Source organism: Photobacterium sp. J15 (assembly GCF_963870815.1).
In the GTDB taxonomy this organism is placed as follows: Bacteria; Pseudomonadota; Gammaproteobacteria; order Enterobacterales; family Vibrionaceae; genus Photobacterium; species Photobacterium marinum.
Window position 1 is genome coordinate 634,386 of the sequence record NZ_CAWMUI010000002.1, and the last position, 57,671, is coordinate 692,056.

Annotated in this window: 48 protein-coding genes and 2 pseudogenes (1 of these 50 only partly in view); 20 read left to right on the forward strand and 30 right to left on the reverse strand. The window is 42.1% G+C overall.

All coding sequences use genetic code 11. The annotated features are described in order from the left end of the window. Positions 1–365: 365 nt before the first annotated feature. Entirely contained in the window at positions 366–533 is a 168-nt protein-coding gene (locus AACQ93_RS19735; RefSeq protein WP_157097612.1) for a hypothetical protein, read from the forward strand. A 151-nt stretch (positions 534–684) separates the two neighbouring features. On the opposite strand, the gene AACQ93_RS19740 is transcribed toward AACQ93_RS19735, so the two are convergent. The 5 genes from AACQ93_RS19740 to AACQ93_RS19760 all read right to left on the reverse strand — a co-directional run bounded on the left by AACQ93_RS19740 (position 685) and on the right by AACQ93_RS19760 (position 3,869). Continuing rightward, positions 685–996, reverse strand: a complete 312-nt coding sequence (locus AACQ93_RS19740) for an AzlD domain-containing protein (protein ID WP_064608027.1) — start codon at positions 994–996, stop codon at positions 685–687. After that, on the reverse strand, positions 993–1,748 hold the full coding sequence (locus tag AACQ93_RS19745; protein ID WP_064608029.1) for an AzlC family ABC transporter permease: 756 nt from the start codon (positions 1,746–1,748) through the stop codon (positions 993–995). The genes AACQ93_RS19740 and AACQ93_RS19745 overlap by 4 nt, the downstream gene beginning before the upstream one ends. Positions 1,749–1,867: 119 nt before the next feature. Next, entirely contained in the window at positions 1,868–2,743 is an 876-nt protein-coding gene (locus tag AACQ93_RS19750; RefSeq protein WP_064608031.1) for an AraC family transcriptional regulator, read from the reverse strand. 186 nt (positions 2,744–2,929) lie between these two features. Further along, positions 2,930–3,235, reverse strand: a complete 306-nt coding sequence (locus tag AACQ93_RS19755) for a hypothetical protein (protein ID WP_064608033.1) — start codon at positions 3,233–3,235, stop codon at positions 2,930–2,932. 118 nt (positions 3,236–3,353) lie between these two features. Next, the gene (locus tag AACQ93_RS19760) at positions 3,354–3,869 is read right to left on the reverse strand and encodes a prepilin-type N-terminal cleavage/methylation domain-containing protein (RefSeq protein ID WP_064608035.1); all 516 of its coding nucleotides are present in this window, start codon (positions 3,867–3,869) and stop codon (positions 3,354–3,356) included. 242 nt (positions 3,870–4,111) lie between these two features. On the opposite strand from AACQ93_RS19760, the gene AACQ93_RS19765 reads away from it, so the two are divergent. From AACQ93_RS19765 to AACQ93_RS19785, 5 genes are all read left to right on the forward strand, one after another. Continuing rightward, positions 4,112–5,278 (forward strand): HlyD family secretion protein, encoded by a 1,167-nt coding sequence (locus AACQ93_RS19765; RefSeq protein ID WP_369808754.1) that lies wholly within the window; start codon positions 4,112–4,114, stop codon positions 5,276–5,278. Continuing rightward, positions 5,268–6,332 carry a DUF2955 domain-containing protein gene (locus AACQ93_RS19770; protein ID WP_064608044.1) on the forward strand — a complete coding sequence of 355 codons (1,065 nt, stop codon included), beginning with the start codon at positions 5,268–5,270 and terminating at the stop codon, positions 6,330–6,332. The genes AACQ93_RS19765 and AACQ93_RS19770 overlap by 11 nt, the downstream gene beginning before the upstream one ends. Continuing rightward, entirely contained in the window at positions 6,325–6,861 is a 537-nt protein-coding gene (locus AACQ93_RS19775) for a GrpB family protein (protein WP_064608047.1), read from the forward strand. The genes AACQ93_RS19770 and AACQ93_RS19775 overlap by 8 nt, the downstream gene beginning before the upstream one ends. Before the next feature lie 276 nt (positions 6,862–7,137). Continuing rightward, positions 7,138–8,664, forward strand: a complete 1,527-nt coding sequence (locus AACQ93_RS19780) for a YfcC family protein (protein ID WP_064608050.1) — start codon at positions 7,138–7,140, stop codon at positions 8,662–8,664. Between the two features lie 108 nt (positions 8,665–8,772). Then, a complete protein-coding gene (locus AACQ93_RS19785; RefSeq protein WP_064608052.1) occupies positions 8,773–9,045 on the forward strand; it encodes a DUF1496 domain-containing protein in 273 nt (90 codons plus the stop codon). Between the two features lie 175 nt (positions 9,046–9,220). Here the strand turns inward: AACQ93_RS19785 and AACQ93_RS19790 are convergent, their stop codons facing one another. The 5 genes from AACQ93_RS19790 to AACQ93_RS19810 form a co-directional block, all read right to left on the reverse strand. Beyond that, a complete protein-coding gene (locus AACQ93_RS19790; protein WP_007466218.1) occupies positions 9,221–9,385 on the reverse strand; it encodes a hypothetical protein in 165 nt (54 codons plus the stop codon). A gap of 342 nt (positions 9,386–9,727) precedes the next feature. Beyond that, the gene (locus AACQ93_RS19795; protein ID WP_064608054.1) at positions 9,728–10,027 is read right to left on the reverse strand and encodes a DUF406 family protein; all 300 of its coding nucleotides are present in this window, start codon (positions 10,025–10,027) and stop codon (positions 9,728–9,730) included. A gap of 222 nt (positions 10,028–10,249) precedes the next feature. Then, the gene (locus tag AACQ93_RS19800; protein WP_064608056.1) at positions 10,250–12,175 is read right to left on the reverse strand and encodes a RecQ family ATP-dependent DNA helicase; all 1,926 of its coding nucleotides are present in this window, start codon (positions 12,173–12,175) and stop codon (positions 10,250–10,252) included. Positions 12,176–12,323: 148 nt separating this feature from the next. Next, positions 12,324–14,330, reverse strand: a complete 2,007-nt coding sequence (locus tag AACQ93_RS19805; RefSeq protein ID WP_064608058.1) for a cation:proton antiporter — start codon at positions 14,328–14,330, stop codon at positions 12,324–12,326. A 381-nt stretch (positions 14,331–14,711) separates the two neighbouring features. Continuing rightward, positions 14,712–16,277: a methyl-accepting chemotaxis protein gene (locus AACQ93_RS19810; RefSeq protein WP_064608060.1), complete on the reverse strand. Its 1,566-nt coding sequence runs from the start codon at positions 16,275–16,277 to the stop codon at positions 14,712–14,714. Positions 16,278–16,760: 483 nt separating this feature from the next. Here AACQ93_RS19810 and AACQ93_RS19815 point away from each other — a divergent pair, with 483 nt between their 5' ends. The 3 genes from AACQ93_RS19815 to AACQ93_RS19825 all read left to right on the forward strand — a co-directional run bounded on the left by AACQ93_RS19815 (position 16,761) and on the right by AACQ93_RS19825 (position 19,960). After that, positions 16,761–18,404, forward strand: coding sequence for a methyl-accepting chemotaxis protein (locus AACQ93_RS19815; protein WP_064608062.1), 1,644 nt, complete (start codon positions 16,761–16,763; stop codon positions 18,402–18,404). Between the two features lie 162 nt (positions 18,405–18,566). After that, the gene (locus AACQ93_RS19820) at positions 18,567–19,511 is read left to right on the forward strand and encodes an SPFH domain-containing protein (protein ID WP_064608064.1); all 945 of its coding nucleotides are present in this window, start codon (positions 18,567–18,569) and stop codon (positions 19,509–19,511) included. After that, positions 19,508–19,960: an NfeD family protein gene (locus AACQ93_RS19825; RefSeq protein ID WP_064608067.1), complete on the forward strand. Its 453-nt coding sequence runs from the start codon at positions 19,508–19,510 to the stop codon at positions 19,958–19,960. The genes AACQ93_RS19820 and AACQ93_RS19825 overlap by 4 nt, the downstream gene beginning before the upstream one ends. Positions 19,961–20,059: 99 nt before the next feature. Here AACQ93_RS19825 and AACQ93_RS19830 read toward each other — a convergent pair whose 3' ends face one another. From AACQ93_RS19830 to AACQ93_RS19850, 6 genes and pseudogenes are all read right to left on the reverse strand, one after another. Then, positions 20,060–21,118, reverse strand: a complete 1,059-nt coding sequence (locus tag AACQ93_RS19830; protein WP_064608069.1) for an FUSC family protein — start codon at positions 21,116–21,118, stop codon at positions 20,060–20,062. A 561-nt stretch (positions 21,119–21,679) separates the two neighbouring features. Further along, positions 21,680–22,075 carry a CZB domain-containing protein gene (locus tag AACQ93_RS25495; protein WP_445323162.1) on the reverse strand — a complete coding sequence of 132 codons (396 nt, stop codon included), beginning with the start codon at positions 22,073–22,075 and terminating at the stop codon, positions 21,680–21,682. A 21-nt stretch (positions 22,076–22,096) separates the two neighbouring features. Beyond that, positions 22,097–22,762 (reverse strand): annotated as a pseudogene (locus AACQ93_RS25500) (methyl-accepting chemotaxis protein); the annotation flags it as partial. Between the two features lie 301 nt (positions 22,763–23,063). After that, positions 23,064–25,481, reverse strand: a complete 2,418-nt coding sequence (locus AACQ93_RS19840) for a hypothetical protein (protein ID WP_064608076.1) — start codon at positions 25,479–25,481, stop codon at positions 23,064–23,066. Positions 25,482–25,483: 2 nt separating this feature from the next. Beyond that, positions 25,484–26,215 (reverse strand): protein-L-isoaspartate(D-aspartate) O-methyltransferase, encoded by a 732-nt coding sequence (locus tag AACQ93_RS19845; RefSeq protein ID WP_064608079.1) that lies wholly within the window; start codon positions 26,213–26,215, stop codon positions 25,484–25,486. A gap of 55 nt (positions 26,216–26,270) precedes the next feature. Then, complete coding sequence (locus tag AACQ93_RS19850; protein ID WP_064608081.1) at positions 26,271–27,167, reverse strand: LysR family transcriptional regulator; 897 nt, start codon at positions 27,165–27,167, stop codon at positions 26,271–26,273. Positions 27,168–27,247: 80 nt separating this feature from the next. On the opposite strand from AACQ93_RS19850, the gene AACQ93_RS19855 reads away from it, so the two are divergent. Continuing rightward, positions 27,248–27,496, forward strand: coding sequence for a DUF2798 domain-containing protein (locus AACQ93_RS19855; protein WP_064608084.1), 249 nt, complete (start codon positions 27,248–27,250; stop codon positions 27,494–27,496). A 30-nt stretch (positions 27,497–27,526) separates the two neighbouring features. Here AACQ93_RS19855 and AACQ93_RS19860 read toward each other — a convergent pair whose 3' ends face one another. From AACQ93_RS19860 to AACQ93_RS19885, 6 genes and pseudogenes are all read right to left on the reverse strand, one after another. After that, positions 27,527–28,066: a redoxin domain-containing protein gene (locus AACQ93_RS19860; RefSeq protein WP_064608085.1), complete on the reverse strand. Its 540-nt coding sequence runs from the start codon at positions 28,064–28,066 to the stop codon at positions 27,527–27,529. A 443-nt stretch (positions 28,067–28,509) separates the two neighbouring features. Next, the gene (locus AACQ93_RS19865) at positions 28,510–29,997 is read right to left on the reverse strand and encodes a TniQ family protein (protein WP_064608088.1); all 1,488 of its coding nucleotides are present in this window, start codon (positions 29,995–29,997) and stop codon (positions 28,510–28,512) included. After that, a pseudogene (locus AACQ93_RS19870) lies at positions 29,997–30,752 on the reverse strand (TniB family NTP-binding protein); the annotation flags it as partial. The gene AACQ93_RS19865 and the pseudogene AACQ93_RS19870, both read right to left, overlap by 1 nt. Before the next feature lie 159 nt (positions 30,753–30,911). After that, the gene (locus AACQ93_RS19875) at positions 30,912–32,816 is read right to left on the reverse strand and encodes a DNA-binding domain-containing protein (RefSeq protein ID WP_064608092.1); all 1,905 of its coding nucleotides are present in this window, start codon (positions 32,814–32,816) and stop codon (positions 30,912–30,914) included. After that, positions 32,803–33,225 carry a TnsA endonuclease N-terminal domain-containing protein gene (locus AACQ93_RS19880; RefSeq protein WP_064608094.1) on the reverse strand — a complete coding sequence of 141 codons (423 nt, stop codon included), beginning with the start codon at positions 33,223–33,225 and terminating at the stop codon, positions 32,803–32,805. Before AACQ93_RS19880 ends, AACQ93_RS19875 begins: the two co-directional genes overlap by 14 nt. Before the next feature lie 772 nt (positions 33,226–33,997). Beyond that, positions 33,998–34,222 (reverse strand): hypothetical protein, encoded by a 225-nt coding sequence (locus tag AACQ93_RS19885; protein ID WP_064608096.1) that lies wholly within the window; start codon positions 34,220–34,222, stop codon positions 33,998–34,000. A gap of 980 nt (positions 34,223–35,202) precedes the next feature. On the opposite strand from AACQ93_RS19885, the gene AACQ93_RS19890 reads away from it, so the two are divergent. Both AACQ93_RS19890 and AACQ93_RS19895 read left to right on the forward strand, forming a co-directional pair. Next, positions 35,203–36,018 carry a DUF2971 domain-containing protein gene (locus tag AACQ93_RS19890; RefSeq protein WP_198160210.1) on the forward strand — a complete coding sequence of 272 codons (816 nt, stop codon included), beginning with the start codon at positions 35,203–35,205 and terminating at the stop codon, positions 36,016–36,018. Between the two features lie 131 nt (positions 36,019–36,149). Further along, positions 36,150–37,187: a hypothetical protein gene (locus AACQ93_RS19895; protein ID WP_064608100.1), complete on the forward strand. Its 1,038-nt coding sequence runs from the start codon at positions 36,150–36,152 to the stop codon at positions 37,185–37,187. Between the two features lie 553 nt (positions 37,188–37,740). On the opposite strand, the gene AACQ93_RS19900 is transcribed toward AACQ93_RS19895, so the two are convergent. Continuing rightward, positions 37,741–38,322 carry an SLATT domain-containing protein gene (locus AACQ93_RS19900; RefSeq protein ID WP_064608102.1) on the reverse strand — a complete coding sequence of 194 codons (582 nt, stop codon included), beginning with the start codon at positions 38,320–38,322 and terminating at the stop codon, positions 37,741–37,743. A gap of 317 nt (positions 38,323–38,639) precedes the next feature. Between AACQ93_RS19900 and AACQ93_RS19905 the strand changes: the two genes are divergently transcribed. Together AACQ93_RS19905 and AACQ93_RS19910 are read left to right on the forward strand one after the other, a co-directional pair. Beyond that, on the forward strand, positions 38,640–39,869 hold the full coding sequence (locus AACQ93_RS19905; RefSeq protein WP_064608104.1) for an SIR2 family anti-phage-associated protein: 1,230 nt from the start codon (positions 38,640–38,642) through the stop codon (positions 39,867–39,869). After that, the gene (locus tag AACQ93_RS19910; RefSeq protein ID WP_064608106.1) at positions 39,869–41,683 is read left to right on the forward strand and encodes an ATP-binding protein; all 1,815 of its coding nucleotides are present in this window, start codon (positions 39,869–39,871) and stop codon (positions 41,681–41,683) included. Before AACQ93_RS19905 ends, AACQ93_RS19910 begins: the two co-directional genes overlap by 1 nt. 388 nt (positions 41,684–42,071) lie before the next feature. Here AACQ93_RS19910 and AACQ93_RS19915 read toward each other — a convergent pair whose 3' ends face one another. From AACQ93_RS19915 to AACQ93_RS19935, 5 genes are all read right to left on the reverse strand, one after another. Further along, positions 42,072–42,992 carry an FRG domain-containing protein gene (locus AACQ93_RS19915; protein ID WP_064608108.1) on the reverse strand — a complete coding sequence of 307 codons (921 nt, stop codon included), beginning with the start codon at positions 42,990–42,992 and terminating at the stop codon, positions 42,072–42,074. A 166-nt stretch (positions 42,993–43,158) separates the two neighbouring features. Further along, positions 43,159–43,845: an FRG domain-containing protein gene (locus AACQ93_RS19920; protein ID WP_064608110.1), complete on the reverse strand. Its 687-nt coding sequence runs from the start codon at positions 43,843–43,845 to the stop codon at positions 43,159–43,161. A gap of 466 nt (positions 43,846–44,311) precedes the next feature. Continuing rightward, positions 44,312–46,666 (reverse strand): TOTE conflict system archaeo-eukaryotic primase domain-containing protein, encoded by a 2,355-nt coding sequence (locus AACQ93_RS19925; protein WP_157097613.1) that lies wholly within the window; start codon positions 46,664–46,666, stop codon positions 44,312–44,314. 36 nt (positions 46,667–46,702) lie between these two features. Further along, a complete protein-coding gene (locus AACQ93_RS19930; protein WP_064608112.1) occupies positions 46,703–47,086 on the reverse strand; it encodes a hypothetical protein in 384 nt (127 codons plus the stop codon). Positions 47,087–47,175: 89 nt separating this feature from the next. After that, the gene (locus AACQ93_RS19935) at positions 47,176–47,421 is read right to left on the reverse strand and encodes a hypothetical protein (RefSeq protein WP_064603671.1); all 246 of its coding nucleotides are present in this window, start codon (positions 47,419–47,421) and stop codon (positions 47,176–47,178) included. A 552-nt stretch (positions 47,422–47,973) separates the two neighbouring features. On the opposite strand from AACQ93_RS19935, the gene AACQ93_RS19940 reads away from it, so the two are divergent. Next, positions 47,974–48,396 (forward strand): hypothetical protein, encoded by a 423-nt coding sequence (locus AACQ93_RS19940; RefSeq protein ID WP_064608115.1) that lies wholly within the window; start codon positions 47,974–47,976, stop codon positions 48,394–48,396. A 154-nt stretch (positions 48,397–48,550) separates the two neighbouring features. Here AACQ93_RS19940 and AACQ93_RS19945 read toward each other — a convergent pair whose 3' ends face one another. Then, entirely contained in the window at positions 48,551–48,694 is a 144-nt protein-coding gene (locus AACQ93_RS19945; protein ID WP_157097614.1) for a hypothetical protein, read from the reverse strand. A gap of 437 nt (positions 48,695–49,131) precedes the next feature. Here AACQ93_RS19945 and AACQ93_RS19950 point away from each other — a divergent pair, with 437 nt between their 5' ends. The 5 genes from AACQ93_RS19950 (at position 49,132) to AACQ93_RS19970 (ending at position 56,698) form a co-directional block, all read left to right on the forward strand. Continuing rightward, a complete protein-coding gene (locus tag AACQ93_RS19950; RefSeq protein WP_198160212.1) occupies positions 49,132–52,293 on the forward strand; it encodes an SIR2 family protein in 3,162 nt (1,053 codons plus the stop codon). A 653-nt stretch (positions 52,294–52,946) separates the two neighbouring features. Beyond that, positions 52,947–53,717 carry a molybdate ABC transporter substrate-binding protein gene (gene modA / locus AACQ93_RS19955; RefSeq protein ID WP_064608119.1) on the forward strand — a complete coding sequence of 257 codons (771 nt, stop codon included), beginning with the start codon at positions 52,947–52,949 and terminating at the stop codon, positions 53,715–53,717. A 2-nt stretch (positions 53,718–53,719) separates the two neighbouring features. Further along, the gene (modB, locus tag AACQ93_RS19960) at positions 53,720–54,412 is read left to right on the forward strand and encodes a molybdate ABC transporter permease subunit (RefSeq protein ID WP_007464960.1); all 693 of its coding nucleotides are present in this window, start codon (positions 53,720–53,722) and stop codon (positions 54,410–54,412) included. Further along, a complete protein-coding gene (modC, locus tag AACQ93_RS19965; RefSeq protein WP_064608121.1) occupies positions 54,406–55,485 on the forward strand; it encodes a molybdenum ABC transporter ATP-binding protein ModC in 1,080 nt (359 codons plus the stop codon). The genes modB and modC overlap by 7 nt, the downstream gene beginning before the upstream one ends. 547 nt (positions 55,486–56,032) lie before the next feature. Next, on the forward strand, positions 56,033–56,698 hold the full coding sequence (locus tag AACQ93_RS19970; protein ID WP_064608123.1) for a CAP domain-containing protein: 666 nt from the start codon (positions 56,033–56,035) through the stop codon (positions 56,696–56,698). A 56-nt stretch (positions 56,699–56,754) separates the two neighbouring features. Here AACQ93_RS19970 and AACQ93_RS19975 read toward each other — a convergent pair whose 3' ends face one another. Beyond that, positions 56,755–57,671, reverse strand: partial view of an LssY C-terminal domain-containing protein gene (locus AACQ93_RS19975; protein ID WP_064608125.1) — the 3' portion only. The gene runs 343 nt beyond the window's last position; 917 of the gene's 1,260 nt are visible here — the last part of the coding sequence; the start codon falls outside the window, past its right edge; its stop codon occupies positions 56,755–56,757.

Below are 57,671 nucleotides of genomic sequence, written 5' to 3' on the forward strand. Positions count from 1 at the left end.
CTGAACCTAGTCATTGGGGGAAGTATTCCCTTTTTAGGCAACCTCATCGCCTTTTCATGGTTTTGTATGCCTACAAGCTCCTAAGCTTCACTATGCCATGGCCGCCATCTCCCCGATGGCGGTATTTTTTTGTGTTTTATAGCAGATTTTTAAGAGAGGTATAGGTTTGTAATTCATGTAAGCTGCTGTAAGTTAGTGCATAAAAGTGGACTTAATGTCACTAAAAACGCATAAAATGACCCAAAAATGAAAATTTACTTAAGTTAATTGATAGCTGGTCGCTTGAACTTTGTAAGCAATAATAATTTTGAGTTATAAGTTCAGTGATTCGTCTATACGCACAATTTTCTAAAAATAACCCTGCAATGCATTGGATGATTCTATGTGGTCTGTTCCTGCTTGTGATGTTGAGCACTTACCAGTTGTTAGCGAATGAAGAACTCGTTTATGGCTTTGGTCTGATGGTTCCTGTACTGCCAATGTTTGTCTTTGCTAAAGCATCAGATTACCGCAGAAAATATCTACACGATTAATTCTGATATGTTTCGTGACTCTTAAACGATGCTTAATCTGTAGGATAAGACTTTTACGCTACTACATTTTGCTTCTACATGTGGGCATTAAAGAATCTGAAAAAGCCGTACTTATTTAAATAAGTACGGCTTTTTATTTGAGTGTTTTAAATCAGATAAATGTTGTGAGTAGGAAGAAGACAGTCATACTGATTACTGCCGTAACAAGAACATTCTTTGTTTTCCATGCAATGAGAGCAGCGATCACAGCTGAAATCAGGTATGGGATTTGTAGTGTGATTTCTGGCTTTCCCTCATGCAGAAATACTATCGGTGCCCAGATTGCCGTTAATACCGCAGGGCTGGAGTAACTCAGTAGTTTTTGTGCTTCTGCGTTAAGTTTTAATGGTAGTTTAGGTGCCAGAAACATATAACGACTAGAAAAAACAATAAGCGTCATTAGGAAAATTGTCAGCCAGATCATACATTTTCTCCTGTTTCGCGTTGTTGCTTGCCGAACATTTTGTCGTAGCTGTACCCGGCAATCATGGCTGCAAGACTTGCAATCATCAGTCCGCCTTCCACCTCAAACGCTTGTAAAGTCACAGACAGAACCATAGCGACCAGAATTGAAATCAAAACAGCAATGTTTTTGATAGTCGGGATAACGATAGCAATAAAAGTTGCTGCAATGGCAAAGTCCAGGCCGAGTGAATCCAAATTTGGAATAAATTTACCGGCAACGATTCCGGCGAAACTGGCCAGATTCCAGCAGATATAGAACCAGAGACCAGCACCGAGCGCATACCAGCGATTAAATGTTTTTGGAGAATGGTGTCCGCATACGGCAAACAATTCATCGGTCAACAGAAAACCAAGCCCAAGACGCCAGCGTAGTGGCAACGGGCTGATGGTGTTTCGCATGGTCAGCCCGTAGAGCAGATGTCGGGAGGTAATGAACAGGGTGGTGAGCAGGATAGTTGCCAATCCTGCACCTGCATTGATCAAACCGGTAGCGACAAGTTGTGCTGAGCCAGCAAATACAATCGCTGACAGAGCTTGGCTTTGGAATATGTCCAGGCCAATATCAACCGCAAAGGAGCCCGCGAGTAAACCCCATGGAATTACTGCTACGCAGAGAGGGGTGACGGCCAGTGCGCCTTGTCTGAACAGCTTAAATTTATTCACGTTTTCACCGCGCAGGGTGTGATCTATTGATGAAACAGGTGATTGCATTGAATATTTACTTCATTTTATTTAATTGGTCTTACTTACTGTAGGGATTGGCAGGAGAGTTACCTTGTACGTTTTTGCTCAGTTTGCTTGAAAAGCTGAGCTATTTCCATACTCGCAGTTCAGGCATTAACTTGTCCGGCAAACTGGCCCGGTGTAATACCCATCGCTTTTTTAAAGTGGCGGTGGAAATGGCTCTGATCGTGAAAGCCAGCTTCCTGTGCTGCATCAGAAACTTTATATCCCTGTTTGATCAGCTTTTTTGCCAGTCGTAACCTTGCCTGGATCTGATAGGCATGAGGAGGAAATCCATAGGCTTTCTGAAAGGCCCGAACCAGATGAAAAGGGCTGAATGAGGCCAGATTTGCCAGTTCTTGCAGTGAGACATCAGCGCCGGGGAAATCATCAATAAACTCTTTGACCAGCTTAAGTTGTCGTTGTGCCTTGGGTGGTTCGTGTGGAGTCACACTCCGCTTGCCATGTTTGCACATCAGCCGGGTCAGGACACTGTACAAGAGGGTTTCCCTCAGAAGTCGGTTGTTTGATTTTTTCAACGTATCAAAAACCAGGCGGAACTGGTTAGCCAACTCAGGATCATAAACAACAGGGGATGGAAAGTACGGGGCTCCTCGCCCGGTTTCTGAAAGGTTAGAATTAAGTTCTTTGCTGATAGCCTCAAATTGCTGTGGCAGGGGATACATCGCCTGATAAGACCAGCCACCTTCTGTTGCAGAGTGACCGTTATGAACTTCGTCAGCATTAACCAGAATAATGCTGTCTTGCGGCGCGATATGATTACCGCCAGTTCGATAGAATTTCTGTGCGCCGTGCTCAATAACACCGACGGTATAGCCTTCGTGACTGTGACGTGAAAAATTCTGATGATGGTAGTTAGCATCCAGTACCTCAATGCCACCGAGTTCTTTGGCAACGCTATAAGTTGCCTGCTCTTTTGACGTCTTGTTTTTCAGGGTGTTTTTGTTGTTAAGATTCTCCATGGCTTATCTGTCAGGATCCTTTGTAGTTGTGTTGCAACCATGAGTATAACGAAATAGCACTGTTGGTGTTTGTACAAAATTGCTCTTTCAACAAATGAGAGATGCCGAGGAGGAGGAAGTGCCTGACGGGACAATATGATTGTTCAGGCACCGAAGTTACGACGTTATGAAGTTAGAAAGGACAAATCAGAGCCATTTTTTACCGAGCTGATCAAGTCCGGATGCTGCGAGATCGGCTGGCGTCATTGCTATTCTGAAGTGACAGTCTGCCTTGAACACCAGGAAAAAGGGTTCGGCATAACTGGGGATTTTTGAGCTGTCTGTAATATCGAATATCAGTACAGCACTTCGACTACCGTTATTTTCGGTAAAGTAACTGTGTTCTGGTCTTATATCATCAAGGATCTTTTTGATGATCCCGCCAGCTTTGCCTTCCAAAACCAGTGAGTTAAAAGGTTCATGAGGAAAATCGACATTCATCAGCATTTTCATGACTAGGCTCTCGCTTCTTTAGTGGCCAGAAAAAGGGTTGACTAAATCCTAGCTGAAATTTGTTGCCACGTAGTTTCACGAGAGCTTATGTTGTTTGAGGTAAGTTCAGGAACGTACCTTAGCACTTTGTGTAATTTCGGCTGATATCGAAAACTCTCTCATTTTCCGTTCCTTCTTTTTGAGGGTTATAAAGAGAAACCCAGCAGAAGGTTGCGAGAGCTGCGCGACAGGCTTCTATTGAATCTTCACCGTCAGGTACGTCTTTGTATGTGGCTGGTACTACAAACATTTGGGTTTTATCCAAACAGGTCACGATACGATACCCATTTACATTCATCATGCGTTTGAGGTTATCGTTACTCAGCCGAATGGAACCATATTGAGCTTCGATGCCTTCTTGGCTGGTTAGCACATGTTGAGAGGTCATCTCTTTTCCCTCAATGATCATCTTTCCTTCCACAATACTTTCTGCGGCTCGGAAGGCGCTGATAAATCCGTTTAAGCTGGCAATTTTAGCGTCTGTAGAGGTGTTCATGATACGTGGAGCGGCAATGACAGCCACAATACCTGCAATAACTATAACCACAATCAATTCAATAATGGTAAAACCATTATCTTTGGATATATATTTCACAAATACACCTTAATGCGTAATTGTATTCTGGGCTTGGTATTTTAAATGGAATTTTAATCTATATAAATAGTTTCAATTGAAATGCTTTTATTTGATGTAGTGAGGTGAGCTTTAAAATGATTCTCTTTGTTAATGCATTGGATAAATCCATGACAGCTAAAATCTATATCGGGCCTTAAAATCATCCCGCAAGGGGAGGCGTTGATAATTCTGACGGAGCCATTTGTATGTCTGATGAAAACATGCCGAATGTTCAGGCTGAGCCAGATGAGCGAATAAGGGCCAGATCGGCAAAGCCGAAGCGGGTGAAGAAAGAGAGAACAAAAAAAGAAAAGAAACAGCGAACCGCACAAGAGAAAGTGAAGCGGGCAACCTTCTTTGTTCTGCTGATTTGTATTGGATTGTTTATTTTTTATGTCCTCGCTGATCGTTATATTCCATCCACTGATATGGCGCGAGTCCGGGGATATGTTATTCCGGTGACACCTCTGGTTTCGGGACGAGTTGTGGAAGTACAAGTTGAGCCTAATCAGGTTGTTCAGCCAGGAGATGCTTTGATTAGGATTGACCCAGCTGATTATCAGCTGGCTGTAGAAGAAGCTGAGCAAGGGTTGGTGAAAGCTGGTCAGAGTGTTGGTGTTCAGACTGCATCAGTGGCATCGGCACAGGCAAAGCTTTCTGATGCATTGGCTAACCAGGCACATATTCGTACTCAGGCATCACGTATTCTGGCCATGGCGAAAAAAGGGATTGTCCCGAAAGCAGAAGCTGATAAAACCCGGGCATCACTGGCGAGTGCTAAAGCTCAGGTGGAATCGGCGCAGGCAAACCTTGAGCAGGCTAAAACACAATTAGGAGCCAAGGGAAAAAATAACAGCCAGATGAAGTCTGCATTGCTGAAACTGCAAAAAGCTCAGCTCGATTTGGAAAGAACCGTTCTTCGCGCACCGGCAATAGGTGGGGTTTCCAACTTTCGGCTTGATGAAGGATTTTATGCCCGTGCGGGTCAGCCGTTACTGACGTTTGTTTCAGGAGAAGATGTCTGGATTGATGCGTATTTTCGTGAAAACAGCCTGGGTAACATGATTGTCGGTGATGAGGTGGAAATTGTTCTCGATTACGCTCCAGGCCGTGTTTTTAAAGGGAAGGTAGCCAGTATTGACTGGGGGATTAACTGGGGGCAAGCAGAACAGGTAGGACAGTTGGCTTCAGTTTCTCCACAGACAGGATGGCTGCGGCAGACGCAGCGATTCCCGGTAACAATCCAGTTTGATGACGACAATGCCAGAGGACTGAGGCGGGTTGGTGGTCAGGCTGATGTGATTGTTTATACCCAGGAAAATTCAGCGCTGAATATATTTGGAAGAATCTGGATTCGTTTAGTTAGCTGGTTGTCCTATGTTCGCTAGTGAAGATAATCAGGTGTTACTGGAACAGCAGCTTTATGCTGTAAGGGTAAAGCGGTATGTAATTGGTGTTGTAACTGCTTGTATGTTGGCCTATGGCATAGGCTGGGGGCTGTCATTTGTTTTCCCTGTTTTCCTTGCTAAATTTTTAGTTGATTATCCTGTATCTAACCGAGACAGATTCCAGCAACTGGTGTTAGCGATGGTGCTGACCGTGCTGGTGGGATTGGCTGTCAGTATGGGGATAACACAGTATCCGTTGATTCTGCTTATCTTGGTCGGCGGGCTGATGTTTTATGCTTATTACCTGTTTCTTGATCCTCACTGGAATTTTTTCGCTACGATTTTGCTGATATCAGTCATGCTATTGCCTTATCTGGGGATAACCAACTCAGCTGTCGCCATTTATGTTGGTACTGGATTGATTATTTCCGGTGTTCTTGCTGTTATAGCCTTTGCTGTTCTCCATTGGTTATTTCCAGAACCCCAGCAGAAAACTCAGTTATCGACTCAGGAGATTTTATCGAAAGAACTGAGAATTTATGCGTCTGCTAAAGCCTTAATAGTCGGTTATCCGGTAATTGTATATTTTTACTATTTTCAGATTAACGGTGCGATTTTGACCATGGTATTCATTGGCATTTTGTCATTACAAATCACGACCGTAAAGAGTATCAAAATAGGTCTGTTTTTATTATTAACTAATACTATTGGAGGTTTATTAGCAGTAATTTTGTACGAGCTGCTTGTAACTACACCACAGTTTATATTTCTCATTGCACTGATTACTCTTGTTAGTCTGAGCATTGGTTCAATGATTTATGAAAAGCCGGAAAAAGCGCCTTTATGGGCTGGAGTTATGTCTGCCATGCTTGTTGTTCTGGGAGGCACTATTTCATCTGACAGCAAGTTAATTGAGCTGAGCTTTTATGGTCGGATCGCACAGATTCTGTTGGCATCAGTCTATATGATCAGTGTTTCTGTTTTGATGGATCTTTATGAGAAATCCAAAGAAAATGAAACGCAGCAGGAGGAAATATCAGATAGCTATGAGTGAAAAAGGAAAGCGAATTATTGAAGTTGTGGATTACGACCCGTATTGGCCTGAACAATTTCAAGTTGAAGCTAAGAATATCAAGCAACAGATAAAACCGTTATCAATTAAACTTTATCATATCGGGAGTACATCAGTTCCAGGGCTAGCGGCTAAGCCAACGATAGACATTCTTGCTGAAGTCAGCGATATGAACAGCTTCGAACAGGTGGCTTATAAGCTCGCGGTAGCCGACTATGTAGCAAAAGGTGAAAACGGTATTCCAGGGCGGCGCTATTTCGAAAAAGGTGGTGTGAGGCGTATTTGTCATCTGCATGTGTTTGAATGTGGCAACTCGCATATTTATCGTCATCTTTGCTTTCGGGACTACCTTATTGCTCACCCTGATATTGCTAGTGAATATGGCTTCTTGAAAAAGAGAAATGCCAAAAGCTGCAATAATAATATTGATATTTACTGTCAAGATAAGAATGATTTTGTCAAAAATATAGAATCACTTGCCATAAAATGGGGCATAAAAGTAAATGTTTAAATTGAATTAAATGTGATAATGAAAGTTATTTGCTGAGTTTTTGTTTGCGATCTTTCAATAATCTTAGAGCGATGTTTTACTTTATGTGTTTTATTTCTTGATATCTAAATAATTAGATTTCGAAAATGAGGGTTATGAAATTAAAGTGATTATACGGGAATGATTTTTCAGTTATTTCATTTGCGACTCAGACGACATATTTTTATGTGATATCGTAATATCTTATCGGGCGTAAGAATGAATTACTTGTTCCAGATAAACCTTTGGGGACGTCTTATGCTTATTACAGAAAAATTAGGGAAAACTTTTCGCTTTCCGACAGCATTTACAATTTTATTTATAATTATGTTATTGGCGATTGGCTTGACATGGCTTGTCCCCGCCGGTTCTTATTCAAAGCTTTCTTATAATTCTGACGGTAATAACTTACTGGTCACCAGTCCGTATGGTGATGTTACCAGCGTTGCCGCAAATCAGGATGAATTAGAGAAGTTAAATATCAATATAAATATTGATCAGTTCGTAAATGGCACCATTCGTAAACCAATCGCAATACCTGATACTTATCAACGGCTGGAACAATCACCAAAAGGTTTGGGAGATGTAGCTGAAAGTATGGTAAAGGGGACAATAGAAGGTGCCGATATTATTGTCTTCATTCTTATTCTTGGTGGTCTGATCGGCGTCATTAATAAGACAGGTGCTTTTGATGCCGGACTGGTTGCGTTGTCTAAAAAAACCAAAGGCAATGAGTTCCTGTTTGTTGCTCTGGTTTCTATTGTTATGGCAATCGGTGGCACAACCTGTGGTTTGGAAGAAGAGGCTGTCGCTTTCTATCCGATTCTGGTGCCCATATTCCTGACTCTTGGCTACGACTCGATTGTTTGTGTTGGCGCTATTTTCCTGGCGGCTTCTATCGGTACTGCGTTCTCTACTATTAACCCATTCTCTGTGGTTATCGCATCTAATGCAGCTGGTATTTCCTTTACTGAAGGATTAGGAATTCGCTCTTTCGGCTTTTTAATCGGTGTAACTGTCGTTATCGGTTACCTGTATTGGTACTGCGAAAAAATCAAAAAGAATCCATCGTTTTCGTATACTTATGAAGATCGTGAAGAGTTTCGTGCTCGCTTCCTGAAAAACGGCGAACTGGATACAGAAGTTCCTTTTACCTTGCGTCGTAAGGTGATTCTCACTTTATTCGCAATTGCCTTTCCGCTGATGGTATGGGGGGTTTCTGTAGCCGGTTGGTGGTTCCCGCAAATGGCAGCATCTTTTCTGACTATTGCGATTATCATTATCTTCATCTCAGGTTTGAATGAGAAAGAAGCGGTAGAAGCGTTTACTCAAGGTGCATCCGAACTGGTTGCAGTATCTCTGATTATCGGTATGGCTCGTGGTGTGAACATCGTTCTTGAGCAGGGCATGGTTTCAGACACTATTCTGGCCTATGCGTCGGACTTAGTTTCCGGTATGCACGGTAGTATCTTTGCTGTTGCTCAGATGTTTATTTTCTTCCTGCTTGGTCTTGTTGTTCCGTCTTCGTCCGGCTTGGCTGTTCTTTCAATGCCGATTATGGCACCTCTGGCAGATACGGTAATGATCCCACGTGATATCGTGGTCTCTGCTTATAACTGGGGACAGTACGCAATGTTGTTCCTGGCTCCAACTGGCTTGGTTCTGGTGACCTTGCAGATGCTGGATATTCAATTCAACAAGTGGGTTAAATTTGTATTTCCAATCGTGGCCTTCCTGTTAGTGTTTGGTTCAGCACTCCTGGTAGGACAGGTTATGATGGTTTGAGTTTTGTACCAATATCACTGCGGTATAGAGTTTGGTCATTTCAATAATCTTTCAGATAACTTACTATCTCAGAAGATGTTTTTGCTATCTGCTCAGATGGGTTAGTGTATGAAGAAATTGGCAGCTGCTGTTGTTTGCTCAGGCTTATTAATGAGTGGTTTTTCTACTGGTATTGCCGCGAAAGAAGTGTCGGTATCAAGTAAACCGGAAATTACACTGCAACCTGTTTTGCAGAATCAGCGGGTTTGTTTTTACGATGGTAAAGAGTACTCCGTTGGCGCAGTGCTTGTAATTGGTAAAATTACAATTGAGTGTGGGCCAGAAAACGATTTTGAATCAAACGGTAAAGTACGTTGGAATAAGCTGGAAGATACGAAGTAAGTTAACTTGAACCGTTAAAAAAGAAAACGCCGTATCGTGATAAACGATACGGCGTTTTGCTTTAAAGCCAGCCGACAAAGAATAATTGGTGGTTTTATCAGGCTGGATTTTGGTATTCGGTTTGGGCAAGCAAGGGGGAAACTGTCACCTTTTCCGAATACCGAACGTCTTGTGATTAACGAATCACACGACCAGAGTTTGGAGCAAGTTTACCTGTACCGCCCTGGTGATGCTCTGGAGCTACACCCATTTCTTGCATCAGCAGCTCTTTCATGGCTGCGGCTTCGCGTGCGTTAGTTGGTTTCCAATTGGCGATAACTTTTGCTTTATGGCTATTCATTGAACTATTCCTTTTCATTTGCGGTATTGGGTAAATACCTGCTGCCTTGTCATTAAGTATATGCTGTCATTTTCATACAAAACGAGGTGCATTTCCAGGAAAAAATGCGCTTTGCGTATCCATGTGCGTAAAGTTTTATACTACATCTAAAAAAACAACCATGCATATCTGACCAGTTAACCGGATATTTATGCGCTTTTAACGGGAATTTAATGTGTAAGATTAAATATAGTTCGTTAATGGCATTAAAAAAGCCAATTCCTTCAGGGAATTGGCTTTATCTTGAATTTTGTACTTTTACAACAAAGCAGGAATTTGCATGCTTTGATGCAGCAGCTGATTTTATTTAGCCAGTGAGCGGCTCTTCAGTTCAAAGATCATTTTTTCTGCGCTGCACTCGAACTGAACACGAGCTGTCAGTTCCTGACTGTTGTCGTCAATAGGAGATACTTCATGTTTGAAGTTTTCATTAACTTCTTTTGCCAGAGCAAGGTAGTTGTTCAGCTCTGCCAGTAGTGCGTCTTTACCGTTAGCAAAAACTTTTACTTCAGCTACTTCATCGCCTTCCTTGATGATAAAGCCCATTTCTGCTGATACGCCGCAAGCTTCACAAGTTTCGTATTGTAGATCTTCGTTTGACATGGCTATAACTCTATTTCCATTGATATTATGAGACTATTCTAAAACTTCGTGATGAAGATCGCTATTTATTAATGATGAAAAGTGAGTTTTATGCAATCACCTGAAAGTAAAAATGTACGTGAAGTTTTTATATTCCCGTGTGAGTGATTGATGGAGTTGAGGAAAGCGGATCAGACACAGAGCCCGAAGGCTCTGTGTGATAAAGGTAAGTAACGCAGTAGATTATTTGAGTTCAGGAAATACTTCGGATACTAGCTCTTTGGTTTGACGGAAAGAGTAGGCTTCAAGTTTGGCAAATCCACTCATCTGTCTTGCTTTCACTTTGGTATTTAACGGCGAGGTCATGCCACTCAAAAAGCGGGTAATTGCTGCTGTTGACGGTGGTGTTGGGCAGGCTGTGATAAACGGATCGCACCAGGTTTTGAGTGTGTTGACTGTAATTTCCGGCAGAGGCTCTGAGTTCACTAGCTCTGCGACTTTGCCGCGGCAAACAGAGCAGTGTCCGCATTCGTGAGGTGCGTTCGCATCGGCAAAATAATCTGCCAGTGTATGGCTCAGGCACTGGCTGCTCTCAAAGAAACTCAGCATCCGTGTGATGCGCTCAATCTCGCTATTCTCTTTTTGTTGGAATAGATCGTAGAGGTATGAAGCCAACTCCTGAATGTTAAAATTCGGATTAATGACTTTATAGACGTCCGTCATCTGTTTGCTTTCCAGCTCGATCCAACCTTTTTCATTGAAGTAATCGATAGCTGATACAACACGCTTTCGCTCAGCCTGACAACCTTGCCAGAGTGCTTCGAAGTCAACTGTGTGCCAGGTGCGAGCTTTTGGTGAGCAGGCAAAGATCTGGCTGACGAACTGACGACGCTCGCCCTGGAAGTGCTCAATGATAGATTGTTGGTCCTGAATCATCTTGAAGCGGTAATCAGCAAAGTAGGTGTACTGTGGTTCGATGATTTGCTGCATTTCGAGATAGACCAGTAAGGTTTTGAGGGGCAGCAGACGAATATTACTGTCGCGGGACAGACGTGACAGCATCACTTCCCATTGACCCGGACTCGCCTGGATTTGTGACAGGATGAAGGCGATTGCATCAAGGTCCGGTGTGTCTCCATAAACAAAATTTTCAAGTACGTTTACACTGGATTTGTTTGCCAGCACCGTACAGTGTGAAAGCTGACCATCACGTCCGGCACGGCCTATTTCCTGGCTGTAGTTTTCAATTGATTTCGGCAGATCATAGTGAATAACCTGGCGGATATCAGCTTTGTCGATCCCCATACCGAACGCGATGGTAGCAATGATGCAGTTGTGCTGACCGGCCATGAAAGCCTGTTGAATCTGCTGACGTTGTTCGCTGTCCATACCTGCATGGTAGGCCTGCGCCTTGTAGCCGTGTTGGTTTAGCCATTGCGCCAAATTCTCTGCTGTTTTTTGCAGAGTGACATAAACGATAGTTGGCTGTTGTGGGCTTTGCTCTAACTGAGAAAGCAATGCTTGCTGCTTATCGGCTTCAGCAGTCGGGGCGATGGTCAGATCTAGGTTTGAGCGATAAAAACCGGTGATGACGATGTTGTTTTGCTCGATGCCAAATTTATGACTCATATCTTCGATAACCGCTGGTGTCGCAGTCGCGGTTAACAATAAAACCTGCGGAATGTTTAGCCACTGGCGATGGACAGGTAGTTTTAGGTAATCAGGTCGGAAGTTATGTCCCCATTCGGAAATACAGTGCGCTTCATCTACGACCAGCAGAGAAATCGGTACTTGCGAGATGAACTGACGGAAACGCTCGTTATTGAGGCGTTCGACTGAAATCATCAGCACTTTGATTTCACCGTTTCTGACGCCTTGCATTACTTGCTGGCTTTCATCCCAGCTTAAGGTGGAATCAATTGATGCAGCAGGGATATTTTTACTGCGAAGGAAATCAAGCTGATCTTTCATTAGTGCCAGCAGCGGAGAAATCACTAATGTCAGGTGAGGAAGTTGTACCGCTGGCAACTGGTAACAAAGCGATTTACCTGAGCCTGTCGGGAAGATAGCCGCGGATGATTCACCATTTAGGATACGGGTGATCACGGCTACCTGGCCCGGGCGAAGGGCATCAAAACCAAAGGTGTTTTTCAGAGTTTGCTGGTACATGAATCAAAAGCACTGTAATGAGAAGTCATGCGGAGATAATAACTCACCTGATGCTTCAAATGCATACAACGACATTATTTGATGACTTTTTATTGTTAATAATCAGGCAAAATTCGATCAACCTTTCAATGAGTCGGCAAGAGGCGCACTACTTAATCTGAGATTTGAGTGCAGCTTTGATTTTCTCAGCGTCGTCTTCAGATAACAGGTATTGCCGGGCGTATTGTTCCAGTTGCTCGTATTCAGCAGTGAGTAAGTAGTTCTCTAGGAGTCTGCTTTGAACCTTTTTGGCAATATCTGGATGCTGATTTTCCAGTACACGGACTTTTTCTTCACTGCTTGTCAGCCACCCTTGCCAGATTTTTTCGACACTTTCCGCCACAGCGTTAGGAATTTGCTCTTCTTCCGCCCATAATTTTAGCTCTGAGAGCACACTGTTACAGCTGATCATTCGTGCCAGCGCCATTTCATACTCTTGCTCGACTAATCGATGAGGTTGTTTATAAATGAAGGTGTGAATTTTGTGCAGCAGAGAACTCATTTCTCGAGGAAGAAGAGAAAAGCCAGGTCTGGTGTACTCGTGTCGAATTGCTTCCATTTGTTCATCCAGCGAGTTTTTTAGCTCTTCATAGACAGTGGCACTGATCAGGCCTTGATCAAAGAGCTGATATAAATAACCAATTTCAACACTGGAGCAACGCAGCATCAGCCTGTTCCATAGTCCTATGGGGCCAACTTCGGCACTGAACCAGTGATGAAGCTGTTTTTCTTGCTGCTTAATCAATGGTTCGATTCGATCAGACAGCGTTTTCGGTGCTTGTCTTGTCGATAGTTCGGTACGGAGCAAAGGCTCGAGGGCCTGACGTCCTTGTCGAAGGGCTGATAAGGTGATTTCAGCGGTTGCAATATTGTCGTTGATATCCTGCTCACGAAGGCATAGATGCGATGTCAGCGGCTTAATCAGTAGGCCTTGAATCAGGGTTGAGAAGAACACGACATTGATGGCAATGGAGAGCAAGGTTTCGTCGCCGAGCAATGTCACCAGCCCCATAGCCAGAGCCATGGTTACTGCGCCGCGCATACCACCGACAAAAACCAGATGCTGGTATTCGATGGGGATGGCTTTATCTTGTCGTTGTATTCGGCCCACCTGCGGTAGCAGCAGGTAAGCGATTAGGGCACGGGAAACCCAGAGAATAATCAGGACAACAAGTGAAATTCCGGCGTTTTCCCAGATTAGGCTGAGATCCATCCATAGCCCTACGATAAGGAAAACGCTGGCTGTGGCAATAAATGAAAGATAAGACCAAAAGTGGTTCAGATACTGCTGAGAGTGACGTGATATTGGTAGCGGGACATTCATTGCCAGGGTCAGCCCGGCTGTGGTGGTTGCAACAATGCCGCTGGCATTGAGTATCTCTTCTGCAAACAGATAGCTGCCAAAGGCAAGTAAAAGGCTGAGGCTTATTTCCAGAAAAGGGTCATCCGGCATTTTTTTCCATAGCTTCAGTAGTATGCGGGCTAAAATCCATCCGCTGGCGATACCGCCGATAAGGGTCAGCAAAAAGAGATGACTGCCATACAGCAGGGCTGAGCCAAGGGTTCCGCCAATCGTAAATACAGCTACCAGAATTTTAGTTAGCGTGATCGCTGTTGCATCATTGAACAGGCTTTCCCCTTCGATCAACATGATCAAATCTTTCGGGGCGCCAAGTTGGCGAAAAGCGGATATGACGGCACTGGGATCGGTGGCGCTGAGAATAGCCCCCAACAGGAGTGCCAGTGATACATCTAGCGGAGTCAACAGGGCAACAAGCAGGGCTACGGTAAAGGTTGAAATTAGAACACCCGGTAATGCCAGTACAAAGATAGGCAGTCGGTTGGCATTAAGTTTACTGATGTCCATGTTATACGCGGTCTCAAACACCAGAGTTGGCAGCAGGACCATCAGAATAATGTCATGGGCAAATTCTTTGGTTGTCAGTGCTCCAAGCGGCAAGGGCACCAGTTCTTGCGTCGAATGAAGCAGTAACCCGGTAAGGATTAGTAAAATCGGGTGCGGAACCTGAGTTGCTTTAGCGATTGGCCGGGTGATGACAGCCGCAAGCAAGAAAATGAAAAAAGCGATTAACACAGACAGGCTGGAAGTACTCATTTTGAATATCCCTTCAAAATTCGAACGTTTATACCAATCAGCATAAATATATGAGCGTTCTTGCTGGTTAAAATCACCTATTACAGCGTCATAATTTTTGTAATTAGCGCCACTAGTAACTGCAAATTCTTCCTTGTTCTAGGTGATTTTTCCGGCGCAATAATCACACACTTACTTATCCTGATTGGTATTATTTATCCAGATGTTCTGTTTTATTAAACGCTTTTTTGCCGGGAAAGACAAACATGGCACTGGTTCAGCAAGTTTGTTTTGGGGCTGTTTTATATTGCTACGGTTTTTGTATGGAGAGGACAGGCGTTAAAAGACGGCAACTGTGAGTTACAGTTGCCGTGGATAAACAGCTGAAAGATAAGTAATGGCTTACTTTTCTTCGAAGCGGGCTGCAAGCTGGTGGAAGTCATCAACCCGTTTTTTCAGTGTTGAGCTGCTTTGCTCAACCTGAGCTACTTCCTGCAAGTTATGCTGTGAAGCTTCCGCGATGGCATGGATATGCTGGTTGGTCTGCTCAGACAGTTGTTCCTGCTGCGAGGCAGACGTTGATACTTCACTGATCAGGTCGTTGATTGACTGCATATTGGATTCAACCAGCTGCAGGCATTTAGCACCTTTCTCGGCGATATCAACACATTCATTGGTTTTATCACGGTTACTTTCAATCAATGCCTGCCACTCATTAATAGTGGTAACCATCTGTGAAATGCTTGATTGAATTTGCTCAGTGGCATTTTGCGTTCTTGAAGACAATGCCCGGACTTCATCAGCAACCACAGCAAAACCGCGTCCGTTGTCTCCCGCGCGTGCTGCTTCAATGGCTGCATTTAGTGCCAACAGGTTTGTCTGCTCAGCAATACCTCTGATTTCAGTCATCACGGTACTGACTTTATCAGCCTCAGAACTGAGCTGTCGGGTTGCCTTTGTGGCCTGTTCTGCCTGAGATGACAGGTCATGAAGACTGTGCTGAGTTGAATCAAGTTGAATTCGTGTTTGCCTGCAATGATCACGGGTTTCATTCAGCAATGAATTACTCTGAACGGCATGTGACGCGACAGAACGTGCTGAATCAGAAATATCTTCCATTGCATCGGCAACATGCTGGATGTTTCGGTTTTGGACAGAAATAGCTTGATTTACTTTAGTGGCAGAGTCACTCAGCTGATCGGCCAGATCATGCAGCGGAGCTGCTGAATCAGTCATTCGTCCAAGTACGGTACGGATACGGGCTGATGCCATTTTCAGGTGGTAATCCGCAACAGAGAAGCGATCACTGCCCGAGAAAATCAGACGGCTGATGCTGTCATAGCGTTGACGTAATTCTTTCAGGCGAATTGGGGTGTCAAACAGCTCCTGACGGAAAAGTAGGCCAATAACGGCGACAGGGGTTAAAGACAAGGCGGCTTGCATATTGAACCCGCCATCAAGCAGGTTGCTCATGGCAGGAAGGGCGCAAGCTGTTGCTAAGGCTGTATATTTCAGGCTGTCAGGAAGAGCAAAGGCTGCGCGTCGCCCGCGTTTTTCAGCTTTAAGCAGTTGCTGGTATGCCGTGGTCGCTATTTTCACCCAGTGAGCTTTGGGTTTTACCCGAACTGATTGGTAGCCGGTGATCCTGCCGTTTTCATAGATAGGCGTCACATAAGCATCTACCCAGTAATAATCACCACTTTTGGCTTTGTTTTTCACAATGCCGCGCCATGCATTTCCTTCACGCAACCGTGCCCATAAGTCGGCAAATGCGGCTTTAGGCATGTCCTGGTGTCGGATGATATTGTGATTCTGACCCAAAAGTTCGTCTTCACTATAGCCTGCAACACGGCAGAAAGATGGATTGCAGTAAGTGATGACACCTTTTAGGTCGGTAGTAGATACAAGCTGTTCGCCTTCAGGAAAAACAATTTCCTTTTGATTACAAAGAGTATTGCTTCGTGACATTTTTAATGAGCCTGACTTTTTGCGGGCCTTATTTTTAGGCACCTTATTATAAATCGGGCTAATGAAAACATATTATGATGCAAAGTGGCAATATATTAATAATGCTTTGCTGGATAATGTCGAATATTACAAATTTATGACTATAAAATATCTTTGATGTGACTTGTGTGACTCAAGTTGACTATGGCTGCGAGCAAGATCGTATAACAGCATAAAAAGGTAGTTACATCGATCATCAGCACGTGTTGTCGGTCACAATTCTTATTAATCATCTTCAATTAAGATTGCATTCTTAAAAATAAACCCTCTTTGCTTGTGGTGTTATTGACCCATTATCAGCAGCAACTGTTGCAATAAGTGAAATGACTCGATTTTAAGTAATTAAATCATGCATTTGTATGGCTTTGTGTTGGATGCAGTACGTATTTGTCGCTATGGTTAGCGCCTCATATGCAAAAGTGTTCAATGGTTCGGGAAGTTAATATGTTGTGGTTTAAGAATCTGACATTCCGGTGGAAGTTTTTTTCTCCGGTTGCACTTGTGATTATTCTGTTTTCAGCATTATTTACGGTGATATCCGTAGTGTCACATGAGCAGGCAAATGCAGGGAAGCTACTGACAGACGAAGTTTTGCCTGTAGAGGAAGAACTGGATGACGGTTATCGTGATATGTATCAGATGATGGCTGCCGGACAGGGGGTAATTCTGGCAGAGGATAACCCGGAACGTATTCGTTATTTTCAGGAAGAATTTTATGATGATCTTCCTAAGGCGTTACCGCGTTTATTGTCACCGAATCGCCTGATCGAAATAGGCTTTTTGAGTGAAAGTAACCGCGAGCGGTTAGTAAAACTGGAAATGGCATTTAATCGTTGGGCTGCTCATTACCGCACCATGATTGATGAGCCGGAACTGGCGCAGTTTTACTACGACGAAAACCAGAAAGTTATTGAAGCTGAATTTGATGTATTGCGCGGTCACGTGAAAGATTTCCGTAAAGAAATTCAGACCTCGCAGAACACTCTTAAAGCCAGTATCGACAATCAACTGGCAACAGCGACTCGTATTCTCCAGGTTGGTTTGTTTGCGACAATTATCATCTCACTGTTATTGTCATGGGTTGTTTCAGGCCTCGTTATTGCGCCTGTTAAGCGCCTGTCTGTTGCTATGAATGATATTGCAAGTGGGGACGGTGATTTGACTCAACGAGTCAAAGTAGAGAGCAGTGACGAGGTTGGTCAGTTAGCTGGTTCGTTTAACGAGTTTGTTTCCCGTATCCATCACACGATAACGGAAGTTGCTGCGACCCTGAAATCAGTACAGGGTGAGACTCGTCAGATTCATGCACAGACAGAAGGCGTTGTACATGGCGCGGTTAAACAACGTGAAGAAAGTACACATGTTGCGACTGCTGTTCACGAGATGAGTGCCACCATTGATGATGTCAGCTCACATGCTAATGAAGCAGCAGAAGCGAGTCAGAGTGCCAGCAATGAGTCTGAAACGGCAAAAGATGTGTTAGGAAGTACTGTTGCATCTATTTATCAGTTGGCTGATGAAATTGAATCAGCTAATGGTGTTATCAGTAACCTTGAGCATGATGTTGGCAACATCGCCTCAATTCTGGATGTGATCCGTGGTATCGCAGATCAGACGAACTTACTGGCGTTGAATGCGGCGATTGAAGCGGCCCGAGCCGGTGAGCAGGGAAGAGGTTTTGCCGTGGTTGCCGACGAAGTAAGGACTCTGGCAAGTAAGACTCAGGCGAGTACCGGTGAAATTCAGGTAATGATTGAAAGATTGCAGCAAGGGGCTCATGCAGCGGTTGTGGCTATGGAAAGTAGTCGTAACCGGGGTAATGAGACGGTTGAGCAGGCTCAGTCTGCAACAGACTCATTGGATGTCATTACCAATTCCATTAATGTCATTAATGACATGAACGTTCAGATTGCAGCAGCATCGACTCAACAGAGCCAGGTGAGTGACGGGATCAGCAGTAATGTTCAGACCATTGCTGATATGAGTGAAGATATGGTCGGTCGCGTCCAAAATACAGAAAAAGCCTTTGATGAACTGGCAAGGCAATGCCAGCAACTTGAGCGGTTACTTGGTCAGTTCCGAATTTAGCTCTAATTTCGAATTTTAATCTATTCCTAATTTCATTCTTATTAAGAACATCCGTAAAGGCGGATGTTCTTTTTTTAGTAATTAATATTTCATTTGTATGAATATTCAATGGGTTGATGTAATCTGGTGCATTATGAATGGTGTTTATTTAAGGAGTGTATAGTGCCATACGATACGTTAATTACAGTGGGAGCTTTTCTCTTCGTCGCGATTGTATTTATTGCTGCCGGCGTAAAAACTGTCCCGCAGGGAAACGAATGGACAGTTGAGCGATTTGGTCGCTATACCAAGACGTTACGTCCTGGCTTGAACCTGATTGTTCCCTTTATTGATTCTATTGGTAACAAAATCAATATGATGGAGCGAGTGTTGGATATTCCGGCTCAGGAAGTCATTTCCCGTGATAACGCAAACGTGACCATTGATGCTGTGTGTTTTGTGCAAGTTATTGATGCGGCAAAAGCGGCTTATGAAGTCAACGATCTGGAACACGCGATCCGTAACCTGACACTGACCAATATCCGTACTGTGCTTGGCTCAATGGAGCTGGATGAAATGCTGTCTCAGCGTGACCGAATCAACGGCCAGTTGCTGACGATTGTCGATGAGGCGACTAATCCATGGGGTATTAAAGTTACCCGTATCGAAATCCGCGATGTGCAGCCACCAGCAGATTTGACTGCGGCGATGAATGCGCAGATGAAGGCTGAGCGTAATAAGCGTGCAGAAATTCTGGAAGCAGAAGGTATTCGTCAGGCTGAGATCCTGCGAGCAGAGGGTCACAAGCAATCAGAAATCTTGCGTGCGGAAGGTGAAAAGCAGGCTGCTATTCTTCAGGCTGAAGCTCGTGAACGTGCTGCTGAAGCAGAAGCGCGAGCAACATCAATGGTATCTGAGGCTATCGCAAAAGGTGATCTGCAGGCTGTGAACTACTTCGTGGCACAGGGATATACTGATGCGCTGAAATCGATTGGTCAGTCTGAGAATGGTAAAGTGATTATGCTGCCGCTTGAAGCGACGGGTCTGATGGGGTCTGTTGCAGGTATTGCTGAATTGTTGAATCAGCCAAAGACAGCCAGCACGGTTAAAAAAGGATCTGAAGAATGATTGAACTGCTTGAGCAGATGAACTTCTGGCACTGGCTTGCGCTGGGCCTTGTGTTACTGCTTTTGGAGTTGGTGGGAACTGCGGGTTACCTACTGTGGTTAGGTGTTTCTGCCTTACTTGTCGGACTGTTGATGACAATGATTCCGATGAGCTGGTCACTGCAATGGCTGACCTTTGCAGTCTTTTCGCTGTTTTCTACCTGGCTTTGGTGGCGCTATCAGCATCGTAAAGATCGTGCAGACGATCAGGCCAGTACGTTGAATAAACGTAACGAGCAAATGGTTGGCCAGACTTGTCGACTGGATGCGCCTTTCCCGCCAGGGCAGGGACGAATCCGAATGGGGGACACCTCCTGGCTGGCAAAAGCTGATGAGGCGATTGATGCTGGAACATTAGTTGAAGTGATTCGGGTTGAAGGTATTGTTCTGGTTATTCAGCCGAAGAAATAGCCGAAAAACTTTCTGCTAACGCTGATTTACTGATGAAAAAGAAAGAGTGAAGCCTTGTGGCTTCACTCTTTTTTATTCAAATTGCACTCTGCGCTGTCGTCATTTTGCTTTATCTAGTGAGTGGTTAAAAACCTTACTCAAGCAAAAAGAGAGTGCGCTGAGGTATTGAACTAGCTGGTGGTTAAGCCACAAATAACCGAACTGGTTGATATTCTGATCAGAAAAATCGGTTGGAACATGCTGTGTCTCTGGTGGAGATAGGGTAAGGTTCAACTCAATATCTTGAGACAGAACTTGTTTCACTTCTCCAGTGTCAACTTCAAGACTGAGTTGGTTAATGGTTTCAAAAAGTGTCTCATTGGCAGCAAGTAATTCCCGCCCAGTTGTGTTCTGATGAAGCTTTGTCACTGTCTCCCAGCGGCTGTTTATCAGGTTTTCAAGAATACTTAATACACGTCTTTCAGAAATAACAATATCCGCAATTTCTTGTTTATCACCATGCCATTCTTTTTGTACGTGAACCATTAAGCTTCGCTGCTTGGCTAAATTTACACTGAGCAACTTCATATTGTATTCCATATGCTCGTCGTCGCTGGCAAGTTCCTGGCTGTGCAGTAAATAGTAATCACTGCTAAGTTGTAAAAACTCACTCACCAGCATTTGAAAGTGCACCATGGCGCGAGATGGGAAGAACAAACGACCACAGGCATAGTTAATCACCGTACCAAGTATCACATTCAGCGTGCGCCATTCAGCCACCTCCAGGTCTCCGGGGCCGGTACCGGCGACTAACACTAGAGTGATGCCAACTAAAATAGCGGCATAAGAGTGGCGACCATGAGCAAAGTACATTGCTACAGCGATGAAAATTAACAGGATCGCATCATGAAACACTGACAGGTTCATTGGCAGTAGGTAGAGCGTAAAACCTAATGATGCGCCAACCAGCGTTCCGAGCAGGCGCTGGTTGGCTTTAGTCAGCACTGAGCCGAGATACGATACCGGGCCCATAACAACAATGATTGTAATAAGCGCCCAGCTGCCGTGAGGGATCGAGAAAATATGAAGGATTAGAAGGGCGATAGCACAGGCAATGACGATCCGTGCCAGATGGAAAATGGCTTGATGACGTATGATGAAACGATCAGAAAAAAACATAATCTTGCTTAAAGGGTTGAGTCGTAATATAGCTTTTGGTTTTCAGGGAATACTGGTTTGTTTTCAGCTGTGTTCTGCTGTTTACAACACGGTATTTGTCCGGAGGGAGCTGCTCGCGTCGATAATTCCGGATAAAAAACAGAAAAGGTTTAACCTGGTGCAGAATGAATGAGGGGATCTGTGTGAGGAGTTAGATTTTTGATGTCTTCATCATTAAAGCCGACTCGATTGAATAAATTCGACATGACTTTATGGAATTTAGCACGTGTGGGAGCAGGAACGTCCGGGGGGAAATCTGTCATGCTGTGTAATCCTTCCTGATAAATCCTTTAGGCTTATAAAATGGCATGACTTTGACAAAATTAACAGTAATTTTGTGATGCAGGTCTGAAAGTTTATTTTTCAGGGTTGATCGACGATGATTCTTTCGCCTTTTTAATCATCTAAGGTAATCCTCAACTGACAATCGTATAAAGTTGGGTAGATAGGAGATTGTTTGTTGATTATCAGTTGAGGGCGAAATTTTTGAACCTCGGCTTTAACGTTTAAATATCGATAAACTCAATGCAGAATCTCTTCAAGTAAACCATCGATATTAAAGACGACCTCTTCACTGGCAGACTCCATTGCATTGATGTGTTGAAGCATGAGCTCAAACTCATTATTCATACCAGCCTGAAGCGCTTCACGGCCTGAACTGTGCACTTTTTCGTGAGGAGAGTTTATTTTTTTGAATCCATTAAGGTGACTGAAGTTTTTTGCCCCGCTTCCTTCAAAATACCACTTACCCAGACGGCACTCTTTGTGGCTGTTCACCCCAGTATTAAACTGGTTAAGAGCGATTTTTTGATAAATATTGTTTTTCCATACTGCGTGATCAAGCTTAACTGTATCAAGGAAAGTTCTGACGGATGCCGTGTGAATCACACTTTGCATATGATGGGATTTTTCTTTCATTTCATCGAGTTCATTCCCTAGTTGCTCTGTGGTATTTAAAAGCTCTGCAGCACTTTCCTTATTTAAATTGATTGATTCTTTTATCTCTTTGGATTGAGTCAATACTGTTTTAACTGAAGATTCAATTTTGCTACTGGCTTCGTGGGCTTTATTGGCAAGCATTCGCACTTCATCAGCAACAACAGCAAAACCACGCCCTGCATTACCGGCTCGGGCTGCTTCAATTGCTGCGTTGAGAGCCAACAGGTTTGTTTGATCGGAAATCTCTTGAATTGTACCAACAAGGTTGCCAATCAATGCGGCAGTTTCATCTAAAACCTGAGCTGCATTGCTACTATTTTGAGTTTGTAGGCTTATGCGTTCAGCAAGGGTATTCAATCCGTCTAATGCATATGCATAACCTTCACTGATCGTTTGTAATGTCTTGTTTTCATGCATGAGGTGATCAGCACTGCTGGCCAACCCATTACGAATATTATCTAACATTTCACCACCTTTAAGATGGCTGGACATTATTTGTGATTCTAACTGGTTTTCATTAGTTACCTTAATTAGTTGTCGTTCGTTTTCTTTTATTTTTTGAAGTAGCTGGTCAGTTTCTGCTTTATGTTGAGCCGTTAGTTCAGATAAGCTTTTACGTAGTGAAGCGTTTTCCTTTTTAAGTTTTGACGCTAAAAACATATTCATCTCATTTATTATTAATTAGGTTAATGATGTTTATTTAAAATGACAGTGCTAAGAAATGTCAGTATCAAAAATTAATGGCAATATGGTTGTTCTTTATATAAACACTGAATTTGTAGTATGAAGCTATATGGTTATAAGGGAGTGAGGTATAAAGTTATTATATATTTGGCTTAATATGCATTTATGACAATAATCAAAATAAATTTAATATAGTTTAGCGTGCCATTAAACTCAGTACTGTAAGGGTTTGTAATACAAAATCAAGAATGGATATAAAGTTAGGTGACTCCATTGTATCAACTCAAGGTAGCCTACCAATCTGATTCGTCCCGGCGCCTTTCGAGCAAAGTGCCGCTAATAAGTAGAATGCTGTTGCGCAAAGCATAATGGATTGGATGCCGAAGTGCAGGGCAAGTCCAGCCGCAACAATAGAAGTGAGAACCGAGGCGCATCCGTTCATCGCCCAGGCATAAGCCCGCTGTAAAGGGGTTGTAAGCAGACTACGCATTCCCAGTGCGAATGGCACCCCCATTAAAATCCCTGGTGGAAAGAGTATAAGCAGAGCGAATAAATAACGTAGAAGCTCGGGTAATCCAAGAAGGTAATCTAGTAGCTGATCTATAAAGATAATAATACCAAGAAGTGCTAGGAGGAGAGTCGTAAGAGAATAGATAACTGCATTCTTCCTCATTTTCTGAGACCACCACCCGCCGATCCCGGAAGAGAGCAGAATACCTGCCAGGACAAAAGTAAAGCTGAATACCGGACTGGAAAAGATCAGGATATAGGCCTTGATAAAATAGATCTCTACGAACATGAATCCCGCTCCGATGGAGAAGAAGTAAAACTTCTGTGCTAAAGGAACGGATTCTTTTCTTCTTCTGGCTAGCAATTTGGGAAGCAATAACAGCAGGGTAGCAACAACCAGCGCTTCTAAAAAAACGACAGCAATGACGATCTCTCCGGAAAGAAGCATAGAATAAGGCCTGCTTCCCAAGCTCAAGTACAAGTCATCTAATCTATCCCATTTGATAAAGCGGCCTGGAAACGGCCTGTCGTCATTCTGTGGCGCTGTATCCAGAAGGTAACCATCAAAAAACTGTTTCTCTCTATTTTCGCTGTAATGCTGGATTAGCTTCTCGATGGCAAGGTAATGATGGGGGAATTCGAAAATATTGAAGCGATTAGCAAGAGAAGGCTGCATATCCCGGATATAAACAATGTCAAAATTTAGCCTTTCAGCAAAAACCGTCTGAATTTCAATATCTTCAATAGGATTTTTGCTGACGAGCAGCGTGTAAATCCCCCAGTTTCTAAATAGAACAAGGTGATGCTGTGGTTTTTTTATGCCGCGCTCCCATAGAACCTGAAGTGCAGTGGAAAAAAGACGGATTGAGTCGGAAGGAGGAAGAAGCAGCTTGCGTGAAATGATAATGACCCCTTTTTCAGAAAGGTGGTTCAGGTACTCTCCGAAGGCTTCCGTGGTAAAAAGGTACTCCTGACTCAGAGCTGTTGAGCCGGGCAGGGATGTTCCCCAGTTTTCAAGATGGATGATGTCGTATTTTCTTTGTGATTGCTTGAGAAATATCCGAGGATTTTCAGACGTCGTGTGCAAATTATAATGTTTCCCTATGGCCAGAGATATGATGGGACTTTCATGAATAACGGTGATTTCCGGGACATCGGCAGCAAGTGCCGTCGGAATGCTGGTTCCTCCTTCTCTAAGGATAAGAAGGGCGCTTTGCGGGGAAGGGACAATATCGTAGCCTATCGTCGGCAAAGTGAATTTCGCAAAGTCGAACGTCCTTAAATTGCCTTCAGCCCCATAGAGAACCAGTTGTTCGTCTCCGTCCCGGAAAATGGATTTTTGCACAGGAAGGTTGCCACTAAATTTAAGACTTAGGCCCGGTGCATAACGGATATAGGGGCTGGATACTGTCTCTGTTTTACCGGTTATGCTGCTGTGCGATTCTGTGATAGTTGAATAGGGAAATTGCTGAAGCTGGCTTAGTGATTTATATGGTGAAGGGGTGACAGCCAGCTGAGCACCGCCCCAGGGGGTGAATAGCAAAGTTGCAGCAAGCAGAATAGAACAAACACTTATTAGGGGAATAATAAGATTCCGGACAGGAAAATGGGAACTGATGTTGTCTTTATTCTTTATATAAACGGCTGTAGTGACATAACAAAGGGGGACTATTGCAACGGTCACGACGAGTTTTCCCTCCCCGATAAAAGGTAGTAATAGGGAGGGAAGGATAGTTCCCAGAGCAGAACCGGTCATATTGGAAAAGTAGATTATTCCTGTGCTTTCCGGCTGTTCGACATAAGCAGTCAGAACAACCAAACCAGCGAGGAAAAATGGTATCGCGAGAAGCGCATAGGAGAGAAAAAGATAGAATGCCTGAATCGACTCCAGTGCCAGCCTGAAGTAATCAATGGGAAGCTTGGTAAGAATAATAAAAGAAGTAAGTGTTGAGCAGCTGTAGAGAAGAACTAAAACCGTTGTTGCTTTCTCTGTAGCTAATTGTTTGACCCAGCCACTTTTCCTTGAATCGAGAATACTAAGTACGGTACCGCTTGCAGCAAAGCCGAATAGCGCGATACTGATCACCATAAAAGAGAGGTGATTCCATTGACTGATCGAGAAGATCCTGGCGAGAAGTATCTCGAAGGCAAGAGACGAGAGGGATACCAGAAAAACTACAGGGAGAGTCATTGTTATTCACCGGAAGTCTGCATTGCGTGTCCGGTCATGGGAACAAAGAGAACCCCGGCGATTTGCCAAACCTTATAGTCATCACCTTTTTTGGTGACGAGAACAAGATTCTGATAGCTGAAGGGGTTTCCCAGAGGAAGAACCAGCAGCCCTCCATCTTTGAGCTGCGTTAAAAGGGGCGGAGGGATATGGTCAACAGCGGCGGTGAGCATTATGGCATCATAGGGCGCACCCTTATTCCAACCAAAGTAGCCGTCACCACATCGTACTTCAACATTGGTATAACCCAGAGAGTCCAGCAGTTTGCGGGCCTTAATGCAGAGCTTTTCCTTGATCTCGATGCTAACCACTTCCTTGGCTAGCTCCGAAAGTACCGCTGCCTGGTATCCAGAGCCGGTTCCTATCTCGAGTACTTTTTCACTGCCAGTGAGTTCAAGCAGCTCCGTCATCAGGGCAACGATATAGGGTTGTGATATGGTCTGTCCTTCGCCGATCGGCAGGGGGGAATCCGTATAGGCTTTGAAAGCCAGTATTTTCGGGACAAAAAGGTGTCGTGGAAGCTTTTTCATAGCCATTAGCACTCGCTTGTCTACAATGCCACGCTTGCTTAGCTGGCTTTGGACCATATGCTCACGGGCGCGGACATATTTTTCAGAATCACTCACGGCCAATGCTGCAAGATGCTGGCTTCCGAAGATGATAAAGGCAATAAACAGAAACAAGAGTCGACCCATAGCGCATTCCCTACAGGATTTAGATATGACTAAATCACTATAGAGTATAGGAAGATTAAGCGTCTGACCTATCCATCTGTATGCCTTCTTCCAGCAAAGCCTTAATGAGGATACGAACAGCATTAGGCTGATACTTTCTGGCCTTATATACCAGATAAGACTGGCGGTCGCTGCGGTGATAGTCTGGTAGCAACTGTATTAAATTGTTGGCTTCACTGGCATGTCTGAGCGGCAGTGAAGCGACACCAAGACCTCTGCTTACAGCATCAACAACGGCCCTGATGTCGTTGACGACCAGTCGAGGTTTAATTTGATGCTCTTCAACTAATTGTCCGTCACGGAAGAAGGCAAAATTGCTTTTCCGCTCTACGGTTACCCAGTCAAGTGCTGCGAGGTCTGATGGGGCAGAAATCTCACCGCATTGCCGGATATATTCTTCACTTGCGAAAAAGCCATGCTTTGCGGTGAAGATTGGCCTGGCAATCATGTCATTCATATCTTCAATATCGAAGGTTATTAATAAATCCCTGTCTGTTTCAGGTTTTGCCTGCTCGTTGTTCAGAAGCAAATCAAGTTGCACCTTCGGATAGGTTTTGAGGAATTTTTCGATCGTCGATGCGATAAAAGAACGATAGAAACTGTGCGGAACAGACAATCGCACCCGACCGGCAACTTGATTCGTTTGTTCGGTGAAGCTCTCAATACCGGATTCAATCAGTTCCATGCCACTGTTTAGGTTTTCGAAAGCAAGTATCCCGACCTCTGTTGGGGTCAGCTCGCGCCCTTTCTTTTCCAGCAGCCTGACATTTAGCCGGGTTTCCAAGGCGGCCAGACGCCGCGACACTGTAGATTGCGGTAGATTTAGATGCTTTGATGCTCGTTGCAGCGAGCCTTGTTCCACGACTTTGCAGAACAAAAATAGGTCATCAATATTTCCAAATATGGAATCCACGGTTCAACTTTCACCTGTTTTTACTATTTATGGTTAGGTTTATACTTTTTTCATAAATGTTCAATAGGAGAGTATGCATTATGAGTAAAAAGCAATTCTGGATTTCGACACTTCTGTCATCGTTAACAATGGCCACCATGATGTCTGGGTTGATTTCCGGCGTAAAAATGGGATTCAGCGCTGAATGGCCACCAGTGTGGGGGCAAAGTTTCTTAATGGCGTGGCCATTCGCACTGTTTCTTAACCTGACTGTGCTGCCTCAAATCCGCAATTTTGCAGCTTGGTTGTGTCGGCCAAAAGAGGCTGTTGCAGTGGTGGAAAGTGAATAGCGAGAGAAACTGGTGTTATCAAGTGAAGAATTAGTATTTTAACGTGCCGCGTATTGGGTAGTGATTGCTGGGATCTCGTATCCAAGCGAGGCCTCTTGAAAGTGCGCCTAACTCTGGCCTTACGAATGGATTATTTGATATATCAACAACATGTAACTTGCCATTTTCATTGACAACGAAAAGGCCAGGTTCAGCAAAGTTGTGATCAGTTTCTTGGTCAGAGCGAGGAACGGAGATGTATAAGCCCAGTGTTTTCATCTGTTCTTCTGTGAGGCCATAAGCAATAGGGAAGTTGACATCCAGTTTTTCTAAGTGCTCCTCTAACTGCTCTTTGGAGTCTCCGGATACTGCAAGAATATCAATACCAGTATCAGCAAAAGCCTGTCTAAAATTCTCAATTTCATTCAAGTATTTCGTACATAGTGGACAATGTTTTCCTCGATAAACAAACACTGCTTGCCATGTTGTATTTCCCTGTGGTTTTCCCAATGTAACGGTAGAACCATCGAGTTTTGTTGCAGCTAAAGTCGGAAATGAATCGCCGGCTCTGAGCTTGTTTGAATGCTCCATCGCTGTTCTCCTATGCTTTTTTGACTATATCAAACTATAAGCAACGGTTGAGAACCATACAATCAGCCTACTTTTATTTACCTGGTTACCTCTTTTACATTCCTAATTTATTGGTTTGATTACGTTCGATTTTCAGGCTATTACGATTTTTCAAAATGGAAAAGGGGGCAATAGTCCGGAAATCGCTAATAGCTAAATCAACTAGTTAAAACTGAATCCAAAGAAAGCCGGAAATAAATTAAGGGCAATAAGCCGGAATTTTTCGCATTACAAATAAATAACCGGAAAAACAGGAGGTTATGGAAGTATGGGGGCAGAATTCCAGCTACTTAACTAAATATAGTTTAAAGGGAGTGATTAATAAATATACAGAAAGGAATCTTTCTGGCGGGTCTTAGAATTGAAGCTATTGAGATGAAAATGAAATAGCAGCCGGATAGCTGCTATTTAGATGGGGTGCTGTTGAGTAATTTTTGCACATCTTGCGAATTGTAAGAATGGAAAAATGCTTTGTTGATATGTGGATTTGTCTTGCAACGACGAATATTTCCTTTGGCAACTAACGTATTGAGCTCTGTTTGGTTAATGCCAAGAAGTAATTTGACGATCTTTGCTGTCATATAAAATTCTTTTTGTGACAGCATCCGTGAGCTCCAGCTTTCCAGGTCAGATTTTCGCCAACATAGTGAATGAAATCCGTGATTAACTGAAGTCCTGTAAGTTTGAATGCGCTGATCTTTAAGTAGCTCCCCAAGCGAACTGCCACATTTCTCAAACAAAAGGTTGTCTCGAATGGATTCAAGAGAAAGATAGTGTTCAGCATCTCTATCGGCAAGGGGGAATACAGCTAGTAGCTTGGCAAAGTCTCTCAGGTCAAATAGCATACCAGAGATAGATTTGGCGCTTTTGAACGGTATGATCACTTTTTCCTTAATCAGCGATGATAGTTCTTCAAAGGTTGAACCTAGTATCCGTTCTACGCCCCATAAATCGCCGATAAACCTGGTGGACTCATCGTTAATTTCTTGTCCCTGTAGCTTAAATGCTTGTCTGACCTTATTTTTTACTGCATTCGTTGCCTGCCATTTTGTGAACGTTGGTGTGAGGCAGGGTGAGTTATCAGCCGAGATGGTTGATGTATCGATTATGATACTTGGGTATTGCATAGCATCACGACTGATCACTTCCATATCTTTGCGGGCCTGTTCAATTTCGAGTGCGTATTGTTTACGGGCTGCTGGTTTTGTTAGTAACTCATAGGTTGCTGTAAGGATCTCAACAAGATCTGGAATAGTATAATTTTCTAGGTATTCCGATTTGCCTGGCAGTTGGTCATATGGTCTTAGAAGTTGCCCAGCTGTATCCAGAAGGCTTTTGGATGCATCCTTTAGTGCTTTCCCTCTCAGATTGATGAGTCCGTTTAGATAAGGCGGCAAACAACCAACCGTGTCTCTGAATTCACTTAATTGGCAGGAGCAATAGCTGCAGCTATCATCGTTTATTGCTTCAAAAGATAAAGACTCATTACACGATGGGCATTTATCTATAAGTTGAATACCATGTTTGGCACAGTGCGTCTTGAGTGAAATCTGCCAATCAATGTTTTGAATCCTACTATGAGCCAGGCAAGCCGGGCAATACCTTGCAACACTCTTAAGAAGAGGTGATAGTTTAGTTTCAGTCGCTTGTTTCTCGAAGTGGTTAATGGCCGGTTGAATGCTCTCATCCGAAAGGGCTTGCAGGACATTCATGACATATTTATAGGAACCTGTTTGTCTGAAATTAGCATGATGATTAGGTTTTACATCGCACGCGCTAAGTACTTCACTGCTGTTCATGCAGCAATTACTTGCTGCGAGTCGTGCAATAAACCCTTGAACACATTCATTGTCTTCAGGAGTTAACGAGTATGGTAGCTTTAACTTGCTCATCACTTATACCTCAAAGTTTTTTTGAGCCAGTGTTCAACGTCGAGCAGGCTGACCTCAAATGGATTAAAATCCATTACATCAGATGGTTGATACTCTTTGTCGAACGCCCGCTCAATATCATTCATGTCGATTGGGGATTTAGCTGGATTTGTTCTAATAGCCAGCTCAATTAATGTATGCCAGAGTCCTGGCAGACCGTCACAAGCAACGTATAAACGAAGAAGAAAGTCATCGCTGAAATCGACATAATCTACAGGACAAGAATCGCGATACATATTCACAAAGACTTGAAATTCTCGATTCCCCTTAAGGGGGGGAGCAAAACGTTCCAGCCGAGCGGTACCAAGAAAACGGCGGCGTAATTGGTCGTCCGAGCGTACGAGTTTTTCAGCAACGGGTTTACCTACCAGGATGAAAGCACACCCCGTTTCACGCATGACCGTTTTGTAGAAATCACAAACGATTGATTCATGATTTTTCTTATATTTTTCAGTAAAATGGTGAACTTCATCATTGGCGATAATTTTATATCCGTGTTTGTTTATCAGGTCGATGACTTGTTTAGTTCGTCGAGCTTCTGTGTGCCTTTGGTTATCTAGTTTCGATGCGCCCATTGCTTCATAAAATGCACTTTGCAAGGCTTTGAGGCTAGATGGGGAGGGGGCTTCCACAAAAAGAAAAGTGTCCTTGTTAATGTCTTTGTGTGGGTGATTATTTATGAGGTGAGTATTGGCCACCTCAAGCATAGCGGTTTTGCCGGCCCCGCGTCGCCAAGGATTAGGACACTTCTTGGTGTCCCACCATCAATAGTACTGTTGATACACGTTTCAACCTTGTCGAAAGCTATGCTTGCACTTTTGTGCATAATGTAATTGTTTTGGAGTTTTTCTAACGCGTTCATATAAGCCTGCTTTCTACTTTTTAGTGAATGTTGTCATACCGTAGTCATCATCTTGAGGTTGGTGAGTAATTCTTTGTTGCTGTGGTTCTTTGTCACCTTGGTCTGCATTAACTATTTCGTTAAGAAGCTCCTCAGTTAGCTCTTCCACTTCATATCCTGTCTTTTTGTCTTGTAGCGCGTTGCTTTTTGGTTTTTTGCTTGACTCGGATTTAACGCGCCTCGTGGACTTCAGAGCCTCTTCTCGGATTTCGTGTTCGGCAATACATGCCTCTATAGGAGTATGCTGACGTAGAGTTCGCACCATTTTCAAATGTTCATCTAACGGTGTGCCTTCAGGTACAACGGGTTTAATCGAAGGTACCTTGAGCAGATTTGATGTTTCAGGGTTAATGACATAAATTGAACTGACATCAAGTGGGTCAACATAATATTCTAGTTCGGTGCTGCGTTTGATATCGGTTATTTTTTGAAGCTCAGGGCTGTTATAGAAGGTATAGAATTTATTAATTCCACTAAGGTAATTTGCCATGCCTGATTCCAATGTTCCGGAACGTGCAAATCTAGCATCAAAATCATCTGGTAATTTTTGTTTAATATCCATGCATGACTCCTCCCAAATTTGAATTGGTGTTTGTGTTCTTCCTGTTTGCTTTGTAATCACATAAGAATCTACAATCCAATTTTGAAGATCGTGAAGATACTGTTCTACTGTGATTCCTTTCTTGGCCTTTAGCATATCTCTGGTTCCATTATCACGAATGTTCTTATAAGAACCTGGTAATAAAACCTCAAATCTGTTTTTTATCTGACGGATAAAATTTTCAACAAATGGCTTTCTGTATGGTGCTTTTACTTCTGTGCTCATTACCATGGTTCGAAATTCAGCAAAAAGATTCTTAGTAAGGTTCTCACAAAGGAAACCAGCTCCAGCATCGGTTACTGCATGGTAAATAATCCCTCTACAATCTATTACGTTACCTGTTTTTGTTGATATCCAATAACCACTCATAGCCTTCTTAACACAAAGACGAAAGCAACTTGAGCTCTCTCCCCGTTCAGATAGAGTGACAATAGCAAGTGGCATATTGCTGTAGGTATCAATAGCCACACAAAAGAATAATCTAGTGGATATCTCTTCTTGACCATCTCCTATTGTTATTAACGGTACTTGAGGGCTGTAAAAATCAAACTCAACACGATCTTTAATATTGGATACGTCAAATTCGTTAAAGTAACTGCGAATAGCTTGCTTTAAAGATGTTCCACCTTCTCGCTTTTTGATTAATTCATGTTGTGGCAGCCTATTTATCTGTTTTCTAAACCACTCATGGCTAGGTATATCAGACTCATCTAAATTAAATGACTTAGCACAGTACCCTTTGAAACTTCTGTACACTGATATGATAGTAGTATTACTACGAGTTAAGTAATAAGTGTCAATGTATTTTTCAGCTTCAATTGTTAGGAAAGATTGATATCGAGGTTTTTTACATCCTTTTTGGTGATGCCTCGGGACAAATGTTTCAACTTGCCACCCATATTTCTTTGCTTTTCTTAGATATTCATATAGTTGAGTCTTACCGATTGACCGCAAGTTGTTTTTTTTTGCATACTCTTGTATGTCTTTACTCTTAATGTTCTTCTTGTCTTTGAAGTAGTGAGATAACCTCATGATGTTAATCGCATTTTCTCTGTCCTTCAAAGAGTAGCGAGCAGGGTGAGAAAACTGGTATTGGGCTTTGGCTATTGATAACTTTCCACTTCTTGTTGCATCATGGACTTCACTTATAGTCAAGGTTAGAGGTCGTTCAGTATCATGAAAGAAGGTATAAAAATTTGACTTAATATGTTCAAGAGTATATACCTCCCCTCCATAATTAATGACGTCGCCCTCTAATAAATCACTAACACTTGTCATAAAAGCTGTCTACATATTTTCGGTTAAGTTTAAAAAAATTTTTGTAATCAAATAATTCATCATTTGTGCATAGTTTGAATGATATATCTTTGCTTTTAAGTAGTGTCTCAATAACAAAGAACTTCTCTAAGAAAGGTTCGACTCTATCTTTTGGTTTAACTTCTAGAACACACCACTCTCCAGATCTGAATTTAACTAAGAAATCCGGGGTGTAGTGATGATTTTTACCCTTGAATAAGTACTTCATTGTAAATGGTTGAGCTTGTTGGTAAATGATATTGTCATTAAGTTCGTTCTCTAATGCTTGACACGCTTCCGGCATACTCTCACACCTGAAAACAGAGTTTGCTTTATTGCTCATAAATCGATATATGTTATTTACTTTTGAGTAGCGTGGTATTTTTCTCATGTTTGCTCCTTTTTTGTTGTGCTGGTGAATAATAGCGTCAAAAAATATAGTTGCAAGTCTTAGAATTAATATTTTTGATTGTGTTGGTTTTGGTTTAATTAATGTTTTTTTGCAGTTTTTGTTATTCGGCTTTTTTACTTGTCTTTCTATTGTTTTTAAATGACGTTTTAATTTATCTTAGTATTTCATTGGGTTGTGAGTTTAATTATATCAAAACAAACAATGTAGTATTTGAGCTTTAGTTTTAGATGTTTAATTAGTATTAATATAATTAAATATCAAATTAACCAGCGTTGATGCAAAAAATATTTTTTCCAGGCTATAGTTTTTTCTCTAACCGGAGGATATGATGATTTTCCAACGCACTGAATTGCGTAAATTTTGCACAACCTAAGCTTTTCAATTTTAAAGTTGAGAATTTCACTAAGAAAATCAGTTGTAAGAAATTATGTGAGTTGGTGCGTATGAGGTGAGACTTACCTTAGGGGATGGTGTCTTACAACTAATAGCTTGGTGAGGAGTGTTGATATGATGTGTCATAGGTATCAGAGAGAGACCGGTAACAGTTTCGATTTAGCCTCCAAAACATCTTCTACTGTACCTTCAGAATGTTTCAGATCTAACGAAGCCTTATCTATTTCGCCCTGCCTATTACTTCAAGTCTCTACGGTTGCCTGGGCTGCAAGATCATCAAAAGGATCACAGCCGTGTGCGTCAACGGAACAAGTGTAAGTCCTGTGGCGGCACGTTTAACCAGTAAACTGGGACGCCCCTAGTCATCTGAAATAAATGGCACTATCGAAGTAGATAAGATTTTCTTCGTAAAGTTTCTCAGGGCAAGAGAATCATTGCCCATCGCTCGGCGCGTAAGCGCGGTGGATAGGCCATCAAGAAACTGAAGAAATGGCAGATCTCGGTGCTGATGGTCAAAGATCACAACGATGCGGTACTTTACACAGCCGGTGTAATCGCATGCAACACCTTCGCACATGAGCATGGGTGCTCCCGCTATCGATGCATCGAAAGACAAGTGGTCGATCCGAAAGCACTTCCAAATCCAGGGAGTGAATTCCTACGCAGCCCGGCTGCACATGTAGATGGAAGGTTTCCGTGGGCGGTCATACATGCATTAGCATGTAAGCACTGATCGATATCCTTCCCGTATAAAGGAGTAATTAATCCACACTTTTACCCGGGAAAAGTGAATGTCTCATGCGAACTGACCTCATACACAGTGGTTTATACAGTAGTTATCTACCCCTGATCTACTAGAGTTAGTTCCTGTCAGTTCCAGTCTCATTTGAGATTTTGTCCGGCTAAATGGGATTTTCGTTTTTGCCTTATCCTTCTGTTTATAAAGTAAATTTGCGAATGGAGATGATTTCGGGTGAAATGAGTTGTCCAATTTTGCGCTTGAAAGCCCAAAAAATTAGAGTTTTGAAGTTTGAATTACTTCACGCTAGCAATGGTGGTGAGTGGCAGGCTTGAAGGCATGTTATGCTCATATTGGCAGTAGAAAACGAGAACAGCTCCCTTTCTTTTCTTTCACTAATGAAGTAGCTATCTACAGCTAGCTCATCATGGTTTCAACATCCCATCAGATACTATTCACGATATGGTCAAAACATGCGCACAAGCGTTGTGTAAATAAAAACACTTTCATACGTACAGATAGTTGGACAAATATCAAATTTTGTAATCAATATGTTGGTATTATACTGGGCACATTTTGTTAGCTCTGCCGTGGGGACGTAACCCAGGGCGGTAGCATGGAAGGTTGTGGCAACTTCGGCGTTGCTGTTTATGGTCAGCGAGTCTGGAGAGTGTTTGATGTGAGATATACGAACGTTATTTGCATTCCACATTCTAAGTTTATTTTAATTTCAGAGGATTAGGCGATGAATTGGGGTATATCGCAATGGTAATAAACGTATTATGACGTCGTTAAATTTTAAAGGAGCATATGTGGACATAAAGATGAATTCTGCTCGTAATTTGGGAATTGAAAAACTCTATAAATACCGTGCATTCAACCCTGACAATACGACTTTTTTGGAAACCATATTTAAACATGATGAACTTTACTTTCCTTTGCCTAGTGCATTAAATGATCCGTTTGAGTGTCAATTTCGATTGAGTGTTGGTGACTTAAAAGACCTTGACTATAGAGCTAGACATCGCGTTTGGGCTTATGGAATCCAAAAGGATTTAAATCCTAAAGTAAGTGCTCAAGAATATTTTGAATACTATGATTCATTACCAGAAGATACTCATCTAGAGTTTACTCAAGATATCCGTGATGACATGTATAAAATAATAGACCGAAAATGGGGTATTTTTAGTCTATCTAGTGAATCGTTAAACGTTCTGATGTGGGCGCATTATGCAAACAACCACCGTGGTTTTTGCTTAGAGTTTGATTCAAGCAATGACTTCTTTGGTAGGGCGTGGCAAGTTAAATATGTTAATAAAATTAATTGCTTAGATATTCTTGAATTATCTGAAGGTGACGCGTTTAATGCCCTTCTTACAAAAACGGATGAGTGGTCTTACGAAAGTGAATTTCGCGTACTAGTTAATGTCAACAACGAATTGGACGGGCTACCTAACGTAGTTGGAAATAATGTAGCAAAGTTTCAGCCAAATCAGCTTTCAGGGATCATATTCGGTGCACGAATGTCGGACGAAGATATTTCAAGAGTAGTAAGTTGGCTTGGGCCACAGCATGAACATGTGACACTAAAAAAAGTTGTTTTGAACCCAGAGGGTTCATTAAGTAAGCAAGAAATTTAACAAGCAACTTAAGAAAGGGATTATAACAAGTGGCATGCGTGGTTTGAATCCACATTATTTAATCGCGTTCAGCTTGAGTTATGGGGGGATAAGCATTTTTACACCTTAATGCGGCTACACAAGGAGAAAATATGGACAAATATTTTGAATATGAAAAAGCATATAAAAGTCGACCTCATGTCGTGTTGATTGGAGCTGGTGCAAGTGTTGCAGCTATCCCTAGAGGTGACAAGAACGGTAGAAAATCATCTGTAATGGATGGTTTTATAGAAAAACTAGGAATGAGCGAAGTCATTGCTAAATTAAATCTGGTTACAAATAGCAATAATTTGGAAGATATATACTCTGAACTGGCTGATAGAGAAGAGTATTCTGACGTTAGGGATGTATTGGATAATAGAATTAGAGAATACTTTGATGAATTCGAGATTCCAAATGAACCAACTATCTATGATTTTTTATTATTGTCTCTTCGTGAAAAAGATCTAGTTGCAACATTTAACTGGGATCCACTTTTGTTACAAGCTTATCAGAGAGTTTCGAGGATTACCAATAAGCTTCCTAATTTAGCCTTTTTACATGGGAATGTATTGATTGGTTATTGCTTGAGACATCAATTTTCTGGAAACATTGATAATGTTTGCCCAGAATGTGGCGAGTATTTTAGTCCTAGTAGACTTTTATATCCTGTAACCAAAAAAAATTACAATAGCGATCCGTTTACTGTAAATAATTGGAAGGCATTGAAAAAGTATTTATCTGAAGCCTACTTAGTGACAATCTTTGGTTATAGTGCTCCAAAAACGGATGTTGAAGCAATTGAAATACTTATGAATGCTTGGGGAGGGAGTAGCCATAGAAATATGGAGGACTTTGAGTTCATCGATATAAAAAGTGAGGATGAGTTAATCGACATATGGGAAGATTTTGTCCATACACATCATTATACATATACAAATGACTTCTTCAAATCTTCAATGGCTAGATTCCCACGAAGAACAACAGAAGAACTCTTTGATAGAACTCAAAATTGTATTTGGACTTCACCTGATACTCCATTTTTTCCATCTATGACATTCTCAGATATTGAAAGTATTGTGACAGTTTTAGTTGATGAGGAAATTAAAAATATAGATGGTTTTATTACGCTGAAAAAAATCGATGAATAATTTGTGTATCAAGCAATCAAGGTGATGCTGGGCACTCGTTGGTTTTGGAAGGGGATCTGGTGTGCTTAGGTTGTAGAATAGGGTAACCTAACGTATTGATAGATTGAGGCATGTCAGTGACATCGATGGCCTAGTACGGAGAGTATACTCAGAACTTAATAAGCTGTGGCAACAGCGATATTGCCGATATATTTCTGTCGGAGATCCGCTGCACGTTTCTAACACCTGGGTCAGTGTCAATGATGGCATTAGAAGGAATACTATGACATTGTTAGGTTGGCACGATGAAGCTGACAGTTTTCATCTGTCAATAATATAATTCCATTTGGGCGATTTGGTTCTTTTCACACTATGCAGCAATGAAGATGCCACTGTCTTTCTGCTGTTGTAGGCACTCTTGTCATAGCTGCATTTGATCTTCACGAGTAATGATATAACCCTCTAATGAGGAGCTATATTGAAACCAAGTATTCATGATTACAGGAACATGGAGAGATTGGCGCTTTCACTGATATAGTAGTGGATCAGTAAGTCAGACTGTGTTGCCCATAAACTAGGTAGCATTTTTTGCAACTTTATCAATTACTTTTTTCTTTGTTAGCGGAGCATCTGCAGAGGTGAAGTTCCATTCAAGCTCAATTTTGTCAATTTCATTTTCAATATCTAAACCTTCAAGGTTACCAGTATTAAGCTTTGTCAGAAGACGTTCAATCTTACGGCGAGTATTACCATAGCGACCAGCAGCTGCACGATGTTGCTCAGCTCGAGCAGCAAATCTTGCTTGAGAAACAACTCCTGAAAGTATAGCTGATAGACCTCCAACGAAAATTACCACATATTGCATGTTAGATGAGTTCACTTTCCACTTAATCAGAGGAATTGTTATGGCTTCTATCCCATTCAAATTGCCGGTGTAAGAGAAGAAGGACATTGCAGTGACAAAAACAGTACAAAAAACGAGCAGGTATCCAGTCCAATCGGCTCTCCAATTTAGCTTTTCTGCACGCATATAATGGCCTATTTGAGCCTTTGTGATACGGTCAAGCCAGTTTTTTAGAGTTTCTTCATGGCTGCTAAAAGTTGGCACTGGTTTGTTGTGTTTTTTGTGTTTTAAGATTTGTTCAATAACTACCATGATGTTTATAACCTCCTGATTAGTATCATATAATCTATCATAAGTTGATTGAAATATTAATCCAATTTTTTTGAAACTTGATATTGATAGCCTGCTTTTTGTTCAATATGTCAGCTTTACTGATTGGTGCAATAATCACCATTGGTGAGTCCTAGCTCGAAGCACAACATCAGCCTCTTGCTAATCACAGACCGCCATCCAATCAGATGAATTAAAAAACATGCTGGTTATTTCAAGTACATTTCAAGTACATTTCAAATACTGATTGCATATGGTATCTTCAGCCTCAAATTATAATTTGTTCAGTTGGGTTGTTGATGGCAGATTTATTTTTCCAAGGTGGTACCCCTCTTACTAAGAATGAGCTAGAGAGCCACCTTGCTTCTTTATGCCAGTTAGAAAACGTTGGATTGCTACTTGGGGCAGGAGCTTCTAGATCAGCTGGTGGCTATGTGATGCAGGAAGTTTGGCAAGACTTCATGAATGCGAATGAAAAGCTAATCCCACTTCTTAGAGACGAATTCAACCTTCTTTGCCAAGAAGAAATAGTTGAAGATTCTGTAAATGTTGAGCTACTGATTGACCAAGTACTAAAGTTCTTGGATGTTGCAAAAACAAAGGGAGAAAATACTGAACAGTTGGAGGCTTCGCTTACAGGTCTCTATAAATCTGTTACCAAAGCAGCACTGCTCGTAGGTGAAGATTTCCCCAAATTACACGTAGGAAAACTGGATCACTTCGAGAAGCACCGCCGTTTGCTTGAAAAGTTGCTATCTAATCGGCAACCGGGGCAATCCGCGCCGTCAGTTTTCACGACTAACTACGATCTGGCTATTGAATGGGCTGCTGAAGAAATCGGCATTAACGTAATTAATGGATTTGTAGGGAACCACTCGCGCACTTTTCAACCTCACTCTTTTGACCTTGGGTATCGTAATATCAACGCGCAAGGTGAGGCAAGGTTCGGGCATTACTGCTTATATCTATATAAGCTACATGGATCCCTTACTTGGTTACAGGATGGCGATAATATTCTTGAGCAACCTTCTGCTATGGCATTTGAAAGCACTATTAAGCCACTTATCGATGAGAATGACTTCTCTGGTAAACAGCATTTGATTTTCCCCGGTGCGAATAAGTACCACCATACCATCGGTTTCGTATACGGAGAAATGTTCCGCCGTTTTGGTGAGTTCTTATCCAAACCTCAGACAGCTTTATTTGTGAATGGCTATGGTTTCGGTGATTACCATATCAATCGACTAATTTTGGGTGCATTGCTCAATCCTTCCCTGCACATTGTGATTTTTTATCCTGATCTAGTGTTCTTGGATGGTCTTGACGAACTCACAGAGGCTCAACGCTGCATCGATAAAATTAGGAAAATGAACCTTAACCAAATTACCATTGTAGGCGGAACTAATGCTTACTTTAACTCATTTGTAGACCTGCTCCCGAAACCTGTATTGTTCCCGAAAAACAACGCAGCTCAAATTATTGCTGATGCTATACGTGATATCAGCAATGACGAAAAAGGGACAAAGTAATGCTTTCAAACGAGCTTTCCCAGATTGGATATGTGGTTTCATTGGAAGGAACCAAAATTAGAATAAATCTTCTGGAAGGATACAAAGGCCAACTAGCTGCTCATCGTTCCGGCATTAATTCGGTCTCGCAACCAGGCGACTTAATCGGCTTTGAAGCTGGCAGATACCTTATTGTCGCAAGAGTGACTGATATGTCTTTCGTGGAACCAGAAAAAGCACATGCTGCCAACTTTGGAACTATGAACGTCTCAGATGTCCCTTTAAGACAAATCGTATGCCACGCTGTTGGTCATATTAAAATCAAGGGAGATAACCGGGAGTTTATTTCTGAGAATTGGATGCTACCTCCATTGGGTGCCAAAGCTATCCCATTGGACAAAGTTCTACTCAATTCTGTCTATGGCCTCAAAGCTAGTGAGATTGATCATTCATTATTGCTCGGCCGGGATACACGCACAAATACTGTCGAAATTCGGGCGAGCGTTAACATGCTTTTAAGCCGACATTTGGCTGTATTAGGGAGTACTGGGTACGGAAAGTCAAATTTCAATGCTCTGCTTACACGACAAATTGTTGAACAATTTCCGAATTCGAGAATAGTTATCTTTGATATAAATGGAGAATATGCTCAGGCTTTTGAAGGGCTAACTGGTGTCAAACAGACTATCTTAGGTAGCGGTGATGATAATGCCCCAGAAGGTGAATTCAGCAAAGAACACGCTGTTTATCATAAGATTCCGTATCAAGCACTTGGTTGGGCTGGCTTGATAAAACTGCTTCGTCCAAGTGATAAGACTCAGTTACCAGCTTTGAGGAACGCACTTAGTTGTCTGACACGAGTGTACAGTAGTTTAAATACCGGAGAAATTAAAGTCGCGGAAAAAGATCCGAATGGAGATATTGTAACGTTTACTCTAGAAGATGATTGTAACCAAGACTGTCAAGGCCAATTAGGTCTATGGCTGAATAAATTGCGCAAAGGTTCTATTCAGCAAATGAGAATATGGCCGCCGTTTAGAGCCCTTGCAAATCTTGTGGCGGAATTTGGATGCGTAGCCGTAAATAGGAATACTGGTGCCTCTGAACGCAATGCATTCAATTACGGAAATGTTTTGCCCCTGATAAAGATCATTCAACAGCTTTCTGATGACTCTCGTTTTAAAGAAGTCATTGATGTTGACGGCGGGCAAGATGTAAATAAATCTGCCACTTGGTCTGCTCCGCTCTTTTCTGAAGTAGACTATATTTTTGGCTGTGACAAAGAAAAAGATCAAGATTGGCGAGTACACATTATCAACCTGAAAAACCTAGCCGACGACTTGTCGCCCATGGTGTTAGGCTCATTGCTTGAGATGTACTCTGAGGTACTATTTAAAAGAGGGCAGCAAGGAAACTATCCAACACTGCTCTTACTCGAAGAAGCTCACCAATATCTTCGAGACCCGTATGTTGAAGAGTCGAATCAGTTAAAAGCTTATGAACGTCTTGCTAAGGAAGGGAGGAAATTCAGTTGCTCGTTGCTGGTTAGTACACAACGTCCCTCTGAACTATCTTCAACCGTCCTAGCGATGTGCTCAAACTGGATATCTCTTCGACTAACAAATGAAAGAGACTTGATGTCCCTTCGGTATGCAATGGAAAACGGTAATGAGCATGTACTTAATGAGATTTCAGGACTACCACGAGGCGATGCTGTCGGCTTCGGTTCTGCTTTCAACCTTCCCCTAAGGTTTACGATTGATAAAGCGGTACCGGGCCCAGCCTCAACGGACGCTAATTTCGTAGAAATATGGAAAGCAAAAAATACTGCCTAGCGTATTCATTTGTACCGAATTCACGAACAATCCGACATTTTGGAGCTAATGATTAAATCCAATCGGACAATCAGCTCAGTATGAGCTGATTTTGTAAACCTCCCATGATTAGTTACCCACAAAATTAGGGGAGGTTTAAAGTAAACTGAACACCAATGCATCATTGTCGTAAGAAATTATTTTTTTGTGTGTGACTATGGGGCAGGGAACCTGGTCGCTAAAGCTAATTACGAATGCTGGAGTGGACTCCCATAATACTACACTTCAACGGTTATTTTAGTAGTGTCTCTCGCGATGGAGACGTTTTACCCGCATTAATAGACGAGGTGAGTTTCATTCCAAAAACTGCCGAGCAAAACGGGCCGCATGGTGTGACTAGTCACGCATTTCACAGACCGAAATTTTCTTTTGTTTTGGCTACTGCCTTTTCAATTATTTCTAAGTTTTGGTCAGCCTCTAGACTGGGATAAACAAAAGATTCGTTTATTTCGTACTTTTCATCAAGTGTTTGTAAAATACTAGGCTTAAGCTCTTTACTTATTTTGTAGACTCTACGCCCTTGATAAGAAGTGTGAGTTGATGCAGTATACATAAGTTGATCCATTGGTACAGAATTGCGGTGGTATATAAAAGCACCTTTTTGGTTAAGTATTCTCTGCCCATACTTAATATCATCAATAGCTATTATAGGAGTAATTGTTGGTAACCCGTCGCGATCTAGTTCTGTACACATTTGTTTTGCATGTTGCTCTCGCTCTTGTTCATTCATGAGCGTACCATCAGGCTTACAAAAGTAACCTATACGACCTGAACCACATAGCTGCATCATCTCTTTTACTCGAGCATAGATATCAAACATATAAACACTGCAGTCGTGCTCAGGCATTTCACAACATGCAAAATACAAAGCTATCTTTGGGTCATAACTAAAGTCTATCAAATCTGTCGGTAAGCCATAGTGCTGTGCTAGATAAGCAATAGTATCCAAAGAAAGTTCTTTAGAGCCTTGTGTTAGCAAGTTGTCATAAAAGTCGTCTAAAATTCGAAAAGACAGAGACTTATACTCCTCCATATCGATTTCTGGTAGCAATACCATTGACTTAAAACCAACATCTTTTTCTGACCATTTCAATTGCCTCGAATTAATAAAATATCGATAAAATGTAGATATACATACAAAGTCATAGTTTGCCATCCCCCTGAAATACAACTCATCATCAGGTTCAACGTCTAAAAATAGTTTTTCGACCTGTCCTAAAGTGGTGACATCAGTTTGATACCATTGTCTATAATCAAAACTTGGAAACATCACACTCCTCTAGTTTTACTTTGACCAACGCCTGTAATAAGGTGTGCCCCACCAAACCACCAAACCACCAAACCACCAAACCACCAAACCACCAAACCACCAAACCACCAAACCACACCGAACTTCTTACTAAAACCGCCGAGTAAAGAGCATCACCTTGATTGCTTTATGCATTTTCTTGTCTCCAGTTTAAGAATTTACATAGACCTTCTAGGTCTGGAAATAAAGTTCGGCTACTGACTCCATGCCTATCCAGTGATCTAAGTAATGGTTTTCTCGCATTTTCTGGAATATGAATTTCTATAACAGCTTTTTTTATTTCACGATTTTCTTCTAGAGGTACAAATCTCTTGGCCTTACGTGAATATTTGTGAGCTGTAAACCAACCATGCTGTGCAACTATTCTCGGGTTATTAAGGGTTGGCCTAATAACCATTGTTTTACCAGTATCAAATGGCCCTTTTACAGATTCACTTAAAAACTCATCAGCTGAAAGAACATATACATAAGCATCACCTTTACGCCAATCACTACAAGCGAACCAAAGAGCTGCTAAAGGATTACTTGTCCAGTCAAGTAATCTTGTTTTCATGCCAAAATGCTGAGCAACAACTAACAAATCCCAATCATTCATAGCTTGGTCGTAAAGAAGAGAATTACCCATTCTACGCAATTCTTGTAATAACGCCTTTTCCATGTTTGTTGTATTCTTGGATGAATTTTCTCTAGCTATGCTTGGAAGAAGATTCCCTTTAACCGCTTGGCCGCGGTAAAGAGTTAATTCAGAAGATCCGTTTAAAGACTCAACTTTCTCAACAAAATCTGAGAAATTTACTATCGTTTTAGATTGCATAATACTCCTCTAATGCATAACATTGTATTCAACGAACTGAATCCGTATATCTTTCCATCAAATCAGCAGTGAATATTATACCTATTACGTTAAATAGCTGATTTGGCTTAGTAAAACACCACTTTCAGCTGCATATCGTATTTTGTCGTACATTTTAGCTTTTTATGTACAGAAAAGCATGCAGATTTCGGTGTGTAAATTTGTTACAGTTCACACAAAGAGTGTGGCTGCAAAAACATGCTGTAAGGTTTGAGTAGAAAAAGGTAGTCAACGCACCAAAAGTGATAGTTTAGCGCTGTATGGTATTGAACACTTCTTGCGCATTCAGCGAAACAATCAGGTACATATCCATTGTGTTACCAAGATATGAGGAAAGAACGAGGAGGACTGTCCTCTGGTTTGTTTGTGATAAGTTGTATTGCTGGAGCTAAGCTAAGCTAAGCCTTGCCTGGTGATAGAAGCGCTTTTACCCTTTTGGACTGGCAATCTCATATCCCATGGTTTTGTAACTTTTGGCTCTTTTATCAAACATTCTTTGTAGCATTGGTAACTTGATATCCACGTAATCATAGATAACAGTGTCGTGTTTACCATCTGATTGCCGATGAATACGGCCTGCATATTGTGCAAGTGAGCCTCGCCAGGAAATTGGCATCGTGAGAAATAATGTGTCGAGGCGAGGAAGGTCGAAGCCTTCACCAATGTATTTACCTGTTGCGACGATTACTTGAGCATCTTGTAATTTCTTATTTGCGTCTTCTCGCTCTTTGGCTTTCATCGCTCCTCGAAGCACTACAGCGCTTAATTTTTGGGCCTCTAATAGTTTTAAGAGTAATTTGGCATGCTCCCTTCGTTCTGTCAGAAGTAGTGGGTGGCGACCAGATTTAATTGCTACAGTCACATCATTTATGATCTGTTGGTTTCTCTCATGATTCTCCATAATCCAGTGATAGACGGAAGCGATGTGTGGTCGTTTTTCAATATCACTGAGTTCTGACGGTGGTTGGTTGTGTACATGTTTTATGTGGACGGTTTGAGTAAAGGAATTGCTATGGCTTGAAATGACCTTATGCCTTACTGGGCCTGCTAGCATAAACATGATCTTTTGATGTCCATCTTGCCGGTCTGGTGTTGCTGTTAGTCCATGTACATACTTAGCATTTACTTCATTGATAACCATCTCATACCTTGGCGCTGAAATGTGGTGGCATTCATCGATGATCACTTGACCATATTGGCGGGTTAGTTCTGATATGGAGTTATCACGTTTGTTAATAAGACTTTGATAGGTAGCAATATCGATCTGGCCTGTTGGCTTTTTCTTACCACCACCATATACACCGACATCAATACCTGATGTAAATGAGAGGATTCGATCTTTCCATTGATCTATCAGTTGCCGACTGTGGGTTAAAATGAGCGTATTTACTTTTCGTTTTGCGATTAAACCAATCGCTGCCACTGTTTTTCCGAAAGCCGTTGGTGCGTGCAAAATACCAGTATCATGAGATGCCATGGCATCGACGGCAGCTTGCTGCTCTTCTCTGAGTGAGCCTAGGAATTGGATATGGTCTAGTGCCTGTCCGACGGTTCTTTTTTCATTGAAGATGACCTTGATCTTTTGGCTAGCTAACAGGGATAGAACTCCATCTAAACACCCCCTGGGAAGAGACAAATAGCCTTTTTCAATATGAGCACAACAGATATAGCGAGGGATACCATGTGTAGAAAATCGCATTGCTTGAGTTTTAAAGAATGTTGGATTAGAAAAGCTCGCGACTCGTTTTAGATTGGCGATTACCGGGGAAGGTAATGGTTCAGTAGGTATATAAACATGATTTGCTAATGTCACTTCTATGGAGTCAGGGCAGTTAGGAATCAAGCTATGGGCAATAGGTTTATTTGTGTCCCATGGTTCAGTTAGTTCAAATACCTCCTTAGTGGTTATTTGATATGACTCAACAAGTTTGAGTACTTGTTGTTGTGAAAAGCGTCTGGTTCTGATCTTTGATAAGAAGTCCCACTGATCGGGATAGAGGGTTAAATTTTCATCCACAAACACGCTGAAACCATGGTTTCTGGATTTTAGTTGTAGGGGGAGTGCTATTAGGTTACCAAATCCTCCTTCAGGCATCACATCTTGGTTTGGAAATAATCGGTCGTAAGAATCAAAAGAAAGCGATGGTTGAATTTCCATAGCTTTATCGAGTATCAAAAAGCCAAGTTGGCGGCTCGTTTTTGCCGATATTGGTTCAGAGAAAAATACCCACAAATGTGCGCCATTCCCTGAACGGGAAATCTCAATGGCATGAGGAATATCATAAGCTAAACATGCTTTAGATGTTGCCTTAATGGACTCTTGCCAATCGGACTTGTCAAAATCGATAGCGAGTAGATGAGAGCGACTGTCCTGACAAAGAGGGTAAAGTCCTACGACTATTTTACCTGAGAGATGATCGTAAATTGTTTGATTAGTAATGGGCTTAAATTTCTGATTTGGACATTCTCCACACTTCACTTTGGGTTTTGCACAGACTCCGTTCTTCCATTCGTTATCACACGCTAATGAGTAGCCATTACGACCTGTTCCGTTTTCCCATCTTGTTGCATAGATATCAGATCTTCCTTTAAACAGGTCTGCGAAAATTGCGATTTTTTGTTCTGGAGTCATTGAAGGCGGGCTTGGTAGCAGGTTTTGCTGTTTTAACAACTCTTGTTTACGAGCTAATAGCTTCTGCTTTTCAGCATCAAGCAGCCGCAGACGAATGTCGATCGCCTCAAGTTCTGATGTTAAATGGTCTCGATTAGTAATATCAGGCAATTGAGACACCTCAAGCTATTAACTTAGTTACCATGTTTAACTGTTTTTCTTACGAAATGCCAATTCAGCTTTGAAAATTGCAATTCTCCAACCAGGTAAGTGGGATTGTGTATGAATAATGGCTTCAATGTGATCAGTATCGAGCTCTTTTAAAGCTTTGAACTCGACCGGTTGGTTACCATCCTTGCCTCTGGTTCCCCAAAAGAAACCTTGCCGAATTTCATTGTGAGGTGCATCAGTGTAGATCGATTGCTCTTCAAATGGTTCGGTATTAACGTTGCGTCGTAGATAGTCAGTTCCTCCATCGACCATGTAGGTTTCGCCGTTTGCATCAATGTGAGTGACATAGTCGTGTCGATGTCTGCTAATCAAAATTGTGCCGTCTGGTGTTGTGATCCGGTTTAGAACGATATGTTTCATGTGAGAGCCTCGCTTAATTATGGCTAACTTATTAATTTTATGGACAAGTGTGGAGCCGGACGATCTAGATCCACCATTGACGAGTGTTGCTAACACTTTTCCCGGACACATGTATTCCAGCTCATTCCCTTTGGCCTGGACTCTTCATCACCAAATTCAAAGTGAAGATGATTCGGCTTGGAAAAATTTCTTACCGTACAAACTCCCCAAGACCAACATTCGGCATACCCTTTATCTTGATCTTTCATCATTTCTAGCTCAGCTTCCATCAGTTCATGGAGGGCTTCAATGTAGCGAGGAGTCAGTTTGATTTTCAGGTTGTGATATCTAGCCATTTCTGTGCAACCTCAGAATTCACTCTATACTGTGCTTATATACAGTATAGATTCATAGATTGAAGAATCGCAATTGGAGGCAGTCAGTATGGACATACCAAATGTGTTGAATCTTGAACATACGCTCTCTGTACCTAGCGGTTTTGAATTAACACTTGTGTTGCATGAATATGGCCTTTACGTCAGCCAAAGTCAGCTCGTAACGAATTGGTATGATTTTCGATTGTTAGCCTTGGTAATAGTCTTTTCCCGGCAGGGGGAAACTCGGAGGTTTGTATACTCCTTACCCAGGCAGTCGGACTTATTTGATCTTCAAATTTCACTTCAATTATGTGTACACCAGACCTGCTATGGTGGGTTTCAGCCTTCTCGAGTCCAGATTTCGTATTCATTTGTTGATGACGACGATGCACGAGAAACAATCTATAACTTTTGGATAAAGCTGTTAAAGCAGGTGAAATGCCTGGAAGGCTTAAAGATGGTGGAGATATAAAAAGAGTACCAACTGAGTGCTCTTTCTATTACTTATAATGGATTGGTGCGGGGCGTATTATGATTAAACCTGACGGGCGTGTGTACACACCAGATGGATGGACGATCTTCCATATTAATAACAATGGTGCTCATACCTATAAAGTGTTGGGTACATGGAGTGGCGGGTATCTCGATGGCGATTCGTGGCGCCTTTCATCTGGCGCTGAAGACTTTAACCTGATATATGATGCATCAATCGGCTTGTTTGTATCAGTGCAGTTGAGCGGTTCTACCTACCACCTCAGTAGAGCTGGGTATCAGCGTCACAATGCTTACGGAACAGTTATTCTTCAAAGGAAAATCAATTCTATCGATATGGCGCCTCCTGGTGTAGAAATTTCTCTGCTGAAATTGAGGACGAGCGAGGATGGATTGGTTACCAATCCTGTTGAGATCTTAGATGAGGTAGGTAGCTATGAACGTTATTTCACCAGAACCTGAATCGAGGATTCATAAGCCTGATGGCTGGATTATTTTACGGCTCACTCAAAAGAGGGAGGTATCATATCGGCTTTTTGTATCGTGGCGCGGAAATGATGGTTTTCAAGACCGGTGTCGTATGTCATCGGGAGCTTCAACAATTTGGACGAAATGACTAAAAGAGATGATGGCTGTTTCGTATGGCCACAGGCATCAGGTTCAACATATGTACTTTTGCCTTACGCTCAAGGTTTTGTTGGCTTAAACGGTGACCGGATTCTTCATAGTGTCCTTTGTAACCCACAACTTCATTTTTCATCAGGCACCGTGGTTGAACAATTAAGTGCACTTAGAGACTCAAATGGTTTAGTTTTCTATCCGATGGTATTTGCAAATGATGTGCATTAGAACTCGGAAGTGAATAATGACTGTAGGAAAGCACAACAAGTATTACCTTTACCGGGTGTATTTGTATTGATTATGTAAATATTCTAAGAGGAACGGTAACCTATGAATAAGTTACTGCTATGAGCTGTAACTCGTCCTTGCTCCAAAGCCATTTAGGGTAAAAGCCCATTCACACTCTGTTTATCGAAGTTTGCCATATCTAAGCTAATGACCTAACTCCAACTTCCATTTTTTACTTAACATAGTTAGATCTAGCGTAAAAAAATACACTTGATACAATGTGTTATCTAATATTTATGAATGATGTGTAACGTCGAAACTAGAAGGATATGTAATGAGGGCTTTAAAGTGAATTTTGCAATTGGCGATACAGACGCACTGCTAAGTGCAATAGATTTTAGTGACAACGACATTGTCTTTTTGATTGGCTCTCCCCTTTCATGTTCTTATGGAGAGGTTCAAGGCATACCTGGAGTTAAAGATATGCTTGAACTAATTGAAGATAAAGTATCGGAAAGACCACGGACACAAAGCTCGTATCATAAAGCCCTAGAACACATCCAAGCTGACACGGAAAAGTATCAAGCCTCCTTTGACTTTTTAAGGTTAAATACTAGTCCTAACACTGTTAATGGCATCATTCGTAAAGCTACACTGAGGGCATACACTGATGATACTCAAGGTATCGACATTAATGATGTCAACGCACTTAAGAAGTTGCAAGAAAAAACTGAACTATGGTCTATACCTCCAGCAACTCAAGGACTTGCAGAAGTACTCAATAACTCTAGTAACGTATCAAATACGGTATTAACACCAAACTTTGACCCTTTGCTTTCCATCGCATTAACTAAATTAGGTCAATCGCCTACAAGAACCGTACTACACGGTGATAGTAATATAGAACAATTTCAGAGCACCAATGTAAATATTGTTCATTTTCACGGGTACTGGTTGGACACCGATACCTTACATACTTCTGCTCAACTGACTATTGATAGACCATTATTTAAACAGTCTTTGATGAGGCTTTTGAATAATAAAACTTTAGTTGTGTTAGGATATGGCGGTTGGGATGATGTCTTTACTCAAGTGTTGTTCTCCATTATTCAAGATAATGGGGCCAGCTTTGACATCCTTTGGTCGTTCTATGAATCAAACGAAGAAACTATTAATAGTAAATATTCCAACCTTCTAGAGTCGGTGAAGCCTGCTCTTCAAAGAGGACGTTTCAAAGCGTTTAGCGGGATAAATTGCCATGAGTTCTTGCCTATTCTTGCCAGCGAATGTGTCGCTAATAACTCGAATAATGATCAACAGGAGATTCCGCCGAACACTACTATTGATGATTCCCTGTCTGAAAGTCACTCATTCGAAGATGACAATGTAGCACTTACAGCATGGCAGCATTTCTACGATCAAGCACATGCGTCCATCAGATGTACTGAGAGAAGTTACTTGATACGCAGCTTCGAGGAACATAAATGCATTAACATTACCGCAGAATGGGGAATTGGGCACAAAGAGTTTGTGTGTACACTAAACTCAACCTGCGACTATTCTGAAGCCCCTATTTACAGAATAGATCTGACCAATGTTAAAAGCAGAGGCGCATTACTTGAAAGAGTTGAACACGAAGCTGGCTTCCCACTACAGGTTTTTATTCAAAGACTCCCTAAGCAACGGCATATCGTATTTTTTGATGGCGTAGAAGGAGGCCCTAGTAAGACAGCGGAAACATCAGCCTTCTTATCTGAGCTTGAAAACATAATTTCGATTCTCACTGACTTCAACGATAAGTCTCGAGTTATCGTTGCTAGTAGAAAGTCATTAAAAGGCAGTTTCACTCCATTAGAGCTTTCAAGGTTGGAATCTTTCGATGCAAAAGCATTTATTGAAAATCATAGCGGCCTCTCGGAACCATTAGATAGTAACACTATAGACGCCATCATAGAGATCTCTAAAGGTGTACCGTCTACAATAGAAACCTGTCTAAGAGACTCTGAGTATTTTTCCTCTGAAGAACTCTATGAAGAGTACTTGATGCCTGAGTCGTATAGTTACAATGGTAATGATGAGTTCCCTCTGGAAATTGTAAAACGAGTAGAGTTACTAGCATCAAGCCAAGAACAACTGCTAAAAAGGTCATACAGTTTATTGGAAACCTTGGCTGTTTTAGAACATGGCGATACTTTTGCTAACTTGAGAAAAAGCAATTCAGACTTCTCTTATAACAAGCAGCATCTTGAGGAGCTCTTAGATTTAGAACTTGTAGAGATAGAAAAAGTAACTCGAACGATGTTAGCTGAAAGTCGGAATTCAGGTGAGATCAAGTTACTAAAGTTACCAGCAGCCGTAAGGGGCTATGTATACAGTAAGCTAACATTGGGGACTGTCTATGAAATATCCAAAAATGTTGCAAATGTACATTTAGGAAATGACTGGCGAAATGGAAAAATTAACTTTTGTAGGTTAACTAAAGATCAGTTTACAGAAAATGACAAAGTAATAGGTAGCACTCAAGTACTATTAGTACAACTTTTGAAGTGTGCTATTGAATTGGATATCGGGCGGGATATTGACGCATCTTTTAGGGCCTGCCGAGAGTTCGGTCGACAAGTATCAAAAGCAGGAAAACACAAAGAGGTTGTCTCTTTTTCTAAACAGGTCAAAGCGATAGCAAAGGAATCTGATAAGGTAGAATCTTTAGCGTTTTTTGATTTACTTGAAGGTAGGTCATCCAGAATGCTATCTAACTATTCTCAAGCTGAAAAATTGCTAAAAAAATCTTTAGATGAAGTCAAGCACCTTACTAAATTAGAAAAGATTCAAGCCCTAACAAATTTAATGTATCTATATGAGAAGAAAGACGATACTGATGAGACCATAAAATTTGCTCAAAAGATCATAAAGCTTGATTCGGCTAACCCAGACGCAGCCCTGACACTTGAAAGTCAATCGGAGAGCTGCGACATAAACAAGCTTAAGGAATTGGAAGCTAAGTTCCGAAACAAAAAGCGTTTTACTGCTGCTAACAATGCAGCAATAAAGCTTAGTGGCTTAGAAAATACTTATCAAGCTAAGGTACGTTGGTTAGATAGAGTTATCAGTTGCCCTGGAAAAAACCAGTACAATAAGCTCAGAGCTGTTACACAAAAAGCGAACTTGACTTCCAAGAGTGATAAGTACAAACCGAGCAATATCGAGTTGAGTTTATTACACTCGTGCTATCTGTTTAGCTTCTCTCAGGGAATGACGCCTATGTTTAACGATGCTCATAAGATTTTATGGAAGTACTATGCTGGTATAAAACATTACAATACTCTGTTTAATTTGTATCGACATAGCTCCCTATACTGGCGTATATACTCTGATATTGACAAAGAAAAAGCCTATAGTGCACTTGTTACGAAGTTGATTAGTAAATTATTACCAAGCTCGGTAGATCTGACAGTATGTGAAAACGCATATGCAGTGCACAGAGCTAACTTGCTTACAGAGCCAGCATAAAAGCAATTGCTTTTAACCTAAGGTTGTAGGCAGCATAAATACTGGACACCGTGTTAAGAGATTTTGCTATACCTGAACTAATCCATGATTTGATTAATCAAGTAAAAGATCTAACGCGGTTCTGTACAAAACAGAGTTAGTCTCACTGGGTTAACTCTGTAACCACAACTTAAACGTGACCATGGAACTTGTTTGGCAAACATCTTTATTTTCATGCTGAACTGCCGGGCCAACGGGGAGAGTTGTATGCCAACCTACGCTACATCCTGACGGAACTCCCACAACGAGAAGAAGGTGATCTCTTGCTACATAGCAATAAGACTGTTCATTAGCTCGATGGATAGAAATACCCGCTTACTTAACATCACATATTTGAAATGCGGGCCTGAAATCATTGAATTAAGGAAAAAGTAAAAAAGCCATTTTTGGTTATATGTAGAGAACCTCAATCATCACACATGTAATCTATTGATTATTAAAGTTAATAATCGTTGCTTTGTAGTTTAGGTCTCTAGACGTCCTTCCGGTCTTCTTTGTGCATTTCCGGTTTATTGCCTTCTTTCCCAAAAAAATCAGACAACGATCTATTTCCATGTCTCGATATATACTCTAGTATATATCGAAAATTGAGTTAACTGACTTTAGAGGAAACTATGAATAAGCGCTTGTTAGCATGTCTGTTTACTGCCACTTGTGTTCTGGGTGCGTCCGGCTCGGCCTTCGCGGCAGAGAAGGTAACGGTTTTTGCTGCGGCATCACTGACCAATGCCTTGAACGAAGTGTCGGCAGTGTATGAAGAAAAAACAGGTGTTAAATCAACGCTTTCATTTGCTTCCTCATCGACGCTGGCTCGTCAGATTGCACAGGGGGCACCAGCTGACATCTATTTTTCTGCCAATGAGAAATGGATGGATTATGTCGAGAAACAGCAAGCCATCGAGCCGCCGACTCGTAAAAGCCTGCTGAAAAACCACTTGGTAATGATTGCGCCGAATGCATATCCTGCGGACAAAATAGAAGTGACTGCGTCATGGGATTTGGCTAAAGCTCTGGATGGTACTCGTTTGGCAACTGGCGATCCTAAACATGTTCCGGCGGGTATTTATGCGAAAGAGTCTTTGCAGTCTATTGGTTTATGGGGAAAAGCCTCTCCACTGCTTGCTCGTGCAAATAGTGTTCGTTCGGCTCTTCTTCTGGTAGAAAAGCAGGAAGCGCAGCTTGGGATCGTGTATAAAACGGATGCCCTGATTTCCGAGAAGGTAAAAGTAGTGGCTGAATTGCCGGATGAAAGCCATGCCGCGATCACTTATCCCGTGGCTATCGTAAAAGATAAGTCAGGTGAGCAGGTAAAAGCATACTATGACTTCCTGCAATCGGATCAGGCACGCGAGATTTTTGAGAAATACGGTTTTGGAGTTAACTAAGCGTGTTAACCGAATACGAGCTGCAGGCACTGCAACTTAGTTTGAAAGTTTCCGGAGTGGCAGTGCTGGTCAGCCTGCCACTTGGCATTTTATGTGCGTGGTTACTGGCGCGATGCCAGTTTTACGGAAAGGCTATTTTGGACGGTATTGTCCATCTGCCGTTGGTGTTACCGCCAGTTGTGATTGGTTACCTTTTACTTGCGATGATGGGACGACAGGGAGTAATTGGTAAGCTGCTATACGACTGGTTCGGTCTTACTTTCAGTTTTAGCTGGCGAGGGGCGGTGATCGCTGTGGCGGTTGTCTCGTTCCCGCTTATGGTTCGTTCCATTCGCTTAGCGCTGGAAAGTGTGGATATTAAACTGGAGCAGGCAGCGCGGACATTAGGCGCAAGCCCGCTTAAAGTTTTCTTTACTATTACCTTACCACTGACACTACCGGGTATTCTGACCGGTGCGATTCTGGCTTTCGCTCGTGCTTTGGGGGAGTTTGGTGCCACCATCACTTTCGTTTCAAACATCCCAGGTGAAACACAAACAATCCCGCTGGCTATGTTTTCCTTTATTGAAACGCCTGGCGCTGAAACCGAGGCTGCTCGTTTGTGTGTCATTGCCATTATTATTGCGCTGGCATCGTTGCTGGTGTCTGAACTTTTTGCCCGAATTGCCCGTAAACGGTTGGAAACTCAATGTTAGCGATTAATGTTCAAAAGCAGCTGGGCGATTTGCAGCTCGACGTCCAATTGGATCTGCCTATGCAGGGGATTACTGCGATTTTTGGTCGCTCCGGTACCGGCAAAACATCCCTTATTAATGTGTTGAGTGGCCTGAGTAAGCCTGACCGCGGTTCGATTAAGCTCGGCGAGCATGTATTGTTTAGCTGTGAGAATCGTGTCGATTTACCGCCGGAAAAACGCCGGATTGGTTATGTGTTTCAGGATGCACGCTTGTTTCCTCATTACACAGTTGCGGGGAACCTGACTTATGGCTGTAGCAATAAAGATGAGGCGCACTTCAATGACGTTGTTCGTCTGCTGGGCATTGAAGCGCTTTTGAAGCGTTATCCGTCCTCGCTTTCTGGTGGTGAAAAGCAGCGCGTTGCGATAGGGCGAGCATTGTTGACAAAGCCAGATATGTTGTTGATGGATGAACCGCTGGCATCGCTGGACCTACCAAGAAAGCAAGAATTGATGCCATATCTGGAAAAGCTGGCTAAGGAAGTCAACACGCCTATCGTTTATGTTACTCACAGTCTGGATGAGATTCTACGTTTGGCCGACCATATGGTGATGCTTAATGAGGGCAAGGTGGTTATCTCCGGTCATGTTAATAGTGTATGGGGTTCTCCCGAGATGCGCCCATGGTTACCATCTCGCGAACAAAGCTCGTTGATCACGGCGCGTGTTAACCATTCTCATCCCCAATACGCACTGACGCAGGTAATGCTTAACCATAAGGCTTGCTTGTGGGTAAGCCAACTAAGCCGCGCACGCGGCGAGTGGGTGAGGGTACGTATTCACTCAAATGACGTTTCAATCACCAAGTCGAAACCACACCACACCAGCATTCGAAACATTCTTGAAGCGCGTGTTGATAAGATCCTGCCTGTCGATGAAGACGAGAAAGTAGCCGTTCGCCTTCGTGTGGGGGAAGCCAATATATGGGCGAACATCACGCTTTGGGCGGCAGATGAGCTTGAACTTAATGTGGGTGATGAGGTTTTTGCTCAAATTAAAGGTGTGAGTGTTACTCAGGAAGATCTCGCATAGAGCAGATGTTACAGATTTGAGAGTAAAACTAACCGTGTGAGATGAAATTTAACAAAAAGTAAATGTACTTTTTTGCTTCTACCACAAATAAATATCAGCAAAATATTATTTCTATTATTTTATTTGTGGTTTCTTTTCTTATAAATAATCTTGTTTTTACCACCTGAATTAAATTAAGGAATTTACGTTGGCATAAATTATGCCGATGAATTACACTTTTTTATACATTGCTGTCCATTTTTCTGTGGTAAGTCTCAATACTGATATTGAGGTTATTATCCTGTTGAAATAGAAGATTAACTATTTTTGTTTTGTGATCTTGAACAACATCATATTTTGTCAATTGTCTGTCAGGATGTTTAAAAAGTAATCGTTGCATATTGAAGTGTTCAGCTGCCAGTCAGTATATTGTCCCCACGTTGAAGCTGATAGGAATATCAGTTTTTGAATAAGTCTGAGTTTTCTCAATATACTTTTTTGCTGTTAATTACCCACAGAAGTTTATTTTGAAATCTTTAGTTCAATAAAACATATTCTGGATGTAGCCATGCGAAAACTATCACTACTTTTAATCTCTATGTTTGTTGTTACTGGCTGTGGTGCTGGTGGCGGTTCTGAAGGCAGCTCTTCTTCCAATACCGCTTCTACAGGTACAAATGTTGTTAACTCTGGTGACACAAATATTGGTGGTGACACTAATACAGGTGGTAGTACAGGTGATTCAACCGGAAGCAACGATAGCTATAACCCAACGCCGACTCCAACACCAACGCCAGAACCGACTCCAAGCGGTGACTTTGCAGACCAAATGTTGGCAGCAGTTAATGCGGCACGAGCTCAGGCGCGAAGCTGTGGTGGTGAGATGATGCCGGCTGTACCTGCTCTGACCTGGGATTATGCACTGGAGCAAGCTGCGTTTGTTCACTCAAGCAACATGGCAAACTATAACTTCTTCAGCCACACAGGGCTGGATGGAACACAACCGGCCGACCGTGTAACAGCACAAGGTTATGACTGGCGTGCTGTGGGTGAAAATATTGCAGCAGGGCAGAAAGATATTGATGCGGTTATGACGGCTTGGCTGAACAGCCCTGGCCACTGTAAGAACATCATGAGTGCTAATTATACTCAAATTGGTGCGGCATCAGTACTAGGTTCATCAGGTTCACAGTACAGCATTTACTGGACTCAGAACTTTGCTCGCCCACGCTAACTTATATCCAATCAGCAGTCGGTAAGGGAATATCAACTGCTGTTTTATTGAATAAATTAAGCTTTCTTTGATAGTAATATCACTTGGCCGTCACTGAAATAGTGGCGGCTTTTTGAATATGCTACCGGGCTGCCGAGTTGCTTGTATTCTATATCCCATCCTGAACTCTTTGCCTTATTTGCAAAATCATCTCTTTCTTTGTCAATATCTGGGTCGATAGCGTGAAGAATGGTAATGATCCCTTTATAATGCGCCAGCTTTAAATCATTGTCATAGCTGACAGAACCTACCCAAATATCTTTTTCTGTTTGTTTTTCTCTTCCTGCATACCACCAGCGAATATGTTTCCTATTAATTAAATCTCCGGCTTTTTGGTATGCTGACCATTGCGGTTGCTGGTTCCAATATAGGTCTGATATTGGTGGCAAGTTTTTGGAAATTAAACTTATGTAGTTAGTGAAGTTAAGATCATTTCGTGAAAATGTTTTATTCTCAATCCAGCCCAGTTCACCCATCAAATCCTGAGGTGTATTGCCTTTGATAACAATGTTGATCGGTTGAGCTTTGTAAACTGGAGCCAGACCGGGGTAAACAGCATAATCGAGTGATTTAAGCTCGATGTTGTCGTTGTGAGCTGCTTTGCTTTCGTAAGCGTATGCGTTGCCAACAAAGAAATGTATGTAGTTGACGCTGCCCATAATTGAAAGCCAACAAAAGCTGATTTTAAGCCATTTCTTCCAGCTACGGCTGCGGTAAAGGAAGATGCTGATGGTTGAAGCAAGCATGATCGCAATTGCCAGCAGGCTGTGTTCTTTGAGAAACAGCGTAATGTTGGACATGTCTGGGATAAGTTGGATACCTTGTGCCAGAAATAAACCCAGCAGTACGAACTGCCCGACACCTAAAAACAGGCCTATAAGTGAGTACATAGTAAACGTCATCCATGGCATAGTGTATGAACCAACAAGAAAAG

Excerpts from the sequence above, each read along its gene's own strand:
- AACQ93_RS19735 (WP_157097612.1), top strand. The coding sequence starts at position 366 with ATGCATTGGATGATTCTATGTGGTCTGTTCCTGCTTGTGATGTTGAGC.
- AACQ93_RS19740 (WP_064608027.1), bottom strand. The coding sequence starts at position 996 with ATGATCTGGCTGACAATTTTCCTAATGACGCTTATTGTTTTTTCTAGT.
- AACQ93_RS19745 (WP_064608029.1), bottom strand. The coding sequence starts at position 1,748 with ATGCAATCACCTGTTTCATCAATAGATCACACCCTGCGCGGTGAAAAC.
- AACQ93_RS19750 (WP_064608031.1), bottom strand. The coding sequence starts at position 2,743 with ATGGAGAATCTTAACAACAAAAACACCCTGAAAAACAAGACGTCAAAA.
- AACQ93_RS19755 (WP_064608033.1), bottom strand. The coding sequence starts at position 3,235 with ATGAAAATGCTGATGAATGTCGATTTTCCTCATGAACCTTTTAACTCA.
- AACQ93_RS19765 (WP_369808754.1), top strand. The coding sequence starts at position 4,112 with ATGCCGAATGTTCAGGCTGAGCCAGATGAGCGAATAAGGGCCAGATCG.
- AACQ93_RS19770 (WP_064608044.1), top strand. The coding sequence starts at position 5,268 with ATGTTCGCTAGTGAAGATAATCAGGTGTTACTGGAACAGCAGCTTTAT.
- AACQ93_RS19775 (WP_064608047.1), top strand. The coding sequence starts at position 6,325 with ATGAGTGAAAAAGGAAAGCGAATTATTGAAGTTGTGGATTACGACCCG.
- AACQ93_RS19780 (WP_064608050.1), top strand. The coding sequence starts at position 7,138 with ATGCTTATTACAGAAAAATTAGGGAAAACTTTTCGCTTTCCGACAGCA.
- AACQ93_RS19785 (WP_064608052.1), top strand. The coding sequence starts at position 8,773 with ATGAAGAAATTGGCAGCTGCTGTTGTTTGCTCAGGCTTATTAATGAGT.
- AACQ93_RS19790 (WP_007466218.1), bottom strand. The coding sequence starts at position 9,385 with ATGAATAGCCATAAAGCAAAAGTTATCGCCAATTGGAAACCAACTAAC.
- AACQ93_RS19795 (WP_064608054.1), bottom strand. The coding sequence starts at position 10,027 with ATGTCAAACGAAGATCTACAATACGAAACTTGTGAAGCTTGCGGCGTA.
- AACQ93_RS19800 (WP_064608056.1), bottom strand. The coding sequence starts at position 12,175 with ATGTACCAGCAAACTCTGAAAAACACCTTTGGTTTTGATGCCCTTCGC.
- AACQ93_RS19805 (WP_064608058.1), bottom strand. The coding sequence starts at position 14,330 with ATGAGTACTTCCAGCCTGTCTGTGTTAATCGCTTTTTTCATTTTCTTG.
- AACQ93_RS19810 (WP_064608060.1), bottom strand. The coding sequence starts at position 16,277 with ATGTCACGAAGCAATACTCTTTGTAATCAAAAGGAAATTGTTTTTCCT.
- AACQ93_RS19815 (WP_064608062.1), top strand. The coding sequence starts at position 16,761 with ATGTTGTGGTTTAAGAATCTGACATTCCGGTGGAAGTTTTTTTCTCCG.
- AACQ93_RS19825 (WP_064608067.1), top strand. The coding sequence starts at position 19,508 with ATGATTGAACTGCTTGAGCAGATGAACTTCTGGCACTGGCTTGCGCTG.
- AACQ93_RS19830 (WP_064608069.1), bottom strand. The coding sequence starts at position 21,118 with ATGTTTTTTTCTGATCGTTTCATCATACGTCATCAAGCCATTTTCCAT.
- AACQ93_RS25495 (WP_445323162.1), bottom strand. The coding sequence starts at position 22,075 with ATGAAAGAAAAATCCCATCATATGCAAAGTGTGATTCACACGGCATCC.
- AACQ93_RS19840 (WP_064608076.1), bottom strand. The coding sequence starts at position 25,481 with ATGACTCTCCCTGTAGTTTTTCTGGTATCCCTCTCGTCTCTTGCCTTC.
- AACQ93_RS19845 (WP_064608079.1), bottom strand. The coding sequence starts at position 26,215 with ATGGGTCGACTCTTGTTTCTGTTTATTGCCTTTATCATCTTCGGAAGC.
- AACQ93_RS19855 (WP_064608084.1), top strand. The coding sequence starts at position 27,248 with ATGAGTAAAAAGCAATTCTGGATTTCGACACTTCTGTCATCGTTAACA.
- AACQ93_RS19860 (WP_064608085.1), bottom strand. The coding sequence starts at position 28,066 with ATGGAGCATTCAAACAAGCTCAGAGCCGGCGATTCATTTCCGACTTTA.
- AACQ93_RS19865 (WP_064608088.1), bottom strand. The coding sequence starts at position 29,997 with ATGAGCAAGTTAAAGCTACCATACTCGTTAACTCCTGAAGACAATGAA.
- AACQ93_RS19875 (WP_064608092.1), bottom strand. The coding sequence starts at position 32,816 with ATGACAAGTGTTAGTGATTTATTAGAGGGCGACGTCATTAATTATGGA.
- AACQ93_RS19880 (WP_064608094.1), bottom strand. The coding sequence starts at position 33,225 with ATGAGAAAAATACCACGCTACTCAAAAGTAAATAACATATATCGATTT.
- AACQ93_RS19885 (WP_064608096.1), bottom strand. The coding sequence starts at position 34,222 with ATGCTCATGTGCGAAGGTGTTGCATGCGATTACACCGGCTGTGTAAAG.
- AACQ93_RS19890 (WP_198160210.1), top strand. The coding sequence starts at position 35,203 with ATGAATTCTGCTCGTAATTTGGGAATTGAAAAACTCTATAAATACCGT.
- AACQ93_RS19895 (WP_064608100.1), top strand. The coding sequence starts at position 36,150 with ATGGACAAATATTTTGAATATGAAAAAGCATATAAAAGTCGACCTCAT.
- AACQ93_RS19900 (WP_064608102.1), bottom strand. The coding sequence starts at position 38,322 with ATGGTAGTTATTGAACAAATCTTAAAACACAAAAAACACAACAAACCA.
- AACQ93_RS19905 (WP_064608104.1), top strand. The coding sequence starts at position 38,640 with ATGGCAGATTTATTTTTCCAAGGTGGTACCCCTCTTACTAAGAATGAG.
- AACQ93_RS19910 (WP_064608106.1), top strand. The coding sequence starts at position 39,869 with ATGCTTTCAAACGAGCTTTCCCAGATTGGATATGTGGTTTCATTGGAA.
- AACQ93_RS19915 (WP_064608108.1), bottom strand. The coding sequence starts at position 42,992 with ATGTTTCCAAGTTTTGATTATAGACAATGGTATCAAACTGATGTCACC.
- AACQ93_RS19920 (WP_064608110.1), bottom strand. The coding sequence starts at position 43,845 with ATGCAATCTAAAACGATAGTAAATTTCTCAGATTTTGTTGAGAAAGTT.
- AACQ93_RS19930 (WP_064608112.1), bottom strand. The coding sequence starts at position 47,086 with ATGAAACATATCGTTCTAAACCGGATCACAACACCAGACGGCACAATT.
- AACQ93_RS19935 (WP_064603671.1), bottom strand. The coding sequence starts at position 47,421 with ATGGCTAGATATCACAACCTGAAAATCAAACTGACTCCTCGCTACATT.
- AACQ93_RS19940 (WP_064608115.1), top strand. The coding sequence starts at position 47,974 with ATGATTAAACCTGACGGGCGTGTGTACACACCAGATGGATGGACGATC.
- AACQ93_RS19945 (WP_157097614.1), bottom strand. The coding sequence starts at position 48,694 with ATGAAAAATGAAGTTGTGGGTTACAAAGGACACTATGAAGAATCCGGT.
- modA (WP_064608119.1), top strand. The coding sequence starts at position 52,947 with ATGAATAAGCGCTTGTTAGCATGTCTGTTTACTGCCACTTGTGTTCTG.
- modC (WP_064608121.1), top strand. The coding sequence starts at position 54,406 with ATGTTAGCGATTAATGTTCAAAAGCAGCTGGGCGATTTGCAGCTCGAC.
- AACQ93_RS19970 (WP_064608123.1), top strand. The coding sequence starts at position 56,033 with ATGCGAAAACTATCACTACTTTTAATCTCTATGTTTGTTGTTACTGGC.